Raw genomic sequence first — 57,671 nt, 5'->3', positions numbered from 1 at the left:
ATAGATTCTAATTGCTTCCAGGTCGGCCAAAGTCTGAACAGTACAGCGTTTGTGACTCCTGCCCCCATCCCAAGTAGAGTAAGAACTATAAATGCTGCAGCACACTGCTCAACTTGAACTGGTAACGGTGCACCATCGCCCCAGATTATCATTGAAAAAAACACAATAATAATCATTAAATACGTCAGTACAACTAAGATGTATTTCGAAACGAAGATATCAGTTTCGCTTACTAACGGATAGCTCAATAGGCCGCGACTTGAATTTATCGCTGTCATAAGAGAACCTGAGAGCTTTGAGTATGCTTGGAATGGTAAAATGCCGGTTGCAAAAAATAGTGCAAAGCTGGTTCCAAACGCTGGTGATCTTCCAATACTTGAGAAAATGAGTACTAACACAAGCGTACTCAGAGCAGGATTAACAATAGCCCACAGATATCCCAATTGGGTATCTCCGAATGCCGTCCGTGTTTCACGAAGGACTAATGCAGCGACAACCCTTGCTTGTGTAGTGATAACGCCGTCCATACTCTCTAAACTACTTCAGGTGATCGCGGATTGAATATGCTATAACAATAACAAGTGCCCAGATGGAAAGTAACCCAAGAAACAGAATGACTGAATTGATAAGGCGTCTTGGATAGATTGCTTCTTGTGGCTTTGATGGCGGTCTGAAAACAGCGAGATATCTTTGTTGGCGATCTGCTTCTGCTCGTGAACGCTCTAAACCAGCCAGCGAAGCAGTATAAGCCTTTTGGGCAAACTCCTGCTCAACTACCAATTCTTCGTAGTTTGCCAACAGTGCGGACAATGAAGACAGTCGATCCGTCCCATCGGTTGCTTGTTGCTGTGGCGTAAGAGTTCTTCCGCTGATTTCATCGCGTTTGCTCAAGATTTGCTTGATTAAAACTTCCTCTTGCTTTCTTAACTGCCTAATTGTCGGCGAGCTTTCGTCTATTGTCCCAACGAGGGTCGCTAATCGCGATCTTGTGTCTAAAAGTTTCTTTTCAAGGCCGGCAATGAGTTCAATTTGCACTTCAGCATTTTTCGTCGGATCGATAGAACTCTCTGCGCTACGAAAGTCTTTCATGCGCATGCGGATCATTTTCAATCTCAGTTCAGCACGGCGAACTTCTTCTTCTGCAAATTTTACAGCATCGCGACGTGCATTTTGAGAAAGTGTATTTACGAGTTCTGCGCCATATGAAAGAACGCGTGAAGCAATACGTTCAGTCATCTCTGGTGAGAATGCCTGAACTTCTACTTCGATAATACTCGATGTATTATCGAAGCTTGTGGTAATCATAGATTGCCAATATGAGACGAGTTCTTCAATTGGTAAGCTTTGATCAAGGCGGTAGATGAAATCAACATTATCTTCGCTGAAATGGCGTAGTATGCTTTCGTCTTTGGACAGGCGCTCGACGACTTCACGACCTTCCAGATAATCCATTAGGATAAATGAATCTGTGGTTGTCGTACCTACGCTAGCTAATCCGGTTAAAGCGCCTAAGAAGTCTCCCCCAGCTGATGATCCGTCCATTCCGCGTACTGAAAAACCGACTGTCGAAGAATAACGGTCGGATGCTATTATTAAGAAATAGGTTGCCCCAAGAATGCTTGGAAGAACAACCATAAGCAGAAACGAAAGAGCAAGAATTTTTCGTCTCAATTGCTGAGGCCTTAAACCTCGCAAATTAAAAAAACTTCTCGCCCCTATGTCGGCTTCCTGCCATTTCCTTTCAATCGGAAGTGCGACAACAGATGCAACCTTTTTGAGAGGAGACTTTGGCTTTCCTGCTGCTGCTGTTTTAGTCGCTTTTAAGTCTTGTGAAGGTGACTCGTTGTTGGAAATTTTCGGCAGTGCAGGGCGAATTTCTGCAACATTTGCCGTTGTCGCTTTTTCCATGCCGGTTCATCACCTTTTCAATCGTTAATTTAGTTGTCGCGTTAGGCGTTAGCCAAACTTTTAAAAATGAAAACAGCGAATTTGAACAGAATCATACCACGACTAGTCGAATTGGGAAGTGTGTTCTACTTCAACAAAAATTACTAGATCGGTTATGTGTTCAAATTTCATCAAATTTAAAAGGTACTTGCTGCTTTGCTGATGGCTAATGTACCGCTCAAGATTCTAATGAATTTATTTAGCTCAGTACCGTACGCGCTTGAAACATAGACAACATCTTTATCTCGTAGTGAAAAAAGTTGTCCTTTGAAGTAGGATCGGGCATCTCTCATATTCAAACGATAAATCACAGGAACTTTACCTGAGTTTGTACCATAATACTCTGATTTAAGTTGTGAGATAACTTGCGGATCTTCATAGCGGAAAACAAAGAGACCCTGAGAATTTGCTGCATTCTGATCTAAACCACCGATACGGCCTAATGCTTCAACGAGTGAAACATTTGATGCTTGAATTGGGTATTCACCGACCTTAGGAACGGCACCAAAGGCCGTGAAGGTCTGTGGGTCATGTGTAACGAAAATTCGATCTCCTGGACGAACATAGACATTTTCGTCCGTCGTCTGGAAAACAGTGCTGAGCAACTGTTTCGCTTGGCGCCCATTTCGCGAAATGGATACATAACTCTCAGTTGCTGGTGATGCGTTGCCACCTGCGTTTGCGACAACGTCGAGCAAACGCTTGCCACTTAAGTCTAGAGGATATTGACCTGGTTTCTTAACCGAACCATTCACTGTGACCAAGCTGCTGGCGTTTTGTTCTAATGTAACAATGACTTGCGGGTTAGTAGCTTTGCGATCAAGGGCAACCTGGAGCGCTTCTTGAAGCCGTTCGACAGACTTTCCGCGCGCATTCACCTTACCCACATACGGAATGGTGATTGCACCGCTTTGGTTGACCATGAACGGGCCAAGTTCGACGCCTCCAGCTTGACCATCCGGTGTAAATAATCGGTCATTGCCCTGTTCCCAGACGACGACAGAAACAGTATCGCCAACGCCAACGATGTGTTTTGGCGCCCATTTTCCACCTGTGAAGACTTTTGATAGTCCATTCGGCTGATAGGCTGAAAGCACTGAAACAACCGAGTCATCAAGATCAATGAGATGATAATCAAAGGGTTCCGTTCGTCGATCTGAAGAGGCGGCCTGGATCTCTGAAGATACTGGGCCAGCTGAAGGTAGTGCAGCACAGCCGGACAACATGCCTAAGACGGGAGCAATGATGGCAATGGATTTAAAGAAACCTGAATATACTTGAGCCGACCTCACATCAGTCGAATTGAAAAATAAATTCATAAAACTTCTATCCACTTTACCGCCAGATCAAAAATACGCATGTCAAAAATATCCAGCTTTAATAAAGAGACTAATACCTCAATCTGAGATAGAATTCAAATTTAGTAAGGGAAGCTAGCTCAACTACCTGTTGTTTTCTTTGGAGAAAGTTGGGCTTCTGATGCAGTCTGGAGAATCTAGGTTGCACGTTAACTATCTGTTTGCCAAAACAAATGAAATACGCGTTGTTTGGAGCCCCTTTATTATGTTTTCTCCGAGATCGATTCTCATCACAGGTGCCAGCTCCGGGTTGGGGAGAGCTTTGGCTGTTTCCTATGCGGGTGAAGGCGTAACTCTTTGCTTGACTGGGAGAAATGAGGAGCGGCTGCTTGATACTGTGCGTGAGGTTGAGCGAGTAGGGGGCATTGTGTTCTGGAAAGCGCTTGATGTTTGCGATGCGGTGGCTCTTCAAAACTGGGTTGAAGAGTTAGAGCGGCACACGCCTCTCGATTTGGTCATTTCTAATGCAGGTATCACAGGGTCGCATGAGGTTGATGGCGCTGTCGAGACGGCTGAGACAGCACATGCTCAGATTGCGACTAACCTCGGGGGAGTTGTCAATGTGTTGACTGCGGTCGCACCATTTATGCAGCAGCGTAAATGTGGGCGAATTGCGTTGATCAGCTCGTTGGCAGGAATGCAACCGATATCTGATGGACCTGCGTATGGGGCCTCAAAAGCTGGTGTGATCGCGTATGGTGAAGCGATGCGGGACCACCTTTATAAGTGGGGGGTGTCGGTATCTGTGATTTGTCCGGGATATATTCTGACGCCGATGGCCGATCAATTTAAAAGCTGGCGGCCTTATGAATACACGGCAGAGGAAGCTGCTTCTTCAATAATGAAAGCGATTGCACGGAAAAAGGCGTTTTACGCGTTCCCATGGCAACTGGCGCTGAGTATTCGTATCGGAAAGCTGCTGCCCTGGAAACTGCGCAGATTGGCAAATCAGCGCTTTAATTATCAGCGCTGATTTAATTTCATATCACTAATTAAGCAGACATAACCTGTTGAATTGAAATAGGATTACTATCGTAATTCGCTATTTCTTCGTTCACCAGTTCGATCGCCAGATCTAATTGCTCTTCAGTATGTTCTGACGTGATGAAGAAGCGCAGACGAGCTGATTTTTCTGGAACTGCCGGATAGATAATTGGCAATACATTGAGCCCGCGATCGAGCAAACGCGCAGCCAAAACAGTCGCCTTTAATGAATCGCCCATCATGATCGGAACAACTGCACAGCCTTGGCTGACACCAGTATCAAGACCTGCAGTCTGAGCCTTCTCAAGGAAATATTGCCCGTTTGATTGAGCTGCCTGTACCCGGTGAGGCTCTGCTTCGAGGAGGCGAATGGCTTCACAAACCGCTGCTGCGATTGGCGGGGCAATGCCGACACTGAACACGAAACCTGAGGCTGTGAGTTTGAGATAGTCAACCAAATCACTGCAGCCAGCGATGTAACCGCCGCACCCAGCTAATGTTTTGGAGAACGTGCCCATCCAGATATCAACATCTCTCGGGTCAACCTTAAAGTGCTCGGCGAGGCCGCGGCCTGTCTCTCCGAGAATGCCGATGGAGTGTGCCTCATCGACCATGAGCCAGGCACCGTATTTCTTTTTAATCTCAATCAGACGTGGAAGATCCGGGTAGTCCCCGTCCATTGAATAAACGCCTTCAACCACGATCAGTGTACGCGGGTGTTTATGGGCGCGCAGCTCCAGAATGTTTTCCAGTGCCTCGAAATTGTTATGGGGGAAGGATTGCCGAACAGCACCAGAAAGCTTTGCGCCTGTGACGATGCTGTTGTGAATGTAGCTGTCATGAATGATCAGATCATCCGGCTGCATCAACTGGCCAATGCTGGTGACGTTTGTTGCATGGCCACTGACAAAAGCAACAGAACTTTGAACGCCGTGCATCCGAGCAATGAGCTTTTCAAGCTCGGTATGGATTACACGCTCGCCAGCAACAACCCGGCTGGCACTGGCTGAAATGCCATAGTGGTCGACGGCTGTTTTGGCAGCTTCCTGGACCTTTTCATGCCCATTCAATCCGAGATAATCGTAGGAGGAGAAATTAAGGTAAGTTTCTCCGTCAATCAGTGTCGTTGCCCCTGCGCGTGCGTCATGCGCACGGAAAAAGGGATTGTTGATCTGCAACAGATCCGCCGCTGCTTTCTGAAGACGAATTTCCTTAAACCCCGGAAGGTCAGCAAATTTCGGAGCTATTGCTTTATCAGCTTGAGGTTTGGCAGCCTTCTGCTTTGGAAGCGCAGACTTCGAGCGCCTGACAGCGCTCAAAGCATTCAACCGGTCGTCTTTGCTTAGTTTTTTCTTGTCTGATTTGGCCATTAGTTCAAAAGTCTTGCTGTTTTGTCCTGATGAGTATCTAGGATTTCGCGCACAGTTGATTTTTGAGCGTCATCCAGATCATCGGAAAGGTGTTGGCTGGCCAGAACGTTGTGAGAGCCATCCTCAGCAGAAGCCTCTCCACCTTCGCGTTTGCGAAGCTTCTGTAGGATCTGCGCAGCAAAGTCATCCAAACACGTTCCGCCCGAAATAGATACCAGCGGAATCTCCAGATTGAAGCGTTTCTGAATTCCCATTCTCAGTTCAAGCCCCATCAAGGAGTCCATTCCAAACTCCGCAAGTGGGCGTTGATGAGAAATGTCCTCTGCTGGTAGGCGCAGGATGCGGCCAATTTCACCGGCAAGAATATGAGCGACAATTTCTTTGGCCTCTGTATCCGACTTGCCTTCAATGAGAGACAGGATATCTGTCGCACCGTCGCTGTCTCCATCCGTATCGCTGCGGCCAACGATTTCGCGGAAGAGCGGCTTGCTCAACAGTGATAGAGATTGATGAGCTGCTGCCCATGCAAAACGGCCAATATGAACCACGGCACCTGGCGCAGACCCATCATCCTGCTCCATGGCAAGCTTCAGGATATCCAGACCTTCGCGAGCCTTAATGGTTGCTTCACCCAGATGCCTGGAAAGTTTGTCGGAAACCTCAGCATTTCTGGCAAGGAAGCCCACATCGCCGATCGCACCCCAGCCGACTGCAATTGCAGGTTTGCCAGCTTTGCGGCGGGCTCTTGCAAGTCCTTCGAGATATCCGTTGGCAGCGACGTAATGAGACTGGCCAGGGTTCCCGATCAGGGTGGTTGCAGAGGAGAACAGGATAAACTGGTCCAACTCGTCTTGACGGGTCAGCTCATCCAGCAGACTTGCACCTTGAATTTTTGGCTCCAACACCTTGCGGAACCGCTTCTCGTCCAGCTGTTGGATAATGCCATCATCCAACACCATCGCAGCATGGGTGATGCTCTTAAGTGGTGCGGACTGGCGCAGTTCGCTCAGCAAGCCGTGAACAGCTGTTCTATCCGTGACATCGCAGCTCACCGCGGAGACAGTTACGCCTTTTTCTGCCAAGGCCTCAAACAGCTTTTCGTGTTGCTCGCTCACCTTTGCAGACCGGCTTGTGAGTGTAATACGCCGTGCACCATTATCAGCCAACCAGCGGCAGATTTCCAAGCCAAAGCCACCAAGACCACCGATCACCACATGATGACCATCCTGAGCGAATTTGAGAGAGGTATGCTCTTGCGGAACTTTAACTTCTTCAGGTTTTGGTGGCGTGATCAGGATCTTGCCGATGTGCCCGGACCGTTGCATGAGCCGGAAGGCATCCTGAACATTGCGACCCTCAAACACGCGGTGAGGCAATGGTGTGAAAGTGCCGTCTTTGATCAGCTCAAAGACATCTTCAATGAGCTTGCGTGCTAGATCACTATCATGCAGCAGGATCTGATCCAGATCGATCCCAAAGTAAGAGACATTGCGACGGAACGGGCGCAAACCGATCTTGGTGTTTGCGTAATAGTCTCGTTTGCCAAGCTCAAGGAACCGGCCAAACGGGCGTACAATATTGATGCTTGCTTCCATCGCTTCGCCTGCAAGCGAGTTCAAGACTGAATGTACGCCTTTTCCATCAGTAAGTTTCATGACCTTGTCTGGGAACTGCAAACTGCGAGAATCAAGAATATGATCGGCACCGAGCAGACGAAGGATCTCTCGTTTTTCTTCAGACCCAGCGGTGGCAATGACCTTCGCACCTACATGCTTTGCAATTTGCAGTGCTGCAAGACCAACGCCGCCGGCGCCACCGTGAATGAGAACCCATTGATCTTCTTTGAGTTCACCAAGATGGATGAGCGAGTAATAAGCGGTCAGGAATGCAACTGGATAAGTCGCAGCAGAGACAAGATCTTGACTTTGGTCCAGTTTCGCCACCGCAAATTTAGGGCAGGTGACATAGGAAGAGTATCCACCAGACGTAAAGGCAACTACTTTGTCACCAACGGACAGGTCGCCAGCATTCTCACCAGTACGTGTAACAGTACCTGAAATTTCCAGGCCAAGATTAGGCCCGCCATAACCGTCTTCAAGTGCTTCTTCTGGAAGCATGCCCAAAGTCCACATAACATCACGGAAGTTCAAGCCAGTCGCGGCGACTTTAATCTCAACATGATCCTCAGATGGCTCAGTACGTTGCTGTCCACGCCAGTTCAGATGGTTGAGAGAACCTGCTTCTGAGAAGTTCAGCTCAACATTCTCTGCAGGTTTCCAGGTGGATTGACCAAACCCGGATTTAACACGTGAAACTACTCGGCTTTTTTGCGGCTGATGGAGTTCATTCTCTATATTCTGATAGAGAACGGCCTCCAGTATGTCGGAGGCAATACCTTCGACACCTTTTTCAATGCAAACATCGAGGGTAAGAGGTGTCAGTTCTGGAGCCTCATTGCCAAGAACACGTGCAAACGTCCAGGCGGCACTTTGTGCAGGAGCTTCGAGTTCAGCGTTATGACCGCTGCCACCTGGAGCAACAAGTGCGAGCTGACCGGCTAAACCTGGATAAGCCTTTACGAGGCCAACACAAGTTGCACAGCGCTTCATGACTTGGTCTACAGGGGCATCACCGGCCTCTGCCAGACCATACAGATGGATGATGGTTTTGAGTTCAGCATCAAGGAAAGCAGAACCAGCAAGCGCGGACTTCCAACCGCTGGCTTCATTCAGGTCGAACTGCCCACTATCTGCATCCAGAAGCTTGATATTACAGGCTGCTAATCTCTCATCACTCTGTATAGCCTTCGCAATTTCCTGCTCCAGCTTTGAGTTGCCTGCCAGAATGACCATGGCCTTGCTCTCAGGCAAATCGGCTGTTGGATCAAGCTGCTGACTTACGTCTACAGGTTTTGTAGTCGCATTCAGCAAAACAATTGATGCACCTTCTTTGAGTGCCTCAATTGCGATCGGAGCATTAAATGATGTTGAGGTAAACTGATCCAGCCAGTCATTGCTTGTTTTCAGCGGACCGACTGGATACTCGTCGGAGATTGAGCCGGCAAACCAGTCTTCAGACAAACCAAAAGCAACATCATGGAAAACATCTGAAAGTGGTTCAATCGCGAGGAACTGTCCGCCTCCTGACAGTGATTGCCCGAGCTTTTCGAAAAGGTTTGCCTCGCTCTGACATGCTTCGTGAAGAAGACCTGATGATACAATTACATCGAATGGTCCCTGTTCTAACGCAGCATCCCAAGTGTGGTTACTGTCCAGATTGCTCGTATCAAATACAGCGATGTTTGGCTCATCCAGAACACTGGCAGACAAACGCGCGGCGCTTTTGTGATTGCTGTCAGCGATCGAAACCTTTGTTACTTGGCTAGGGAGTATCTGCTGAATATCTTTTGCCAGATTCAGCCCTGAGCCGCTTAGATCCAGTACATGAAGCGGTGTGTCTGTGTCCCAGTTTCCAAGCGCGGTTCTGAGCCATTCAGAGATGCTTTGGCTGCGTATTTGTGCTTCCGGAGAGGAGTACCAGTATTGCTCGAGCATCGCACTGGAATGTTCGAAACCGTTGTCCTCAAAACTATCAAGGTCAAGGCTATCGAGAACGAATTTGCGTGTGGTTGCAAGAATGGTTGCAGCAGCGATATCTTGCGGGCTTTCTTCCAGTACACTCTCAACCAGCAGATCGAAATCAGGAAGCTCAAAATCGCTGTTCAATTCAAAGCGGTTTATCCCACATTCTGTCGCGGCTCCGGCTTCCTGAAGGATCGTCAAAAGAGTGACGAAATACCGACGATGATTATTTGGTAAGTCCTCAACAGAAACAGTCTGTTCGCCATCCGCAAACTTTGAGATAATATCAAATGCTGTTCGTTGAGCTGCCGCATTGAGTAGCAAATACGCTTCACGCTCAGCTTCATCTTCAACAGTACGGAACTTTTCAGCAACGTAGTCTTCAATTGCCGGGAAGCTATGGTTGAGTTTTGCAACTGTGGTCGCTGGGTTTCGCTGCAGCTCTGCTTCGACGCGATAGATCAGGTCAGACGGGTTATCTTTACGACCCAGTTCGGTTGCACGGAAGCGGCCTCCGGAAATCGCAATAATGACGTTGTCATCTTCATCGAAAATCTGGAAGTCTGCCAAAATAGAGAGTTCAGAGGCACGTTTGACCTGAATGCGAACATAGGCTGGGGACGCGCCTGTTTGATACTGGCGAATCTTATCAAAGAAAATTGGAACATATGCTTTTGGGCGACTGTTTTGAGATGTTGTCTCTTTGAACAGGGAGAGCAGGCCGTGGAAACATCCATCAAGTTCAGCAGGATGAATGCCAAAGGAAGAAACCAGCTCGTCATGTTCAAGTGCAGACAGGTGGACGATGAATGTACCCTCATCTACCTGAGAGACATTTTGGGTGCGTTGGAAACGTGGCCCAAACTCAAGTCCGTATGTGAGCGCCGCTTTGTAAATTTCCTCACCGGTGTTGATGAGCTGGGCCGCTTCAAAGTTGAGTTGAATGTTTGGTGCTGGAGTCTCCAGTTTTGCAACCCTGCCGACGGCATGCAGCGTCCAGTCATCTCCGCTCAGGCGCATCCGGCTGGAAATTTTAACAGTCCCAGTTTCCTCGGAGATTTCGGTTTGAACTTCGGTCAGATATTCGTCGCTCAATACGAGCGCCTGCAATATATCCATAGACCGCAGTTCTACAGCGACACTTCCATAAAGAGCGGAACCGGCAGCAAGAGCCATTTCAACATAGCCAGCCCCAGGGAAAATCATCTGTCCGTTGATGACGTGATCTTCTAGAAATGGAACTGTGAAGCGGTCCAGATGAGTGGTCCAGACGTTATAAATAGCGTTTGGGCGCCAACCTAAAAGCGGATGATCTCCACCCCTGAAAATGCCCATATTGGCCTCACCACTGTTTTCAAAGCGGTAGCTTTTATTTTGCCAGGGGAGTGGGAGCAGATTAACGGGTTCATCCGGGTTCTTGCCGAAGAGTTTATCCGTATCAACATTGATGCCTGCGACAAAAGCACGGGCGACGAGATTGATAATTGGGTCTGTTCCACCAAATTGCTCGTTCGAAAGGCTGGAAAGTACAGATCCTTTTCCGCCTTTTTCAGCAGCAACCTGGCGTAGATAACTTTGCAGGATCGGTTTTGGACCAATCTCGATAATGGTTTCTGCGCCGAGATCAAGAGCGGTAGCAACGGCCTTGGAGAACAATACTGGCTTGCGAAGGTTCCGCCACCAATAGTCTGCATTGAGATCCTTGCCATCTGAGATTGCGCCGTAAACGGTTGAGATAAATGGAACCTGCGCAGATGTCGCGGTTACAGTCCCGACTGCGTTGCGGAATGGATGCTCAACGGGGTCAATAAGCTGGCTGTGAAATGGGTAATTCAGCGCAACTTTTCTGAAGGCGACATGATTGGCCCGTGCAAACTTTGCAAACCCGTCAATGTCTTCTTTTGTACCAGACAAGCTAACAGATTTCGGACTGTTCTCGGCCGCGACTTCAAGGGAGTCAAATCCACTTTTAGAGATAAGCTGTCGGGCTTCATCAGCGGGGAGGACGAGTGCTGCCATGGTCCCATGGCCTGCAACGACTTCCTGTTCTGCTGACCGATGATAGACCAGCGCTACAGCAGCGTCCAACGTGAGAGCACCCGCGACATGTGCTGCTGCAACTTCGCCAATACTGTGACCCAGAACCATGTCTGGTTTTAATGCGTAGTCCTCAAGCGCCTGACAAAGAGCAACCTGAACCGCAAACAGCAATGGCTGCGCAATGTTCGTTCTTTTCAGAGCATCGTCAAGTGTCTCACTGAACAGTTCGGTTTTTAGGGACCAGCCAGAAAGGTTTGTGAAAAGCTCATCAACTTTCTCAAAAGCAATCTTGAAGGTCTGGTTGGCAACATAGGCATCGCGGCCCATGCCAGCCCACTGTGCTCCGTTGCCAGAAAACGCGAAAGCGCACTTGCCTGGGTTTGTAGCTTTATTGGAGTAAATGACGTTTGCATTCTTCTGACCAGATGCAAAGTCAGACAAGGTAGCCTTAAGAATCTCAACATCAGTCCCAGAAAACACTGCTTTTTCCGGGAAAATCCGTTTGCGATGAAAGGCGGCCGCACAAATCTTATGGTTGCTTTGCTCTGTCAGAGCCCCATCACGCGCATAACCACTTGCAAGCTCAACCAGTGCTTCCTTTGTCGGTGCTGATAAGAACAATGAGCTTACGGTTTTTGGCTGAGTGAGTTGCTCGACATTATCTGTCTTGAACTCCGGATCTTTGAGAATGACGTGTGCGTTCGTTCCGCCAAAGCCAAACGAGTTCACTCCGGCATATCTCGGGCTCTCACTCCGTGGTAGCTCTACACCTTCGCTCGCGACATGAATGTTGAGAGCATCAAAGTCAATGTCTGGGTTTGGCTCGTTAAAGTGAAGACTTGCCGGGAAATGATCGTTCTGAAGTGCCAGTACAGACTTCGCTAGACCTACAAGTCCTGAAGCCGGTTCCAGATGGCCTACATTGGTTTTAACTGAGCCGATAGGAAGCGGTGCGCGTCGCTTCTGCGCAATCGTACGACCGATTGATCCGGCTTCTGCCGGATCACCAACACGGGTTCCTGTGCCATGAGCTTCGACAAATGCAAGCTGATTAGGGTCAATTCCATGTGCCTTGTAGACACGGTCGAGAAGATTTGCCTGCTCGACATCCGATGGAAGTGACATGCCCACGGTACGACCATCTGAATTTACATCGACGGCAACAATATCTGCGTGGGAGCGCTGACCTTTCCAGCGCGGTGCGTCTTTTCTTTTGATGACAAGTGCAACGCCACCTTCAGAGCGTACATAACCATTGCCACCCGCATCGAAAGCTTTGCATTGCCCATCAGGAGACAGCATAGTTGCCTGTGCGAAGCCTACAAAAGGAAAAGGGCTGGCAAGCACGTTGACACCAGCGACAATAGCGCAGTCAATTCTGCCAGAATTTAACGCACGATAGGCTTCGTGGAGAGCGACCAGAGAAGACGAGCAAGCAGTATCGACAGTAAAACTTGGGCCTTTAAGGTCGAATATATAAGAGAGGCGGTTTGAAATAATAGAAAGCGTATTGCCAGTCATAAAGTGACCGGTCGCAACATTAGGATCGAACAGACTTTCGTTGGCATAATCAAGCGCAGATGCCCCAACATAGACGCCCACATGATCACCAGCTATGGTATCTGGCGATATGCCTGCGTCCTCAATAGCTTCCCAGGTGAGCTGCAGCAAAATACGCTGCTGAGGATCCATTTGCTCTGCTTCTCGGGGAGAAATGCCAAAAGCTGTAGGATCAAAGTCCCACAAATTATCTAGGACACCTGCTTTAAAAGTATACGCTTTGCCGGGCTCTGAAATGCGCGGATGCAGATACCTGAAGTGCGACCAGCGATCAGCAGGGATTTCGGAGATGCTATTCCGCTTTGAACACAGCAGATTCCACAACTCTTCCTTGCTTGAAGCTCCAGGAACACGAACAGATAGGCCAACAATTTCCAACACGCAGCAAAACTCACTCAAATTAGGGAACAACATCCAAAACAGTGATGTTTGTATCTAAACTTAAAGTTCCATATATAACTTAGAGAGGAATGTACTTTCAAAAAAAAATGCTTCAACAGATATTTTTGGAGGAGTTAATGTAAGAGTGAGAATTGTTACCTCTACGTTGTCTGTTTGTAAGTTGTCGTTGCTTAGATTTTTAATGTTTTGGTTTCTTAGTCGTAGTCTATTTATACTTCATATTTATTATTCATTGCGCATTTAAATGAAACGCCGTAGGTGTGAAGTTGTGCGTTTATGTATCATCTAGTTTAAGTTTTATAAATTTTTGATTTTATTTTGATTTATTGGTGGTATGTTCGCATTATTATGTGAAACGCTTTTCATAAATATCTTCAATTCTCTTCGTTTCTTCATCTGTAAGCGCTGCGAATTCTTTGGCCTTGGCTCGGTGTGAGAGTTTTCCATTATTTTGATTCAGGAATCGGAAGAGTAAATCTGCAAGGCGGGTAGGCATGTCTACGACTTGGTTTAGTTCGCGTTGAAAGTGGTCATGGTTTTGCAAGAAGCGCGCTTCTTCCGGTAAGTCGTGTTCAACCGTACGTTTTACACAGGCGTAGAGGAATTCTGCGTGGGCGGTGGCGTCAAAGAATCGGTAGAAGTCGGCTGTGTCGTTCGTCACGGTCAGGTTGCCATGAGTTGTGGGTTGCCAGTCAATCTTGCCAAGAAGGCGGGAGGAGTAGTTCTCCAGCACCTGTCGGTAAGTATCGATTCGCTCTAGAATAACCGAAGATACCGGGAAGACGACGCCGGATGGATTGAAGCCGCGTTGTGCCAGTGCGTGGTGGATCAGGTAGCGGTGCAACCTTCCGTTGCCGTCTTCAAATGGGTGCACATAAACGAAACCGAAGGCGAGAACAGCGGCGGCGAGAACCGGGTCCAGATGCTTGGCGTAGTCCTGTGCAAAGTCGATCATGCCTTTCATCAGACTTCTCAAGTCTTCCGGTTTGGCACTGATATGGTCTGGCACTGGCATGCGGGTCTCGCGGTCATGCATACCAACGAAGCCACCTTCCTCTCGTAAGCCCATATGTACGAAGCGGTCATCACCGATCACAACGTGCTGTAGGCGGAGAAACTCTTCGATACTCAGGGGTGTTTTTCCGGCGTCAGCAATGGCGCGGCCCCAACGCTGGATACGGTCATGGGCAGGGCGCTCGCCTTCAATGGCAAAGCTGGATTTGCTGTCCTTCAGAAGCAGGAAGGCTGCAGTGCGGGCGAGCAGATCTTTAGGGACGGATGCCGCCGCATCCATGGCTTTTTCTTGCAGCTTGGCCTGCTGAAAGCCCTCCAAATCTTTATTGCGAAAGATGAGAGGGCAGAATTGAGGTGTGCCGGGCAGGTTGTTGCGTACGCGGTGACGTGGAGAAGGTACTGTGCTGCCGCCAAATTGCTTTGTTGTATCAAGCGCATCCACATATGCGCCAGTTTCGACATCTGGCAAGTCCAGCAGCTCACCCAAAAGCCATTCATAGAGAAACCAGATGCGTCTTGTATAACGGCCCGTCGGGCGAGATCTTACCAGCTCCTCAACAGGCTCAGGCCCGCATGCAAGGAACAGGCGCTTCAATACCGCGAGGTCCAACCCTTCGTTTTTCAAGGCAAAAGTGAGGTGACCCAGTAATTTTGGTTCTGGTGCATGACGAGGTGTGAAGATCCGCCAGCCGTCCTGCTCTATGATCTTGTGGCGATCGCCAATGGCGCATAGAGTGTGCGGGATCGGCACTCTCAAATCGTATGCATCAATAAGTGCTGAATAGCCCGCCGGAGTTGCGGGCACAGGAAGCCAGCTTTCGTGAAAAACTGTTACAGCCTGTGAAAAAGGCTTATTCATGCACTATCTCCGTGAAAAACTATCACGAAATATAGCGCAATCAGTAAGCTCTGTGAATACCTGTCATTTTTTAGTCTGAGCCCTGAAAAACCGACAGAGCTCATGAAAAAGCGTTATTTTAGGCCAGCTGTGCCATCAAACTTGCGCTCTAAACCTGACCAGCAGTCCACATAATCGTCCTGTAGCGGAGCTTCGTTGCCTGCAAACTCAGTGAGTTGCTGCGGAAAGCGAGTTTCGAACATAAAGCTCATGGTGTCTTTTAACTTCACAGGGTCCCAGCTGTTGTGAGAAGCTTGCTCAAAAGCTTCGTGATCCGGGCCATGGGGCAGCATGCAATTGTGGAGGCTGATGCCTCCGGGCACAAAGCCGTGTGGTTTAGCGTCGTACTGCCCGTAAATATTGCCCATCAGCTCTGACATGATGTTCTTGTGGTACCAGGGCGGGCGAAAAGTGTCTTCCTGCGGCAGCCAGCGAGGTGGGAAAATCACGAAGTCGATGTTGGCCGTGCCTTCTTCCGCTGTGGGAGCTGTGAGGACGGTGAAGATTGATGGATCCGGGTGGTCAAAACTGATGGCGCCTACGGGGGCGAAGTGGCGTAAGTCATATTTATAGGGGGCGTAGTTGCCATGCCATGCGACCACATCCAGCGGTGAATGATCAATAGTCGTTTGGTGGAACTCGCCGCACCACTTTATAGTTACATGACATGGGTGTTCAATGTCTTCAAACTGCGCGACTGGTGTCTTGAAATCTCTTGGGTTTGCAAGGCAATTGGCGCCGATTGGCCCACGGTTGGGAAGGGTAAATTTGGCACCATAATTCTCGCAGATGAAGCCTCTGGCTTGGCCGTCAGGCAAGCTCACTTTAAACACCATACCACGTGGCAAAATACAGATTTCCAGCGGTTCAAGATCAATCACACCAAACTCGGTTGCGATCTTTAATCGCCCGATCTGAGGCACAACCAGCAGTTCTCCATCGGCGCTGTAGAAGTACTCGTCCTCCATGTCTGTATTGGCGAGATAGACATGCGCGGCCATGCCCATTTGCAGGCCCACGTCTCCCGCTGTTGTCATGGTGCGGATACCGTCAATGAAGGTGAGGTTTTGGTCCTCAGGGAAGGGCGTTGGATCCCAACGGTATTGACCGAGTGAGACCACATCTGGAATTTTGTTAGGCGCGGTCATCCAGTAAGGATGGTTGACTTTCCGCAACCGGCCCAAGTGCTTAACAGATGGGCGAATGCGGTAAAGCCAGGATCGTTCGAGCGTTGCATGAGGGGCGGTAAAGGGTGAGCCGGAGAGCTGCTCAGCATATAATCCGTATTCAACGCGCTGTGGGGAATTGCGTCCCTGAGGCAGGGCGCCTTTTAAAGCCTCGGTCTCAAAATCATTTCCGAACCCAACCATATATCCTGGCTGGGTTCCGTAGTGACTGTCATGGGTGGCTGCTGTGTTTTGATCTGTCGGACTTTCCATGTTTCACTCCAAAACGTCACCAACGAGTTTCAAAGAGGGCTGCGCCGCAGTATCTCTGGACCTGGGTTGGGTGGAGGCATCAGACCATAGAACCGGATCGGCGCAATCAACGCGATCTGAGGGAGGTAATTCATCTCCTGAAAACTACGTGACGATAATGGCAGGGCCATGAGCCTTTACTGATTTACCTGCTAACAATCCTGACCCTTCAAACTGCGGCACCCATGATCCGTGGATTGGCTAAATCCTCAGTGGCAGTAGGGTGATAGCCAGCAACCGGGCAGCTTGTCTGATGAAGCTGACAGCAGGATGTCATTCACCTCGTAAGGAGCAGGTGTGCCTTTTATCGCCTGCTTTTATGCAAAGGGTGTGGATCCTGCAGCTGGATCGGCTTCGGCTTTTTGGAGATCAGGGTTTCCCGGTTGTTTCAGATAAAGGAGGCGATGCTTCCGTTTAGGTCCGTTTTCAGGTTGAGTTGGGCGCGTAAAAACGTTGGTGAGTGGGGGCTTGCCATCGTGGTTGTCAGCCTGAAGACGGGCCTTCCACCTCTCAAAGCTTTCAGGCAGTGGCAGTACACTTTGCCAAGGTAAATTGCCGTGGCTCATGTGAAAATAGCGATGTTTCAGGCCTGTCTATATTCAATCTTCTTTTCATCATTACTGAGCTGATCGTCAGCCCAAAAGGCTGTAATTGGAGCATCTTATTTTAGGTGCGGATGGTGTTTTTTCAGCAAAATAAAAGTTGAAACCTTTCTAATTAGAACTGATTTAAGTTGCTAATATCATCAAGAATACGAGTCAGATTCTGCGGCTGATTAGCCGAAAAGTACATTTATCCAAAATTTATGTATGAGAAATTTTGATCATCACAAATGGCAATAACATCTTATAAAAATTGCTAATTCGACGTAGCAAGCATTAACCTCTCATCAAAAATACGTAAATTTTTCTAGACATCTCTCATGAAATCTAACTAAGTTGACAACGTTTCATATTTGGGAGCTTGTTATGAAAATATTGAATTCGGCATCCGCCCTTGCGATTGCCGCAATGACATTTGCGGGGGGGACCGCATTTGCAGCTGAAAAAGAGCTGGTGATCTTCAACTGGTTGGGTGGTTCAGAGCGTGATCTGATCATCGCACTCGAAGAGGGCTTTACGGCCAAATATCCGGATTATGAGATCAAGGACATCAACCCGGCAGCAGGTGGGGATGATCCGCGGTCTGGCATTCGTTCAGCGATGTTGTCTGGAGAAGAGTTTGATCTGCTGCTCAACACATGGCCTTCCTTTGAGAAGGAACTGGTTGCCGCCGACCTGATCAGCCCAATTGATGCTGCATGGGAGCAGTATGGCTGGTCTCAAGCGCTGAATGACAGCTGGCGTAATCTGGCGAAGCATGACGGTAAAACCTATGGTGCTTACTTTATCGCGGGCAACCGTTCTGGTGTCTGGTATCGTCCAGATACGCTGGCAAAGGTAGGCATTGCTGGTGAGCCTACTCAGTGGAAAGACTTCCTGAGTTCCTTCAGTGCCCTGAAAGAAATCGGCATGTTGCCTGTTTCCATCGGTGCGAGAAGCTGGGCGCAGACCGAATGGTTTGAAAACGCGCTTTTGCGCACGGCTGGCCCTGCATTTGCGAAAAAGCTGTCTGAACACAAGGTGGCCTGGACCGACGACCGGGTGAAGGAAACCTTCCGCAATCTGCGTGACATGCTGGAAGCTGACTGCTGTGCTGAGCCTGGCGCGATGCTTAGCTCTCACTGGACAGATGCTGCGGATGCCGTGCTGAAAAACAAAAAGGCAGGCTTCATGCTGATTGGCTCCTGGGCAAACCAGCGCGCCAAGAATGAGTATGGGCTGACGCCAATCAAAGACTACTCATACATGCAGTTCCCGGTGATCAAGCCGGAATACGGCAATGCAATGAGTGTCGATGGCAAGAACTTCCTTGTGATGAAGCAAGCGAAGAACCCGGAAGGGGCAGAACTGTTTATCGACTTCGTTCTGAGCAAGGAAGGCTCTGCAATTATCGCGGCGCAGAACCTTGCAACCCCGAGCGCAAATGTGGATCCCTCGTCCTATGATCCGATTGTGCGCAAATACGCTCAGATTTTGCCGCTCGTCGATGTTTTCTTTGTTCTTGATGACCTTTTGCCAGCTGAGTTGAGCGGTGAATTCCGTATTAGCTTGCAAAAGTTCCTTCGCGACCCAAGCGATGCGAGCATTGATAGTGTCACAGCAGCACTCGAAGCAAAAGCGAGTGAGCTTTATCAATGAGTGTACAACATGGGTCTATCTTAACCTCCCAGACCCAGGCGGGGCCCTTTGCGGGCCTCGCCACCCGGCTCTTCGGAGGTAACCTGCGCCGCGCTGACTGGATTGCATTTGCTCTGTTGGCGCCGACATTGATCTTCTTCAGCATCGGCGTGCTCTATCCGTTATTCGAGACGATCCGTGTGAGTTTTCTGGACTGGACCGGATTGAGCCAGCCGAAACCTGCGGGTTTTTCTAACTACACCAAGCTGTTCAGTGATGCGAACTTTTGGAATGCCTTGCGTGTGACACTCACCTGGACGTTGGCGTGTACCGGCATCTCCGTTGCTATTGGCTGGAGTGTTGCGTTGATTTCCGGTCTGGCTCCCAAGCAGACCGCGCCGTTCCGTGTGGCAATCTTCGCAGCCTATGGCATTTCAGAGACGGCTAGTGGCTTGATGTGGCTGGGTATTTTGCAGCCGGACTTTGGCCTCCTCAACGGCATTCTGCGCCTTGTTGGGCTGGAAGGCTGGGCCTCGCCTTGGCTGGGTGAACCATCTACCGCAATCTGGGGCGTTGTTGCTGCCTATGTCTGGACGCAAGCTGGTCTGCCATTGCTCACCTGCTATGCGGCTATTCAGGCGATCCCGAAAAGCCAGCTTGAAGCGGCTCATATGGATGGTGCCTCTCACTTCCAGATCCTGCGGTACATCATGGCGCCTCTTAGCCTTCCCGGTGTACGTATTGCGATTTTCATCAACCTGCTCAATAGCCTCAAAGCGTTTGATATGATCCATATTCTAACAGCAGGAGGTCCGATTAGAGTAACGGAAACAGTGGGTTACTTTATGTATCAGGAGTCTGTCATCTACTTTAAGCAGGGCTATGGCGCTGCAAGTACGGTGGTGCTTCTGCTCGCGGTTATCGTCTGTTCCATCCCACTCATTCTGGACAAGGCATCGGAGAGCAAATGATCAATCAAACTCCCAAATGGCCTGTGTATGTGCTGGGGTCCGTGGCTCTTGTCTGGATCATTCCGCTGGTTGGCATCATTGCTATGTCCATTCGCCCGGAAGGGGAAATCACCAGTGGGTGGTGGACGATCGAGCCGTTTACGTTCACGCTGGATGCTTGGCGTGAGGTTTGGGTTAACTATCCGATTGGCCGGGCGTTTCTCAATTCGCTGGCTGTTGCCAGCTTTGCAACCGTCCTTCCAGTCCTGTTTGCGCCAGCAGCGGCCTATGCGTTTCACTATCTCAAGTTTCCGTTTCGCCGGATCTTGCTGCTCATTCTTGTGAATGCATTTGTTGTTCCAAATCAGGTGGTTATCATCCCGCTTTTTAAGCTATGGCGAGAGACTGGGCTCATTGATACCTATTGGTCTGTGGTCATTCCGTTTGTTGGACTGTCGTTTGCCTGGGCTGTTTTGCTGGTCAAAAACTTCCTCTCCAACTTCCCTCGGTCGCTGATTGATGCGGCGCAGGTGGATGGATGCGGGCACTTAAGGACCTACTTTTTTATCGTGCTACCAAACACGATTACGGCGATGGCGGCAGTTGGCATCCTGCAGTTTATGTGGACGTGGAATTCCCTTCTGCTGCCAATGTTGTTCCTGCGGGAAAATGCGACGCTTCCGGTAATGCTCTCTACGATCTCCGGCGCCTATGAGCCCAACTGGGATCAGCGTGCTGTTGCAACCATCATCACCTCCATCCTTCCACTCGTTATCTTCTTGTTCTTCCAGAAGTATTTCTCCGCTGACGGCAAAAATAACAGCGGTTCCAAGGGCTAAATCATGTGCCATAAAAAAGAAGTAAAAGACTTCCGATACCGCCAGATTCATCTGGATTTTCATAGTTCCGAGCATATTCCGGGGATCGGGTCCAAGTTTGATCCGAAGCAGTTTGTTGAAACGCTGAAGCATGGTGAAGTGGACTCCGTCACGCTGTTCGCCCGTTGTCATCACGGCTGGAGTTATTACCCAACCAACGTGGGCAAGCCGCACCCGGAATTGCAAAATCCGGACCTGCTGGGTGACATGATCACAGCCTGTCATGAGGCCGACATTGCGACCCCGGTTTACCTGACAGTTCAATGGGATGAGTTGACAGCTCGTGAACATCCGGAATGGCGTGTGATGCAGTCGCAAAACACAGCTGCCAATTATCCGGGCACAGAGCCGTCCGCGATGAACCAACTTACGCCCACCTGGCACACCATCTGCCTGAACCACGAAGGTGCAATCCAGCGACAGATCGACATCGCTCTGGAAGTTTGCGCTCGTTATAATCCGCCTGCGTTGTTTATGGACATCCTCGCTTCCTGGGAATGCACCTGCAACGCCTGCCTTTCCTCAATGAAATCAGAGGGTTTGGACCCGTTGAAGCCGGATGATCGTAAGAGCAACGATAAACGCGTTCTTTTGCGTTTTTTTGAAAGGTTTTCGCAAGCGGTCAACGGCGAGTTCCCGGATACACGAATTTTCTTCAACTCTGGCCACATCTACAAAGGGCAGGATGAGCGCTACCAATATTACGGTCATCTGGAGCTGGAGAGCCTGCCGACCGGTGGCTGGGGTTATGACCATTTTCCCGTCTCAGCACGGTACGCTGATACATTGAACCTGCCGTTCCTTGGTATGACGGGACGGTTTCATACGCACTGGGGTGAGTTTGGCGGCTTCAAGCGCGCTGATGCATTGTCCTATGAGTGCTGTCTGATGGTGTCTCTGGGTGCGCGCTGTTCCATCGGTGACCAGTTGCACCCGAATGGGCATATGGATTTTGCTACGTATGACCTGATCCGCCCGGCATATTCGCGTGTCAAAGCGCTGGAGCCTTATGCCAGAAACGCGACCTATCAGCGCGAAGTAGCGATCCTTTCTGTCGAGGCGCAAGTCTCCCAGCTTGGCAGTCACCTTGGGCACCGCAGCGAGCCGAGCGATTCCGCCTCTGCCCGTATGCTGTTGGAAATGCAGATCCCGTTTGATCTCATCTCCTCATCCAGCAGCTTTGATGACTACAAACTGATTATTTTGCCGGACAGCATTCGCCTGAGTGATGATCTTGCGGTTCGCCTGAAAGCGTTTACAGACGCTGGCGGCGCCATTCTGGCGACTGGCGAGTCCGGTCTTGATGTTGAGGGCAAGCGATACCTCCTCGACATCGGAGCAGAACTGTCTGACACACCAATGGAGTATGACCCGAGCTATCTGTCCTGTCGGGGAAAGCTGGACGATGATCTGGTCGATTCTTCTGTTGTTATGTACGAGAAGGGGGCATCTCTGCGGGCAACTGATGGTGATGTGCTGGCTGATGTTCGTCCATCCTATTTCAACCGCACATGGGACAAGTTCTGCTCACACCTTCACACGCCGGAAGATCCGGATGCCGAGCCAATTGGCGCGGCGATCGTGCAAAAAGGCAATGTGGCTTATGTGGCGTATCCGCTGTTCCGCCTTTATGGCGCAACGGGCCAGACGCTTTACAAGTATCTGGTGCGCGGGCTCATCAACCGCCTTATGCCAAGCCAGCTGATTGGCACAGAGTTGCCATCAGCCACACGCATGTCGCTGATGAAGCAGGCGGATGAGCAGCGTCAGGTGCTGCACGTGCTTTATGCGCCAACTCAGCTGCGTGGCAGCGGTGTGCCGTATAATGACGGTCAGACCCGTGCGGTTGAGATCATCGAAGATGCACCGGAGTTGAAAGAAGCCAAAGCGTGGGTGCGAATGGACGAAGAGCCTGCCAACGTGACCTGCGCTTATTCGGGTAAAACACTGCCATGGCAGTATGACAGCCTCGACAAAAAGCTGCACATCGTCTTTCCTAGCCTCCATATCCATGGGGCCGCCGTCATCTCACAGGCAGATGACGCAGTGGCTGCGGAATAAAGGGCAGTGCAGTGAAAAAACCAACCATCCTCGATGTAGCAGATTCCGCAGGCGTCGCTGTCGGCACAGTCTCGCGTTATCTGAACGATCAACGCATCAGGAAGGACAACCGGACCCGGATCGAACAAGCGATTGCCGATCTGGGATACCGGGCCAACACACTTGCCCGCGCCATGAAAACAGAGCGCACCAACACAGTCGGGTATCTGGTTCCCAAGTTTGACGAGTTCAACTCGGGGATTTTGACCCAACTGGTGCGTTCTCTGCGTGCCCGTGGGTATTCCATTGTAACCTTTCACCATTCTGATGAAGCGGATGCCATCAACGAGGCGCTGGAATCAGCGTCCTCGCGGCGCATCGATGCCATCATCTTGTCCGGTACTCATGAGGTGACGGAGAAGGTGCAGGAGTTGTTGAGCGGAGAACAACCGGTCATCATCTTCAACAACGATGTGCCGGGCGTGGAAACGGATAAGGTGCTGGTGAATGATGAGGCGGCTGCGCAAGACGCAGTGAGCCGCATGATTGACTTTGGCCACACCCGTATTGGTGTGGTGACAGGGGACCTGAATGGAAGCACAGGGCAAAACCGGTTGCAGGGCTACAGAAAAGCCCATGAGCAAGCTGGCCTGAGTGTTGATGAGGAGTTGGTTTACGTTGGCAATTGGGGCCAGCTGGATGGATACACCGCCATGGACAGGTTCCTTGGCATGGAAAATCCGCCAAGTGCTGTGTTTTTCTCCAATTACCTGATGACCATTGGTGGTCTGGATTGCTTATCCAGCAACGGCAAACAGGTGGGCAAAGACATTGATCTTGTCACCTTTGATGACCCGGACATGTTCCGGTTGATCCCGCCGGGCATCACCGCCATTGAACAGCCGATTGAGCAGATTGCCCGTCATTTGACGGAGATCGTGCTGAGCCGGCTGGATGGAACGGCGCCTGACCACCCCCGCAATATTCGCGTCAACTGCGCGCTCAAGCTGCGCGGCTCCTTAGGAGTTGCTCACAAAGCCTCCGGAAAAACCCATGAAGATAGTTAGCTACAACATTCAATTTGGTACCGGCATCGACGGTAAAGTCGATCTGGAAAGAATTGCAGGAGAACTTGAAGGGGCCGACATCATCGGCCTGCAGGAAGTTGACCGCTTCTGGAAACGAAACGGAAATGTGGATCAGGCCGCTGAACTGGCGGATCTGCTTGGCGGATATCGCTGGGTCTATGGCCCAGGCCTTGATATGGACGCGTCATTTCATGATGAAAACGGCAAGCTGGTCAACCGCCGACGTCAGCATGGGGAAATGGTCCTTTCCAAATACCCGATCATTTCCACCCGTACCTATCCTTTGCCCAAGATGGGCTCCATCACCCGCCATGCCATTCAGGCTGCTCTTCTGGAAGCTGTTATCGACGCGCCGGGAGGTCCGCTGCGGGTCTACAACACCCACCTGTTCTACTGGTCGCCAGACTTTGCGCTGGTGCAGGCACAGTTTGTGAGAGACCGCATCAAGACAGCTCCGTCTGAGGGGGGAGCATGGTGTGGTGGCCCGGGCATCGACGCCCATTGGCTCAATGACGAACCACAGCCAACCATGCCAACCGACTGCATTTTGCTGGGGGACATGAACAACGGGCCGGGCACGCCTGTCTATGAGGTGTTCACTGGCCCGCCATCAGAAGAAGGTGGCCGTGTGCAGACACTCGATGGTTTTGTCGACCCGTGGGTATGGCTGGGCAATGAGGAAGAAAGTGGCAAGACCGCTCACTTTGATACCCGCCGCATCGACCACCTGTTTGTGAGTGCCTCTTTGCGGCACCGCATTGCAGGCATGCGGGTTGATGAAGAGGCGAAGGGCTCTGACCATCTGCCGGTCTGGCTGGAACTGAAAGACGCCTGAGGGGGAAAGCATGGCACAAGTTACTCTGAAAAATCTCGAGAAGTCTTATGGTCCAACCAAGGTCATTCATGGCATTGATCTGGAGATCAAAGACAAGGAATTTGTTGTTTTCGTTGGCCCGTCCGGCTGCGGAAAATCCACCACGCTGCGGATGATCGCTGGCCTTGAAACGATTTCTGGCGGGGAGTTGGTGATTGGTGATCGTGTGGTCAACGACATGCCACCGCGCCAGCGCAACATCTCCATGGTGTTTCAGGATTATGCGCTCTACCCGCATATGACTGTTGCCAAAAACCTTGGGTTTTCGCTCAAGATTGCAGGCGTATCTCCAAGTGAGATCGAAACGCGTGTGGCAGATGCGGCGGCTATTCTGGGGCTGGAACCCTACCTGAAGCGCAAGCCGGGTCAACTTTCTGGCGGTCAGCGCCAGCGTGTTGCCATGGGCCGTGCGATTGTGCGCCACCCGGATGTGTATCTGTTTGATGAGCCGCTCTCCAACCTGGATGCCAAGCTGCGCACCCAGATGCGCATTGAGATCAAGAAACTGCACCAGCGCGTGGGCAACACCATCATCTACGTCACCCACGATCAGGTGGAAGCCATGACATTGGCGGACCGCATCGTGATCATGCGTGATGGCATCATTGAACAAGTGGGCAGCCCGCGCGAGGTCTTTGAAAAGCCGAACAACACCTTTGTGGCGACCTTCATTGGTTCTCCGCCGATGAACCTGATCGACGCGCATGTCGCCAGCAGCAATGGTAACCCTGTGCTGAAACTGGGCGATGGCAGCGAGCTGAGTGCTCCGGCACGCCTGCGTAACACATTGGAAGCAGGCAAAGCGGTGAAGCTGGGTGTGCGGCCAGAGGATATCTCGCCAGAAGGCAATGCGTTGCCAACAGCGGGCGAAATTGCGCAGTTGCAGCTGCCTGTGTCGCTTTCAGAAGATCTGGGCTCAGAGGCAACTTTGTTTACGGAGCTGGCAGGTTCTCCGGTTCAGTCCATCATGTATAATCCGCGCACAGTGCATGCTGGGGAAACGCTGAGCTTCAACATGGCGCTTGATAAATGCCATGTGTTTGATGGTGAAAGCCTGCGCAATCTGGCCGCTTAAGAACTTTTGGGGCGTTTCCCGAGGACTTGATACCTCCTTGGGAGACGCGCTTGATCGATCAGATTGACGTAAACAAAGAAAAGCCCTGAGCGGATGTGCTCAGGGCTTTTGCTGTTATCGCGTATTCCCGAAAAATGGCTCCGGCTTTCAGGAGTACGTTTGCTTTTTTAGTCTTTTGGAGGCTGGCTTAAGCCATTTCTTCCATTTCAAAACCCGGAACCAGCTCAAGCGGTATGTCCTGATAACAAACCGGACGCAGGAAGCGGCGGATCGCCATGGTGCCGACTGAAGTTGCGCCAAAGTTTGTGGAGGCCGGGTAAGGTCCGCCGTGAACCATGGCATCACACACTTCCACGCCAGTTGGGAACCCATTGGCCAGCACACGGCCTGCCTTGCGCTCCAGCAATGGCATCAGCTTGCGGGCTTCTGCATGATCTGCTGCATCAATGTGGATGGTGCAGGTCAGTTGGCCTTCAATGGCGCGCGCCACATCCTGCATCTGCTCGATGTTTTTCAGCTTAACGATGATACCGAGCGGACCGAACACTTCTTCCTGCAACTCTTTGTTTGCAAGCCAGTTTTCAGCGTCTGTCACAAACATATACGGCTTGGCACCACGGGTTGCGCAGGCGGTGCCCACCAGCTCGTCAACACCCGCTTCGCCAGCGATTTTCTCAGCGCCGGAACGGTAAGCCGCTGCAATGCCATCTGTCAGCATTGGCTGCTCCCCAGCAGCGCCCAAAGCCTCCTGAGCTTTGGCGATAAAGGCATCCGTCTCAGCGCCTTCCACCAACAGAACCACGCCCGGATTGGTGCAGAACTGGCCTGCGCCCATGCACAGGGAGCCAGCCCAGCCCGCCGCAATCGCGTCGCCGCGGTTGGCCAGCGCATTCGGGAAGATGAAGTTTGGATTGATGGAGCCCAGCTCACCGAAGAACGGGATCGGCTCAGGGCGGGAGGCACACAGATCAAACAATGCACGACCACCGCCAAGGGAACCAGTGAAGCCAACGGCTTTGATGAGTGGATGCTGCACCAGCGCCGTACCAACTTCACGACTGCCACCTTGTACCAGTGAGAACACACCTGGATGCATACCGCAGGATTTGATTGCTGCATCAATGGCTTGTGCTACGATCTCAGCAGTACCCGGATGAGCTTCATGCCCCTTCACAACCACCGGACACCCAGCAGCCAGCGCAGAGGCGGTGTCGCCGCCTGCGGTGGAGAACGCCAGCGGGAAGTTGGAGGCGCCGAACACGGCAATCGGACCAACCGGACGCTGGCTCAAACGCAGGTCAGAACGCGGTAGAGGAGCACGGTCTGGCAGTGCCTCGTCGTGGGTGAGATCCAGATACTCGCCTTTCTCAATATGATCGGCGAACAGACGCAACTGGCCAACAGTCCGGCCACGCTCACCGTTGAGGCGCATTTCCGGGAGGCCGGTTTCTGCGCAGCCAACTTCCGTGATTTCTGCACCGCGTGCGTCGATCTCGTCGGCGACCGAGCGCAGGAATTTGGCGCGTTCTGCGCGCGTGGTCCAGCCGAAGGTCATGAAGGCGTCTTCGGCGGCCTTTACGGCGCGATCAACCAGTTCGCTAGTGCCGCATGCATAGCTTTTAGCAGGGCCCGAGAACGGGGATGACTGGAATTTCTGGGCGTTATCGACCCATTCTCCGGCAATGAGATGGCAACCTGTTAGCATCGTTTCCTCGGCACATGAAGTTATCTGGCAGGCGCTGCAGTCTTGTTGTGCAGCCCTCAGCTTAAATTTGACAGTGATATATCACTATCTTCTGTCAGGTTCAAGCCGATAACTTCATATTGTGCAAAGGTCTTTTCTATCGCAACTCCGTAAGGGCCTCATCTTCCACGCGAATTCGCAGGGCAAGAAGAGCGCCGTTAAAGCCTGAGAACAGGAAGGCGATTGGAAACAGGCCGAGGACCATAGGGGCGGTGAAGATCTCCAGAGCCACCAGTAAGTAGTTGGGATGACGCACAAACGCAAACGGTCCCTTCGTCACCAGTGGAGTTTTGGCCACAATAATGCGGGTGGTCCAGCGGCGACCCATGCTCAGCAATATCCAGAGGCGGAACACCTGCAGCACCACAAAGACCAGCAACCACGGCATGGAGACTGGTTTGTCGTAGCCCAGCACAATGAGTGCGATGATCCATGCCACATGCACGCTGACGATCAGTGGATAATGCGAGGCACCAACCTCATAGGCTCCAGCAGCCAGCAAGCGTCTTGTATTGCTGCGGGCAATAACGAGCTCAGACAGGCGCTGAATGACAATGAACGCCAGAAAGATTACGGCAAGCAAGGACGCCTCAGGCATTGATCACCCCCTCTGGTCTTTGGAAGCCGGTGGTCTCCCAGCGCCCACTTGCCTCATTGGCAACAACGGACACTGGCTGGAAAGAAGCTGTAAAGCCAGGGCCAAGCGCGCACAGGACCATGTTGCCTTCTGGGGAGCGCTCCAGAACCCGCTCTAGCACAAACAGGGCGGTGGGGGCGGACATGTTGCCGAATTCCTGCAGGATTTCACGCTCTACATCCAGTGTATTGGCAGGTAGATCCAGCGCACCTTCCAGCGCCTGAACCACTTTCGCGCCGCCCGGATGGCAAACGAAACGATCAACACCATCCATGCCCATGGCAAGTGCATTCAAACTGCGCTCGGTGACATCACGAAAATGCTCGGTTGCGAAATCGGGAATAGACCGGTCAAACACCACGCCAAGGCCATGCTCTTCCACATTCCAACCCATAATGTTGAGTGTGTCTGGCCACATCTCCTGATGACCTGTGCCCAGTACAAACAACTGTTTTGAACTCTCGGGCTTGCTGGTGGAAAGGCAGGCCGCTGCTGCACCGTCGCCAAAAAGAACCGTGGCGATGATATCCGCTTTCGTGAGCCGGTCACTGCGGAAGGAAAGCGTGCATCCCTCCAACGCGACCACGAGCACGTTGCTGCCCGGTTTCGCCTGCGCCAGTTGCTGGGCGATGGAAAGGCCGGAGACGCCGCCCGCACAACCAAGGCCAAACACGGGCACACGCAGGATGTCAGTGCGAAAGCCCATCTGTTTCCAGGCCTGAGCTTCCAGTGTTGGTGTTGCAATGCCGGTTGAGGACACCGTCACCACGCAGTCGATTTCATCTGCGCGCAGACCTGCTTTAATCAGCGCTTTGCGGGCAGCAACAATAAACAGATCCGTTGCACCGCGCAGATAGGTTTCATTTCGGGTTTTCCAGTCTTGCGGCTCTAAAAACCACTCCAACGGGGCGAAGGAATAACGTCTCTTCACGCCAGCGGACAGGAAGGTGCCAGCCATGCGCTCAAACTGCGCGAACTTTGGCCCGAGGATCCGGCGGGCGTAGTCCAACACCAGCGTCTGGGGCAATTCATAGGGCGGCACCGCTGTCGCAAGGCCGGTCAGGTAAACGGGCATCGGCTCTCCAACCCTGCTTTCATTGTTGCCAGATAATGCATCATCAACTTTATAGGCCTTGACCAAGCCGCTGAAAATCCGGCGTTTTTTGGGGTTGTTTTGGTGGGGTGAGATTGAGTGCTATGGAATGTCAGAGTGAAGCGGTTTGGGCCTCCCGTTCATTTGCGGTTTTCATACGATAAATCGTGAAAGCAAGCAGGGTGGCGTTGGTGATATCGTTCAGAGATCCGCCCCAGGAGCCCACGATCAGGGCGTTGACCATCCATGTAAGAGCGCAAATGAGCATGGCGAAGCGCATCTGGATTCCACTCAGGCAAAACAGCGCAAAGCCGCTCATGAGAGAGGCGGACCATGGTAATAGGTCGATGAGCCCTTCATACACCATCACACTCATTATGGTTTGGATGACGGCAAAGAGGCTAAACCATGTGTAGCCCTTAAAACGCAGAGAAACGAAGGATCGCACACCATTGATGCCAAGGTTTGCCCCTGCAACATAAGCGCCCATCAGCACATAATGGATACAGAACAGGGAGCAGCTGACAAAAAGCAGGCTGCGAAACAGCTGATCATGTCTGGTGGAAAAGCCAACTATGTTGACAGCATAGGCCGCCAGCCCAAAACCCTGTATGACGAGTGGATCCATCTTCCGTTTTCTTTCTTATTGGAAGAGGAGTGTAGGCGTGATTGGCGCTCAGATCGTCTGTAATTGCGCGGGTCAGAGATACTACGGGCTGGATAAGTCCAATCTCAGAGCGTCAGAGCAAAGCGGTGCAACGTCAATGGGTTGCCGTTAAGTTGCACGGTTTTGGTGCCTGTTTTGTCCCAGCGGAAGCCACAGGCCAATAGTACGTTGGAGGAGGCTGGGTTGTTGTCTGCTGCAAAGGCCTCCAGATGCTTCATCGCGCCATCAGCTCGCATTTGCTCCACAACGGCAAGAACAGCGGCTTTGGCATAGCCTTTGCCCAGATGATTTTCGCCAACTCTGTAGCCCAGCTCAACAGTGTCCAGAGGCTCTTTGTCCAACTTGCGCAGGTTGATGCGGCCCACCAGCTCGCCATTGCCAGAGCGGACCAGATAAAACCGGTCAGGATCAGCCATCAGGTCTTTGATAACCTGTCGGAGCGATATCTCCTCAAAGTGCTCGGGCCCGCGGGCGGGTACCCACTTTTCAAAGAAAGTGCTGTTGCTGCTTTCAAACTCCAGGACTTCGAGCGCATCGGCCTCACTGATTTCGTGAAGGGAAACGGACGGTATGGCAAGTTGTGTGGGTGTATTCATAAAACATGCACTTTTGAAAATGACCCCTGAACATTAACGGGTAATCTCAAAAGAGAAAACCCCTCACGCGGGCAGGCGCAAGGGGTTCTCATTTGTAAGCTTCAGCAGAGTCTACAGATCTTCGCGAGAAAGTGCGTGGTCCGGAATGCTGGCGCAATCCATTTTCACCATGCCCTGACCATCCAGATACACCCAGTTGCGGTTGACGCTGGTTGCCAGATACTTCTCATCATCTGCATGCACCAGTTCATCCTGCTTGAACTTTGGCAGGATCCAGAGTTTCATCAGCACCCAGTAGAGCGCAAAAGCGGAGAAGAAGCCAACGAAGTAGGAGAGGTCGATCACGTAGATCGCCAGCGCACCGCCCACAGCCCATGCAATCAGACCTGCCGGGTTGCAGCCTGCAATGTACTTGAACTGACCGTCTTCTTCATAAAGCTCAGGTACATTGAGGCGGCGTTTGCGGATCACAAAGTAATCGCAGATCATGATGCCACCCAGCGCTGCCAGCATGGCGCCGTAAAGGCCAAGGTATGTGAAGAGGTGATCAAGGATCAGCCAAGGCATCGCCAGCGTACCCACAATGGCCGCCAGAACCAGACCCATGGCGTAAGTGATCCATGGAGCGCCTGCATTCACGAAGGTCAGTGCTGCCGGGATGAGGTTGGCGCTTGTGTTGGTGGACCATTGGGCCAGCACCACCATGACCAGCAGAACCACCAGCGTGATGCCAGTGCCCTGACCTTGAATAACGGTGATCGGGTTCCAGTCACCAGCTGCGATGAAGGACACTGCACCGATCAGTGCGATCCAGCTTTGTACGACTGGCAGGGCAACGAACTGCGCCAGAAACACATTCTTGTTGCGCTTGAAGAAACTCTTGGTGCCCGCTTCAACATGCAGGAAGCGGGTGATGTTTGGAATGTCCACCGCCAGTGAGGACCAAAAGGCCATGTTGGCAACGAAGAGGGCAACGATGGAGATTTCTGCATCGCCAGCAAAGGACCAGATGTCTTTTCCGCTTGCTGTGGCAAGGTTATCGAGCGTGAAGTACATCCAAACAGAGATTGCCATGATGGCTGGAGCGGCGATTTTCGCAAGACGCTCAACAGCGCGAATGCCCATGGCGGTGTTGGCCACCTGCAGCACGGCAAACCCGATGTACCAGACCACCCAGTTATCGAACCCGGTGAGGTAAGAGAAGATACCGTTTAGCGCCAGCGCTCCGAGGTAGGTTTGAATACCGAACCAGATGGCCGCGACTACACCACGTGTGATGGAGGGAATGTGCGTGCCCACAGTGCCAAACGGGGCGCGGAGGTAAACTGCAAAGGAAATGCCGTGCTCGGTGCCGATGTCGGCGGTCATCGCCATGACGATGCCAAGCAGCAGGTTGGCAAAGAAGATTGTTGCAATAACGATTGGGAGAGGGAGACCTGCTACACCGCCAGCACCCAGCTGGAAGGTTGCGATGATCACCGCCATCGAGATCCAAAGTCCAATGTAACCACGGTTGGAGATGGCACGTTGATTAAGCCAGACGGGAAGGATGGCTGGCTCCATGAGGCGGGATTGGCCGCGTGAAGTCTCATCCATAACTTGGGTTTGTGCCATGTTCTAGATCCTGATGTATATTAACTTTTTTGAGACAGTAAATCTTAGCAGGGCGCAAGTATGCGCGTGCAAAAGCAGCGCTCACAGCAAGAAGTAGAAATAACACTACCGTTTGCCGGTAGTTGCACTACATGCACTGCGAGGCTGAATACAGCCTGATGAGATTGTTCTGCTAAAGTCGGCTAACTAACCTGAAAATATGTATTGCGCAAGTAGGTCAGAGCAAATTTTACTAGATTTTCGCAAAAGTATTAGCGTGAAAATATTTATCAGGTGCGAATAAAACTTCAAAACTAAGTTTTTTGATCAACTGGTAAAAGTATTGATTGATGTAATTCTTGTGGGACGTGCCCCTAAACCTCAACAGGAATAGAGACACGCTGTCAGATGGATAACTTACTTTGGTTTTACGCAACTGGCCTGATACGGACCATCCAGTTTAGTTTGAAAAGAGTAGGCATGGCAGGTTTTAACATACTCATTATTTTTGTAGACTTGGACCGTGACGTGCTCAAACGTACTGTCGAATGGCAAGTTGCCGCCTTTGTGCCAGCCCTTGGTGATCTCCAGGTCTGTGTTGCCGATGGAGTTGTAGCCGTTCGTGATAGACTCTTGAACGGAATTGGAAAGCGTTTCTGCGATCGTGGTTTTATCGCTGTCGGAGGATTTAGAAGCCAGTTGCTCCGCCGTCGCTAGTTTGTCTCCAATGTAGACCGCCGCTTGCGCGCCAGAAACTACCATTGTTGAGGCGAGAAACGCGCTCAGAATCATTCGTGAAAGCTTCATTTGGTTCTCCTGTTCTTATTGGCCCAACCTTGGGCATTCAGGAGACGCAGACAGAAAGGTTTTGTGAAGCGGACGAGATGGCAGGCTAAATCTTAACTCTCCGCTGAAGGGCAGGCTCCACAAGAACCGTCAATCATGGACTTTTGCTTCAGCACGTCGAAAATCTTTTCAAAATCTTCCTGCTCAAGACCGGATTGCTCTTCAATGACCTTTGAAATGTGTTTGATGGTCTGAGTGCGGAGCGCCTGACCTTTGCTCGTCAGTGCGACCTCGATTGCGCGGCGATCTTCTGCGGAACGTTGACGCTGCAGCAAACCGAGTTTCTCGAACTTATCAACCAGCACAGTCACGTTGGAGGGCAGGCAGAACAACAGGTCTGCGAGCTTGCCCATGCGCACCGGTTCGCCCAGATGCAGCAGCATATTGGTTTCTGTCGGTGTGAGCTTATCAGCGTATTCCGAGTAGGATTTATGGATGCGTCCCAAAATTTCCTGAAACTGGAAAAGCACAAGCATGCTTGCCGGTAAGTCTTTCATTTCATTCACGTCCTCAAATCTGCAGGTGGCGTCATATCAGGTTTGCTTTAAAAAAGTAATATTTATAATATTGAACTATTAAATCATTGTAGTATATAAAGCGCAACAGAACGGAGTAAAGACATGTCCAAGTCAGTTGTGATTTATGGCGGTGGAATCGCCGGAGCGACCCTTGCAACCCAGCTTTCAAAGCATGCCAATGTGAAGCTCGTCAGCTCGCTTGATTATTTTGAGGTGCCAATGGCCATGCCCCGTGTGGCGGTGCAGCCAGACTATGCGCATCAGGCGGTTATGCCATTTCATTCGTTTTTGAAGGGCGTGGACTTCATTCACGGCAAGCTGGAGCGGTTTACTGGTGAAGTCGGGCACGTCATCGGTGTTGATGGTGCTGAGCATACGTTGGAGGCTGATATCTCCATTCTGGCAACTGGTAGCCGGTTTCCCTCAGAGCTGATCCGCCCGACCTCTGGCTCAACGAAGGAGCGACACGCTGCGTTCAAGTCGACCCATAGTGCGATTGAAGCTGCGCAGAAAATCTTGCTTGTTGGCGGTGGCCCTGTTGGCGTTGAGATGGCGGGTGAGATTATCGAGCGGTTCCCGCAAAAATCGGTTGTTCTGGTGGAATCCAGCGGTGAAGTCCTCAAAGGCACCTCCCGCAAGACGGCAAACCATGCCGTGAAAGTGCTGCAGCAGCGCGGGGTGACGTTCATGCTGGGCGAACGCGTGCTTTCACCTGCGCCATCTAGCTCACAGAAGGCTGAGGCCGGGCAAGCCAAGCTCTCTAGCGGCGAGGTGGTAGATTACGACCTGATCATCTGGTGTGTAGGCGGCAAGCCGAATACGGATTACATGCAGCAAGATCTTGCTCATCTGCTTGACACGCGTGGCTATATTGCGGTTGAAGACACGTTCCAGATGAAGGGCCAGAGCAGCGTCTTTGTGCTGGGTGACATCGCTGGGATTGATGAAGTGAAGAAGGCACTGTATGTGCGCGGTCATGTGAAAACTGTGACCCATAACGTGTTGCAAATTCTGAAGAACCCGCAGGCCAAGCTGAAGAGCTACAAGCCGAAAACCAACGATAACATGATGGTCGTCACCCTTGGCAGTCAAACCGGTGTTTCTGATGTGCCGCCAATTGGTACAGTGAAAGCCAGCTGGTTCACACGCATGGCAAAGGCAAAAACCATGCTGGTGCCCATGTACCGCAAAGCGCTCGGTGCTGCTGCCAAGGCGTAGACGCTCAGCTTGTGGTGTGCTGCTTGAGCAGAGCTGCTTCCTGATCAGCTGTCAAACCGCATTTGAGAGCTGTATCGCGCCGGGTACGGTCCCAGGCCAGCAACGGGCCGAGTGTTTCGTTCAGTGGGCGACAGGTTAAACCGGCTGCCTCTGCACGGGTGGTGTCCACGTTCATGAAGTGCGCGAAGTCTGGAAGGGAGGGCATCATGACGGGCAGATCGGTCCACGGCTGAATGCCTGCATCAATAACATGCTCTTCCTCCACCCAGTGCAGGCGAGCAGAGGAGTTCGCTTCTGATATGATGGCCTGCAGGACATAACTAAGTTGAAGCGGAGGGCTGGTGACATTCCAAATGCCTCCGCGTTTGGTCTGCGCACAGGCCAGCGCGAAATCAGCCACATCCCGCACATCAATCATCTGCACCTGTCTTGAAGCCGGAGCCGGAGCTGGGATCGCAGGGGCTTGCCGTGTGGCCTGGTCAATGCGGCGGACCCACCAGGTCAGCCGATCTGTATAGTCGCCAGCGCCAACCAGCAGACCCACGCGCAAGGAGGTTGCCCGCTCACCAAGTACTTCTTCTGCAGCAAGCTCACATGCCCGTTTGAGGGCACCATAAGACGCCCCGTAAGAAGCCGCTGAACTACGCTTTGCAGGTGAAAGGCCTTGAGCAACAGCCAGATCACCCTCAGTCGCAGCGGGCACAGGGTCTTGTTCATTCAAACGCGGTTTTGCAAATGTGCCGTAGGCTGAAATTGAGGAGATGAACACATAGCGCTGCAGTTGGTCTCCAAGCGGACCAAGCAAGCTGCGCACGGCATCAGGTGAGAAGGCGCAGGTGTCAAAGACCCAGTCAAACGTATGTTGTTTCAAAGCGCTAAGCTCACCGTACCGATCAGCTGTGATTGCTTCAACGCCCTTCGGTAAAGATCGTTTGGTACTACCGCGCACCAGCACAGCAACCTGATGGCCTGCACTGACAAGCGCATCCGTTATCGCGCCACCCAAAAAACCGGTGCCTCCAACGACCAAAACCCGCATGACTGCCTCCCTCTGTTTGCAAAGTACCCTAGACGTCCTGATGTGGTTGTCCAGCCACGGTGCTCGGATTGACGAGGATAGTCACATTGACGTAGCGGCTTCCCTCTGCTATTTCCCCAGCCCTCAGCTGCAGCAATTGGTGCGCAGCACAGTTTGGAGCGAACCATGTCTTTCCGCGTTTCGCCCTTCAAAGGGCACTGATCCTACTCAGAGCCAGCGTTAGCGGCCTTTAGGATCTTCTTTCGAGCCATTGCTCGGAAATACTTTCAAGAACTATAGGCCATTCTTATGGGCAATTTACGCTTGGATTGCGCGACCCGCGCTGCCTGTGCGCCTGCGCCAATCCATAAATTCTATGGGACTTCCGCCTGGATCCTTGGGGATGCAGAAGTCCAACTTAACAAACTCGCTGAGCTTGAAGCCGTCAAACAGATCGCCGCGTTTCCTGACCTTCACCCCGGTCCGGTCGGTGTCGCTATCCTGTCTGACCGCGTGCATCCGCACATGATCGGCAACGACATCGGCTGCGGCATGACCGTGTTTCGCACTTCTCTCAGTGCTCACAAACTAAAACCGCAGAAACTGGCGGACCGTTTGCGTATGCTTCAGGATTATTCTGATCTGAAAGAAGGACAGGCGCATTTACGTTCTGCTGGTTTACCAGAGGATCTGGCTCCCAATGCCATCGGCACAATCGGCGGGGGCAATCATTTCTGCGAGGTGCAGGTTCTGGCTGAGACGCCGGATCCGGACCTTGCCTCGAGAGCTGGTATTTCAAAAGGCGACGTTCTGCTCTTCGTGCATTCCGGCTCCCGCTCCTTGGGAGCCAGCATCTTTGAAGAATATGCAGCACTCGGCCCGGAAGGGATGCCAGCTGGGGACGAGCGCACTCACGCTTATCTCATGTGGCATGACCTTGCTGTGCGATGGGCAAGCCTGAACCGCAAAGTGATCGCAGAGCGGGCAGCAGCTGCTCTGCGCTGCGATGTGGAGCTGGTGGTGGACAGCAGCCATAACCTCATTGAGCGCTATGGCGATGCGTTCCTTCACCGCAAAGGCGCGGCCAAAGCGGATGTAGATCTGGTGCCGCTAGCAGGCTCTCGCGATGCAAAGAGCTTTTTGCTGAAACCAACCGGCAACAATCCAGAGGCACTGTCCTCACTGGCACATGGAGCAGGGCGCAAATATGACCGCGCGTCCATGCATGGGCGTATCGCAAAGCAGAAATCTGTTCGCAATGCTTTGGTGCGCACGTCTTATGGCGGGCGCGTTGTCTGTGAGGATAAACAGCTCCTCGTGGAAGAAGCTCCGCAGGCCTACAAAAACTCTGAGGATGTGCTCAATCAGTTGGTTGAGGCAGAGCTTGCTACGTGTGTTGGTGTCATGACACCTGTCGTCACGTTTAAGACGGCGCGTGGTGCGGATGAGCGGAGGGGCAAACGATGACAAAGAATGCATCTTTGCGCTTGCTGGTAACATCCGGTGACGGACCTGCAGAATGCAGGCTCGCCATTCGGCACACACTTGGTGCCATGGAAAAAGCGGCGAAAAAGCTTGGGCTTTCCATGGTGTGTGATCCTGAGATCTCCGGTATGTCTTCAGACGCGGCATCTGTTGAAGTTACGCTCTCAGGCAGTGGCATCGAGGCCTTCGCCAAGTCATGGCATGGCACAATCAAGTGGACATGCCAGAGCCCGTTTCGCCCCAACCACAAACGGCAGAACTGGTTCATCGGTGTGTTTGAGTTGCCGCCCCTCTCAGAGGAACGCGGTGAGCTGAAACCAGATGAGCTTCGGTTTGAGACGTTGCGCGTTGGTGGGCCGGGTGGCCAACATCAAAACAAGACCGAAAGCGCGGTGCGTGCGACCCACGTGCCGACTGGTCTCACTGTCGTGGCTCGGGATGAACGCTCACAACACCGCAACAAGCAACTCGCTGTGCAGCGCTTGCAGGAAAAACTTGCGGGTCTTTCTGTGACAGAGGAGGACCGCCTGCGGAGATCACAGCGACAACTCCATCACGAACTGGAACGCGGAAATCCTGTGCGTTGCTTTAAAGGGGCACGCTTTAAGGAAATCTGATTTGAACAACCACGGAGTGCCTCTTTAAACTGGCACTTCGTGGCTCAGATTCGCCTTGGGGGAAATCCGATAATGACTGATATTGTGAATGGGCTGCTGCTGCAGAGCAAATGTGTTCTCATGGGTTTCCGGTCGCCAGCACGGCGGAATTCTCCGAATGTCTGGAGTTTCCCCGGCGGTCATGTTGAAGCCGGGGAGAAACTGGAGGCGGCTCTTTTACGTGAACTGAAAGAGGAAACTGGCATTCAGGCAGAAGCCTTTGCAAAAATCACCGAATTCAGAACACAAGCTGACGATCCGCAGGACGCAATTGTCTTTCACCTGTTCACTGTAGCCCAATGGCAGGGTGAAGCTGAGAACCTTGGTGATGAGCATACCGAACTGCGGTGGGTGGGTTTTGAGGAAGCTGTCAGCCTGCCTGACCTTGCATTTCCTGAGTATCGGGAAGTCTTTGACGTGCTGAGAGAAAGAGGAGAGCTGTGAGGACAGCCCAGTGAAGTCAGTTCTGGGTATCCTGCTGTGCGTTTGTCTCGGTGATTTTGCGGCCCCACTGGATGTTGGACCAAACCATCTCATGCAGGAAGTAGAAGATGAAGCCGAGGATGGAGCTGACGATAGCAATGCCGCCGCCGAGCGTGACAGAGCCCGTAAAAACAAATCCGATCAACGTCATAGAGAAAAGCCCCATGACTTGCCAGGTAACTGATTTTGTAAAAATGCGTGATGCAGTGTCCATATAAGATGTCCAGGTAAGAATGTAATTCCTACTCTTGTTGCTACCGGAGAAAATGCAGATTGGACATTTGGTAAATTAGCTGCAATAAATTCATTTTGTTGATTATAATCTGCAATGGTGATTTTGATGGACAAGCGTGACAGAGCGACTTTGTTTCGAAACAGGTTGTTTGAAGCGATGGCAGAGGCCGATGTGACGCGCAGCCAATTGGCTCGCAATGCAGGTGTTGATCGCTCTACCGTTGGTCAGTTGCTGAACAATGAAAACCCGCGGTTGCCCAACAGCCAGTTGCTGGCCGATCTGGCAGCCTCGCTCAGGGTGAGTGCGGATTGGTTGCTAGGGCTCACCAACAGGCCAGAGCGCCCGGGTGATATCATTGCAGCTGCAATGGCCTTGAGCCCGGCGGAGCGATCCTCTGTTGATGAGCAAATCCTCAACTGGCACAAGGAAGCAACCGGACTGAAAGTGCGCCATGTGCCAGCCACACTGCCTGACATTTTAAAAACAGACCGTATGCTGGCATGGGAGTATGCCTCGTTTCGCGGGTTGGACCCTGAAGAGGTGGTTGGGTCTATCAGCGGACAGCTGGACTGGCTGCGCTCGCGCCAGTCTGATTATGAAATTGCCATCCCGCTTCATGAGATACAAGCCTGCGCGCAAGGCATTGGCTATTATGCGCATCTGAATAAAGAAACGCGGGTTGAGCAGTTGAAATTTGTGGCAGATACCTGCCGCCAAATGTTCCCCCGCTTGCGCCTGTTTCTCTTTGATGCGCACAAAGTCTTCAGCGCGCCGATCACCATCTTCGGGCCGAATCTGGCGGTGGTTTATGTGGGGCAGTGCTATCTGGCATTTCGTGAAGCGGAAAGGGTCAGCTCGCTCACGGATCATTTCGACTGGCTTGTCCGCGAGGCCTCCGTGGATGCCAGAGACGTCGCAGATTATGTGGAGACTCTGATCGCGTAGATCTGCGACTCAAGTCACTTCGGTTCTCTCAATTTCGGTCTCCCATGCAGGCTCGGGCAGGTTGTGCTCTTTCAGGCAAGAAAAGATCTTGACTGTGAACAGCAGGCCGAGCCCCAGCTCGAATGTGCTCAGAGAGATCCAGATGAGTTGAAGCGCACCCTCCTCAATGCTCCAGTTGTAAGCAATCAGATAGGAGGCCGGGACGCTGCCAAACCACATGGTGAGGATGCGGGTTTTGAAAACATATGTGTTTTGGTGAAAGCTCTGCAACATGCCGCTGGCGATGAAAGAAACAGCAAAAGCCACCGCATAATACCAGATGTGTGAGGTGACGGAGACTGACAGCTCGAAAATGTCCTGCCCATAATTGCCAAGCGAGAACAGAGAGGTGATCTCCCGATCAAAGCTCTGCAACAGCACTGTCACGACTGCCACGTAGGAAAATGCCACGAACAGGGAGGCACTGGCAATTTTGGGAATTCGCTCAAACTGATTGCGGCCAATGGCTTGTGAGGACAGGATCGTCGCGCCATTGGCAATGCCGATCACCGGAATGATGCCGACATAATTGAGAATGACGTTGAAGTTGTTGGCCGCCAGTGCGGTGGCCCCCACCATGGACACAGCCCAGATAATGGCGGTGTTGCCAATCTCATCTGTACTGTCATGTGCGCCCAAAGGGACACCGCGTTTGAAGAGCGCAATCACCTCAAAAGCCCGGCGTGATTTACTGATCAACGCCTTCGCCTCATTCAACGCTGCAACCCGCAAAGCGCGAGGTGTTTGAGTGAGATAGACAACCAACACAGCGAGGGACCCAAGCACCGTGCCGATGGCGGAACCCGCCATGCCAAGCTCGGGAAATCCATAGAGCCCGAACACCAGAACATAGGTCATGGGCATGGACACCAACTGGCCTGCAATACTGGCCTTAAAAATGAGGCGTGTGTTTCCAACAGCGCCAAAATAGCAACTCGCTGCGCCGTCAAGGATCATGATGGACCCAAACAGCATGGCCCAACTGAGATAAATATTCTCCAGTGCAATGATTTCACCCGGTCGGGAGCTGAACTGCGACAGGTTCATCAATAAAGGCAGTGTGAGGATGAGGCCCAATACGCACAGGATTGCGACGGCGAACAGTCTGCCACCCATCTTGTGTGCCGCTTCTATTCCGCTGCGGGCATAAGCTTCTGCAATGACTGATCGGCCAATCTGGGTGACGCCGGAGAAGAAGGAGATTGCAGACATGCCCATGAAGACCGCCGGGCCAGAGGCCGTGAGGGTCTGTTCGGAATAGGCGGCGAGACACAGTCGGTCTACGATCATCATCAGAGTTCTGCCGGACATGGCCAGCATCAAAGGACCTGAAATGCGCAGAACCCGCGTCAGTTCATGATGGAACAGCGGAAATCTAAGCAACTAAGAAATGTACCTTACGGAAATAAAACTAAAAATCGTAGCCAGTATATATAGCTCTTTCTAGTTGTAGATACACTTTTACGCAATGCACATGGCTATACACATGAATGAGAGTATGTGTTGCTGCTCCGCCACAAACGGTGTAGGCCGCTACGTTTTCAGGCCTCACCGGCAAATGAGGCGAGGCCTGTTTTTTATGGCTTTATAAGCACTTGCTCAGCATGAGAGTGCGTTTGAGGCCTTAAGCCTTTGCCGTCTGTTCTTTTTCATTTACTGGTTGGCCAAAGTAAGCGCGATACATGAACATGACGATTGAAAAGATACCCCAGCTAAAGACAATGTCTCCGGGCACGCGTGCCCAGACCAATGCAGTCATAACCGGGCCATGGATCGTTTCTGGTGCACGGGCGAGCCAGTAACTCTCAGTAAAGCTGATGTAGGCCTGGTAAATCCCTTGCGGGATCAGCGAGAGCCCGAGCATCATAGCAAGGCCGATATTGAGCCCCCAGAACGCTTGCTGCAGCCACTTGTCACTCCAGCGATTGTCTGGAATGAGGGAGCGCAGACAGAACAACATGAGGCCAATACCCAGCAGGCCATACACGCCAAACATGGCGGCGTGACCGTGGGCTGGTGTGGAATTGAGACCTTGCATGTAATAGAGTGCCAGCGGTGGATTGATGAAGAAGCCGAGCAAGCCAGCGCCAACCAGATTCCAGAACAGAACCGAGGCGAAGAAGTTAAGCGGCCACTTGTAGTGGTTGATCCATTGAGTGTTCTGTTCCAGCTTGTGGGTCTGATAGGCCTCAAAGCCGATAACCAATAGCGGAACAACCTCCAGCGCCGAGAACACTGCCCCAAGAGCGAGCACGCCTATTGGAGTACCGCTCCAGTACAGGTGGTGGAATGTGCCCAGCACACCGCCGGCCATAAAGATGATGGTGGCGAAAATGACGGCGACAGCTGCGGTTGAGGCGCGTAGCAGTTTCAGATTCACAAAAATGAGTGCGATGATGGCTGTCGCGAACACCTCAAAGACGCCCTCAACCCACAAATGAACCACCCACCAGCGCCAGTATTCCATGACGCTGATATGAGTGTTCTGGCCCCAAAGCAGGCCTGCGCCGTAAAGCAAACCGATGGCAACAGCGGACAGCAGTGTGAGAGCAATGAGACTGCGGTTATGACCGCCCTTCAACGCGGGATAGAGAGCACGCAGGACCAGACCAGTCCACAGCAGCAGGCCGATGAAGAGGAAGATCTGCCAGAAGCGCCCCAGATCAACATATTCGTAGCCTTGATGACCGAACCAGAAGTTCATTGTGCGGGAGAAGAACTGATTGACCCCGAGCCATTCGCCAGCAAATGAACCTACGACGATAATGATGAGACAGAGCCAAAGGAAGTTGACGCCAAGTGTCTGATAGGCTGGGTCTTTGCCGGAAAGTAATGGTGCCATGAAAAGGCCTGTGCCCAGCCAGGCCGTTGCGATCCAGAACACTGCCAGCTGTGTATGCCAGGTGCGTGAGATGGAATAAGGAATAAACTCCGCCAGTGGGATGCCATAGAGATCCTGTCCTTCAACGGCGTAGTGAGCGGTGAGAATTCCCAGGGCCACCTGAGCAACCATCAGGGCTACAACCACCCAGAAGTATTTGGCTGTCGCGCGCATGGATGGTGTCAGTTTGGCATTCGCCAGTGGGTTCTTTGTTGCTGCACCACCTTCCGGCACAATGCGCTCGCGCCATAAATCATACTGGCGCACGTAATAGAAGCACAGGGCTCCTGCACAGCCGAGCAGCAGAAGGATGCTGACAATGGTCCAGATGAAAGCGGCCCCGGTGGGCTGATTGCCGACCAGTGGTTCATGAGGCCAGTTGCTGGTGTAGGAGATTGTATCATCTGGCCGGTTGGTGACGGAGCTCCAGGAGGTCCAGAAGAAAAAGGCGGAGAGTTTTTGAGCTTGGTCGGGTGTGATCAGGATGTTGGGAGGGAAGGCGTAATCATCCCGAAGGTTTTGCCCGTCGATGTTGTCATAGGACGAAAACAACCTTGTGAAGTGATCTTCCACCTGTCTGACGGCAATTGCCCTGTCGTCTGAAATTGTGATGGTTTCGTTGGCAGGGTTGTAGCGGTTGCGCCGCATTTCGTCTTCTATGAGAACCTGAAGGAAGGCCCGTTGCTCATCGCTTGGTGGGGTGTAACCGGAACCAACCCGATCGCGGTGGTAAACATCCAGAAGAGCCAGTGCTTCACGGTGCAGCCAGTCGGTGGACCAGTCCGGCGCTACATAGCTGCCATGCCCCCAGACGCTGCCCTGTTGCATGCCACCTAAAGACTGCCAGACATTCTGGCCTTCTTCGATGTCATCCTTTGTATAGATGATATCGCCATTGTCCGAGACCACCATGTCTGGGATCGGCGGTTTCAAGCGGTAAATTTCGGCGCCAAAAAAGAGCAGAACACCAAATGAGAGGACCATGCCAACGGCGAGGAATATCCAAAGCCGTTTGAGTGAAAAGGTTACATCATAGTCCTTGTCAAACATGCTTGTAGCTCCTGACCTCGGGGGAAACACTGGCTTGCGTTTCAAATCAGAGTATCAATCTGACTTCGGCCGTGCCTCCCTCAAAGTTAGGAGAGGCGCTTATGTGCCCACTGGTACGGCGCTAACCGGGTTTTTCTGTGGCTCGTTGGTGAGCCTGCTACGCAGTAGTTCGCCTTCCCCCTCAACAATTGGGTAGGCAACAGTGGTCAAAAGCGCATTCAGGTACTTCAGATCACTGATGGTTTCCAGGTGAATGGAGCTTGTTGTCCGGCTGGATTGACGGTTCTGGCTCAGACGGCGCAGGTGCGCGTCGCGGCTCTTGTACTCCAGTTCACGCACAAGAACCTTGCGAGCAACCAGATCCCTCGCAAGCTCAGCATCGCGAGTGATGAGCACTCGTAGAGAGAGTTGCAGGTTTTGCAGCACTGCGGCGTGGAGGTCTTTGATTTCCTTCCAACCTTCCTGTGAGAACTCCTTGTTGAGGCCGGATTTTTTCTCTGCAAGTACCAACAGGTTGCGCTGGACGACATCCCCCATCTGTTCCAGACAAACGCAATAATTCATCAGCTCTGTATACTTCTGATAGTCCTCGTCGCTCATGGATTTGGTCGTCACATCAGTCAGATACTCTTTGATGGAGCGGTGCAGATCGTCGATCTCGTCATCCATCTTCATCAACCGTCTGGCTGTGTTTGCATCATCGCCGCGGAACACCACCATCACACCACGCAGCATGGCTTCCACCTTTTCGCTCATATGCAGCATTTCACGGGTAGCAGCGTTAAAGGCGAGGTCGGGGGTTTCCAGCAACTTGCGGTCAAGCAGGCTGAGACGCTCCATAACAGCATCTTCGTCAGACTGGCCTGCGCTATCAGAGATAATGAGTTTGGTCAGGCGAGCGACAATGCCAATGGTTGGAATGCCCAGCAGAACAACAGCAAGGTTGAACCCACTGTGGAAGTTAGCGATTGCACGTGCCGGATCATCGCCCAGCATGTCGATGGTGAACACATCAAAGCGCATCAGCAGCAATGTGATCAACACACCGGCCACGCGGAAGATCATATTGCCAAGCGGTACACGGCGTACATCTGCACTATCGCTCATGGTAAGGACCAGAGGGATAATACTGGAACCGATGTTTGCGCCTAAAATGAAGAGCAGAGCACCTTCCATCGGCAGCACGCCGGTGCTTGCCAGTGTCATGATCATGAGCACCACTGCAACGGATGAATGCAGCAGCCAGGTCAAAGCAGCTGCTGTGATGATCGCAACGAATGGGTCACCGATCAGCAGGTTCAGGATGACTGGCAGAGCCCCACTTTCACGCAGAGGCTCGGAGGCCATGCCGATGAAAGACAATGCGATCAGCATCTGCCCCACGCCAATGATGATGCGGCCCGTCTGGCGCATGGTGCGTGTGCTGCCGCGCGAGAACAGGGCGCCACCAACAACAAGACAAACCGGTAGCAACCAGCTGAGGTCCAATGAGAGCACCTGAACGACCATGGTGGAGCCAAGGTCTGCGCCAAGCATGATGGCAAGACCAGCTGCCAGTGTAATGGAGCCTTTGCTTATGAACCCGCGCGCAAGAATGGCTGTGGCCGTTGCACTCTGCAAGATGATGGAGACTAAAAAGCCGGTTGTGAAGCTGGTGTAGCGGTTTTTAGAAGCCTGCTGCATCCAACCTTGGAATTTTTGACCAACTGCTCGCTCAACGCCTGTCCGGATCATTCTGGTGGCCCAAAATAATAGGGAAATGCCGGCAGCAAGGTGTAGAAGTATTTCAAAACTGCCCATCACAGCCTCCGGATTCAGCTCTCGCGGTTATTAATAGGAGGCTCACTTAAACGCAGTTGTCGTGATGCACGGCAAAGGTCTTTAAGCAGGAGTTGTCGGACTATCAGAATATGCGAGATCTCTCGCTTCCCCGTTTGGACGAGAAGGGAAGCAAGGGATCGCTCGCGTGCCTTGGGAGCTTTAGCGGATTCTTGAAATCGATCCGGCAACCAAATTAGCCACCTCAATGATTTAATAAATAACTTAAGACACTTATGCCAATAACTCAATATGCTTAGCTCAATTATGACGAGAAATTTGCGCAATAATTGCGTTTTTTGAGATGTTGCGTGATCACAGCAAACTTATGAGGTGGAATTTTATGAACTCTCGCAAGGCTCTGAAATAATTGAATATTTATTAATTGGCAAACCATTGGGAATCAGTGTGCGTAAAATGCGCACGACGTGCGTTTTCCCCAACCCCTCACAAAAGTGTAATATGGTGCTTTTTGATCAGCACTTCTTGTAATTGACTCGGTTTCGCCCAGTTTTGAGGACCGACTGCAAAGGCGCATCAAGTTGAATGACCCGCTTCGATCTTGTGTGGCGTTTCAAACCAAACGCGTTTGTCATGTAACTATGATAGGAAATCTGCGAGATATTGTGGAGAATGACTAGGCTATTCTCAGAGAGTTGGTTTAGTAATTTCTCATAGTAGATCACCTATCACTTTTTATAGAGAAAATTACTTTGAGGTTTCTATGAGTTTTATGCGCACGTCTCTGTTCTCGCTCTCGTTGGTTCTTTCACTCTGTTCTCTCGCTCAGGCTGCTGATGAGCCAACGGAGGAACAGGCCGCGACTATCGCAAAGTGTGTAGAAGAGAAGGGCGGTGGCTATCCGGCTATGGCTTGCTTTGGAGAGGTGATGGAGCAGTGTATCGGCAGTCAGTACCAAAACAGCCACATGATTTTCTGCGCAGTGCAGGAGTATATGGTGTGGGACCAGCGCCTCAACACTGCGTATGCTGAGATTATGAAGGTGGCCAGCACCAATGTGAAAGCCAGCCTGAAGAATGCGCAACGCAACTGGATCAAGTTTCGTGATGACACGTGTTCCGCGAATGCACTGATTTATGAGGGAGGCAGCAATGCATCGCTCACCATGTCCGTTTGCATGGGAGACCAGACTGCGGTGCGTAGCCTGCAGCTCCAGCAATTTCTTGTCGAAGCCGGCCCGCACTAATTAGGATTGAGAGGGCTCACTGATGAACATGGCCTCTCCCTTTAAAGGGGCCAATATTCGGGAATGGCAGTACAGGCCAATGTGGTTAGGCTGAACGGATGCTCGTTTCAAAATCTGTCGCGTAATCCATTTTGAAATCCGACCCCGCGTTTCAGGGATACGCCTTAAGGTCTGTGCTGATGAAGAAGGTTCTGATCCATATCGGTGCGCATAAAACCGGTACAACTGCCCTGCAAAAGCAGCTCTACTCCAAACACTCTGATTTGTTTGATGATCGTACAAGCTTCAAAGCAAGCTCATTTATGAGACTCTATGAAAACCGTATGATCAAGCCCAAAGCAGAGGAACTGGCAGACCTTTTTCAGGAAGCAATTACTAAGCCAGAGACAGACACCTATCGAATTTCTCACGAAAGGCTCATGGGTAAGGCGTTCGTCCATAAACAGTTCTATCCCAACGTCAAACGCTATTCTCAGCTCGTGAAAGAACTGCAGCGACGAGGTGTGCAAGTTAAAACGCTGGTCACCGTGCGAAACCGTACCGATTTCCTGGTCTCGTTCTTTCTCCATTGCCTGTCGTGGCATGGCACTCCCAAAACCTTTCATGAATTTGCAAATAAGGCAGTCACCTCTTCGTTTGCATGGCAAAGCGTTGCACAGCAACTTGAGCAGATCTCTGTCACGTATCTGCCTCAGGAGGCGATGGAGAAGTACCCGGTTGAGTATGTTGATCTCATAAACAAGTTTTACGAGAAGAAACTGCTGGAGCCGGATGATCTCAGTCACCGGGCCAACTCAGGTCTGAATGAGCTTGGACTATCTATCATTCCGCAGCTTTCCGTTATTGAGGACACTGGGCTGCGCAATGTACTGCTCAAAAGCGCGCTTGATTATTGCAAGAAAGGCAAACGAGCAGCGGTCCTTTCCAAAGATGTTGAGGGGATTTATCGCAAGCATTTTCTGGAAGGAGACATTGCTTTTGCCAAAGCAAACTTTCCTGCGCCGTTCCGCAAAATCTATTCACAGACGAAACCGGTGGCAGAACAGTTCTGGTTTGCCTTCGCAAAGGCTGATGCCTGAGCAAGTTCTCTGTGTTGCCTGCAAGCCGTCAGCCTTTCAAATTCCGTTGTTTCTATAAGAGGTTGAATAGGAGCTACGGCGGAGATCAGTGTGCTTGCTGACGGCATGTCTGTGCGAAACGAGCAGCTTTGGATGACGGTAAGTTGCTGATATTCTGTATGGCAGGCCTCATAACGTTAAACTCACGCCGGTTTTACTGTACCGTCAGTAACGCACTGGCATAGTGTGCAAATCACTCAACTGACAGGAGAAACCTGACCTCCTCCGATTTATGGGGTAGGCTTGTGCTATTGCGCAGGTTTCGCTGCAGCTTGAAAGCAACAATAATAACAGATGGACGCAAACGTCCCGATCAAGATGAGTGAAGAGGCGCCGTGTGACGCAGGTTCAGCTGAAAAACCTCTCAAAAGTGTTCTCAGGAACGCCTGCGGTTGATGCCATTGATCTTGATGTGGCGTGCGGCGAGTTTCTGGTGCTGTTGGGCCCATCTGGCTGCGGTAAAACCACGAGCCTGCGTATGGTCTGTGGTTTGGAGCAACCGACCTCCGGTTCCATCTGGTTCAATGGGCGGGATGTGACCACTCTGCCTGTCCAGAAGCGAAAAGTTGGCCTTGTTTCTCAACGTTTTGGACTGTTCCCACATATGACGGTTAAACAGAACGTAGCCTTTGGTCTGTCTGTGCGCGGCCTTTCAGCAGATGAGCAGATGCGGCAGGTGGACGAGATGCTGGAGATCGTCCGTCTCTCGGCGTTTGCCAAGCGTTTTCCTGCTCAGCTGTCCGGTGGGCAAATGCAGCGCGTTGCGATTGCGCGTACGTTGGTGACTAAGCCTGAAGTGCTGTTGCTGGATGAACCAATGGCGAGCCTTGATACGCTGCTGCGTACTGAGATGCGCCAGTTTATCCGCGATCTGCATGATGAGTACGGCATGACGACGCTGCTGGTGACCCATGACCAGATTGAGGCGATGGATCTGGCGGACCGGATTGCGGTGATGTTTGACGGTAAAATTGCCCACCTTGCAGCACCCGATGAGATCTACCAGCGTCCAGCTAATGAACAGACTGCCCGTTTTATGGGGCATTCCAATATCTTTGCATGCACACCAACATGTGATGGGCATATCGAGAGCCCTTATGGCCAGCTTATGCTGGGAGCTGGATCAGGCCTTGGCACTAAACAGCCATCAAAGGCTATGCTGAGGTTTGAAAGCATACAGATTGAAGAGTGCTGCGAAGCACCGCAGAAAAATGCGTTCTCCGGCACAATCACACGAGCAGAATTTCTTGGCGCGATGATGCGCTACACGCTTCAGGTGGGAGAGGGATCTCTGACCGTTGAGGAAGCATCTACAATCAAAAGAAAAACAGGCGATGCGGTCACCGTGACCTTACCGCCAGAGCAAATTTGGCTGTTGCAGTAAAAGCGGCTGAAGAACCGGTTGGGGGCAATTTATGAAGAACACAAAGTCACGCACCAAACAGATGCTACTTGCAAGCACGCTCGCTGTTGTCAGCTGGAGCAGCGCTCTGCAGGCAGAAGACGCTCCGGGCATGTTCCGCAGTGAATTTCTGAAGGGCAATCTGGGGTGGGAAGATGTCACCGCCAAAGCGCGGGATGAAGGCACCGTCAACTTTTATTACTGGGGCGGGTCCGACATCATCAATCTGTGGGTTGATCAGGTGGCAACACCGGCATTGGCTGCCGAAGGAGTGAAGCTGAACCCTGTGCGCATCACAGCAACCAAAGACACGGTTGATGTGGTGATTGCTGAACTTGCAGCAGGTCGCGGTGAAGAGCAGGGCAGTGTGGATCTGGTTTGGGTCAACGGCGAAAACTTTTACTCTCTCAAGCAGCAAAATGCGTTGTGGGGTGCTTTTGCCAACCGCCTGCCTAACTCTGTGAATTTTGAGTGGGATGAGAGCGATCCGCGCTCACTTCTCAACCTGCGCGATTTTGGCGTTGAAACCGGTTTTCAGGAAATGCCCTGGTCTGGTGAGCAGTATGTGTGCTCCGTCAACCGCGCCCACGTCTCTGCAGAAAACACACCGGCGACCTTTGCGCAGCTGAAGACCTATCTGGAAGCCAATCCAGGCAAGTTCACTTATGTGAAGCCTCCGCATTATCTGGGCAACACCTTTGTGCAGTCTGTCCTTTATGCGCACAATCCGGACGGCACCGGGGCTGCGCCTTACCAGCAGAGTTTTGAAGAGATGGGCGGCGAAGAGCTGGCACGCCTGATGAAGCCGGGTATTGAGTACCTGAAAAGCATCGAACCACTGTTACTAGGCGGAGCTTCCGGCAAGCCACGTTATGCTGAGAATTCTGGTGAACTCGATAATCTCTTCCTCAATTCCGAAGTGCACTTCAATTGCAAGTTTGGTGTGTTTGGCAATCACAACGGTCTGATCACGGGTGCCTATCCGGAACAAGCGGAAGAGATGATCTTCCCGGCTGGCAACATGATCAAGAACAAGAACTACCTTGCCGTTCCACTCAACAGCCCACATCCGGCAGCAGCTCTTGTGGCCATCAACTACTTCTCTTCAGCTGAAGCGCAGGCCTCCAAGCTGAAAACCGCAGGCATGCCTGTTGGTCTGGATCTGTGGCGCCTGAGTGAAGAAGAAACGGCAGAAGTTGCAGCCTCCGCGCCTCCACATTACGGCGTGACCCAACAGCAGTTGGACGACAACATCGCGCCAGACACCAACGCCAGTCTTGTTGATGTGATTGAAGCCACCTGGTTGGCGGTTATCGAGCGCAAAGACGATAAGCCCCTTGCAGATATCGTTGCGCAGGTCTCCGGCGAACTGAACAACTAACATTTTTGCGGATGGCGGCTTTCTGCCATCCGCTTTTTATGAAACGAAAGCTGATGCCCAAGGCACTTCCAGTAAACTCAAAAACGACTGCATCTCCAGCGCTCATGCAGAACCTGCGTGATGTTGCTGAGGTGATGCCTTTGCTTGTGATTTTGCTGGGGTTGTTTGGCGGAGCAGTCGTGCTGGGCATTCTGCAAAGCTTTGGCTATGCGCCGTGGTTTGGTATCAATGAGTTTCCAACAACCCGATATTTTGAACGCCTCTGGCTCTCCGTTGATTTTTGGGCGTCATTGGGCCTGACGCTCTATTACGGGTTTGCAGCAACACTGATTGGCCTCGTCATTTCGATCCCTCTCAGCATTGCCCTGTCCAAGAAGTTCAGAGCCTCGCGGGTTTTCGGGGCACTCATCCGTTTGCCACTTATGGTGCCGTACACCGTTGGCATTGCACTGGCGCTGGTGATGCTGGGCAATGGCGGGCTGCTCTCGCGCATCTCTGCGGGTCTTGGGTTGATTGATGATCCGGCTCAGTTTGTACAGATCCTTAAAACCCATGGAGGCTGCGGGATTATCGCTGTTTATGTCTGGAAGCAGGTGCCGTTTATGACGCTCACCCTTTCTGCCGTTCTGGCTCGAAAAGGCGAAGATACGGTGGAAGCAGCCATGGTGCTGGGTGCAAACTCCAGACAGATTTTCTGGCGTGTCACGCTGCCACAAATCATGCCGGGCATTGTCTCTGCCTCGCTGATTTGCTTTGCGTTCAACATCGGTGCATTTGAAGCACCGCTTATTCTGGGTGGTGGTTATCCGGATACCTTGCCTGTGTTGGCTTGGCGGTATTTTCAGGATGCCAACTATGCGTTCCAGTTGCAGGGCATGGCCGTGGTTGTTTCACTGGCATTGGTTTCCGGCATCTTCCTCGCAGTTTACCTGTTGGGCTACCGCAGATATGAGCGGGCAAGGGGGCGCGTCTGATGATAGGTTCAAGCTCCAGCCTCCGGGACATTAAGTCCATCAGTCCATGGCAACGCCTGCTCGTGTTGGCCATGGCAACCTTTACCATCGCACCGTTTGCACCGCTGATCATCCAGTCTTTGGCCTTCCGTTGGGCGTGGCCGAACATTTTGCCAACTGTCTGGTGGCATGAGCAGCGCGAACGCTCTCCGTTTCCACTGGCATGGGACTATGTGTTCTCGCCAAGTTCTCGCGTTGCAGAAGCGACCATCAACACGCTTGGTATCGGCATTGCAGTGACGCTGTTGTGCCTGCTCATCTGTCTGCCCGCTGCTCGCGTGCTGGCACAGCGGAACTTTCGCGGTAAAAACCAGCTTGAGTTTCTGATCGCTTTGCCGCTTCTTATTCCTGAAGCTGCTATTGGTATTGCTTTGCTGATGATCTTTATTGCGCTCGGCTTTGCTGGCACCTATGCAGGCGTCATTGTGGTGCATCTGATCCCAACCATTCCATACATGGTGCGCATGCTGACAGCGGTTTATCAGGGGCATGGAACGGACGCAGAAGACCACGCACGTGTTCTTGGTGCCAATCGCCGACAGATTTTCTTCCGCGTGACTTTGCCTATGATCCTTCCCGGAGTGATTGCAGGTTGCCTGTTCACCTTCTTGGTCTCAACCAACCTGTTTTTGCTTACGTTTTTCATCGGGCAGGGGCAGATCATCACTCTGCCGACGCTGCTGTTTGCAAAAATATCCGGCGGTGCACTGGATGCAACAGGAGCTGGCATTGCCCTCATCGCATCTGTGCCCGGTATCATCCTGCTGATTTTCACAGATCGCTTTATTCGCAGCTATCCGTTAGCTGAGTAATCCCTAAATTAATTAGAGATCTGTCTTGTTCAACACACCTGAAGTGTGAGCCTTTGGGTACGTTGAAGCCATGGGAAGAACTTTAGGCATTAGATTATGACGGGTATTTCAGTTGGCGGAGCGTCCTCGTACCATGCCCCGCTGGAAGTGAATGCACCGGCAGCTCTTCAAGCGGCAGAGCTGGGTGGTCACACTGTTTCTAAATCCAACGAAACGCGTATTAGCGAAAGCTCGAACAGCACCACGAGCAAGATTTCAGAATTTTTTGAGGGCATGGCAACCAAGCAGATTGTGTGGAGCCAAACCGACGCAGATGCAGCGGCAGACCGCCGGCAAGAATCTGCAAGTTCAGCTGTTTCCGCCGTTTTCTCCAATTTAAAAGACGGCAGGTTAGCTGAGGCTTATCAAAGCTTTACGAAGTTGCACCACGCTGCAGAAAAATTGGAACCCAATAACCCACGTGGGTTTGTTTCAAAACAGCTGCAAAATGCGGCCTCTCAATTTTCGATGCAAGAGCGTGATTCAATTCGCCTGCATGATTTCAAAGGTGATGGTGATCGGCTGGTGCGCGGCCATTCTGCCCATGCCGAGCGTGCGCTTCATGTCTTTGAAGGACTTGTGAAAGGCGGCCTCATGTCCGTTGGGGACCTGAGTTCAGAAATCCACTTTATTGATGACATCATGAGTGAAATTCCATCTGCGTTGAGGGGCGTCAAGGCAGAACTCACTCTGTAAGCTGATCAAACGTGAGAGGAAAGGCAATGCAGATTGCCAGGGCATCCTCTCACATTTTAAAGCACTTGGTGTTTGCGGCGTCTTTTCGTGAAGGCTCTGGAAATACCGGGTTTCGCGCGGTCTGTGGGTAGGAAAAGCAGATCACTTACAAATTAAGGGGCGACAAATGGAAATGGTTGAAAACACACTCAGGCAATTCGGCGAGACGATAGGGTTGCCGGACCTGAAACTGGACGCAGAGAATATTTGCTCATTGACGGTTGATGGTGAGATCGAGGTGTTTTTTCAGGTCTTGGATTTCAACGCAAACGTGGTCCGGCTCAACAGCCGTTTGGCAAACCTGAACAACGTCCCCAAGTCCCTCTACCTGCACCTTCTGGAAGCCAACTATAACGGTATGGGCACGGGACACGCTGCGCTTTCAATCAACCAGCGCAGCTCTGAGGTGCTTTTGACCCAGGCCATTCAGGTCGACAATCTGTCAGTCGAAGAGTTTGCAGAAACCGTCAAACTGTTCGTGAAGTACACCAGTTTCTGGGTGCATGAACTGGTGGAGCTGGCAAAGTTCCCCTCTGATGAACCTGTTCCTGTGCAGGATATGCCAGTCGATAGCCTAAACTCTCAAATGCAGTATCTGATGCCTTAAGTGATGAAGGCGAGTTCTCAAAGATCTGGGACCTCGCAAATCGGGTGGGTTTTGTCCGCGCAGACGCCAATAGTGCCTCTAGTCAACCACTGGAGGAAAACATGGAGTTACACGGACAAACGATCATCATCACGGGTGCAAGCAGCGGAATTGGCGCGGCAGCAGCCGAGTTGTTCGTTGATGAAGGCGCTAACGTGGTGCTTGGGGCCAGACGTGAAGCAGAGCTCGCAGCACTGGCAGACAAAATCACGAAACAAGGCGGTTCAGCCACCTATCTTGCAGGAGATGTGACTGATGAGGCCTATGCCTCCGCATTGGTAGAACATGCGCTCAACACCTATGGTGTGCTGCATGGGGCCTTCAACAATGCTGGCACTGTGGGGAACATGGAGCCGATCCCAGAGATGGACAGCGCGAACTGGGAAAATGTACTGCAAACCAACCTCACCAGCGCATTTTATGCGGCAAAAACACAGATTCCGGCTTTGAAGAAACGCACAAAAGGGGCGATTGTGTTCACATCCTCCTTTGTGGGGCACTGCAACAGCGGCATGCCAGGTATGGGGGCTTATGCTGCAAGCAAGGCGGGTTTGGTTGGGCTGGTGAAATCGCTGGCCGCGGACCATGGACCAGATGGCATCCGCATCAACGCGCTGCTCCCCGGCGGTACCAAAACAGCAATGGCAGGGGATGACCCGGAGGGACATGCCTTCATTTCTGGCTTGCATCCACTCAAACGCATGGCAAGCCCGAAAGAGATTGCCCAAGCAGCGCTGTTTCTGCTCTCGGATCGGTCCAGTTTCGTGACGGGAAGCGCAATGACTGCCGATGGTGGTGTTTCAATCCGGCTGGTTTAAAGCCATGTAAAACAGAGGGAGGCACAGCCTCCCTTCTTACCTGCTTGTCAGCAGCTGATGACCGTCCAACTTCAACCCGGCATCAGCAATGCGTTTGTTCCACGCCTTGCGCGTTCCAATGCCTGCGGGCTTTGCAAACAGACCTGCTTCCTCGGCAGCCTTCGTTAAAGCGGCATACATTGGGATGTTGGGGGCGTCATCCGGCAGGAGCAGTTCTTTGCGATGCAGGATTGGTGGGTTCTCACGCTTGGAATAGTCGATGGCCTTGCTTGTTTGGGTTGCAAGATCAAACGTGATGGAGTGGAGCAAAGCCGGGAAGCCGGAGGTCTCAAAGTCCTCGTAATGCAGCAGCGAGATTTTGTCCTTGCTGATCTTGCACAGGTTCCAAGCGGTGTCCGAATGCTGTGCCGCGACCTGAGCCAGCCGTTCAGCGTCCTCTGCTGGGAGTAATTCTACGCCAGAGCGATGCAGATAGAGCCAACCACCAACACGGCGGCCAATTTTCGTCTTTTGAGCCATAGCTCTTCTCTAACCGAAACTGGTTGCACATGCAGTTCAAATTGAGGTGTTAGCGAAACGGAGATAAAGAACGCACCACCTTAAGGAATAAGGCGGTGCGCTAGGTGGTCAAGCCTGAAGCAGCTTAACAGCTTCGTCTGTTGTCCAGACCGCGTTTGCGATAAAGCGGAAGTTGGTCAGAGCGGCAAGATAACCATCGCCATCCGGAATAATGGCAGCAGCGGTGCCATCACTCACCACAGCAACCTCAAAGCCTTGCTCGATCAACTCGCGCATATGACTCTCAGTGCACAGGTTGGCAGACATACCCGCCAGAATAACCTGATCAACGCCCTGCTTGCGTAGCTGCAGGGACAGGTCATTGGTGTCGTTGCCGTAGACCTTGTGCGGAGACGTGACGATGGTTTTGCCGTCGTTGATGTATGGCTTATAAACGTCCAGCCAGTCTGCGCCGGAGCCTTCAAAACCGTCAACGTTGAGTGCACCTTTGCGGTCGAACATGCCGATGTTATGCATCAGCTTTTCGAGCGCACCTTCAAACTTCCAGCCGTGATCGGTTGGATAGTAGTAGTGAGGAGAAACAGCCACGGTGATGTCTGCTGCTTTCGCGGCTTTGAACAGGCGCTCAATGTTGCTGACAGTGTTGTTGCGGGTCACGCTTTCGCCCACCACGCCCCAGGTTACACCATCAGGAGACAAGAAGTCATTCTGCGGATCTGTTACCACAAGAGCGGCGCGGCTCAGGTCCAGCTTCATGTTGCTTGGAGGCAGAACGGACTTTGCTGGTGGGGCATATGGATCTTTCACTTTGTCCTGCGCTTTGGCGTGCGCTGAACCTGCAATCGCCGCACCGCCAACAGCTGCTGCAGCTGTCAGACCACCGCGCAGAGCATCGCGGCGGCTGAGTGTTTTCTTGTGATCATGATCATTACACATCGTCTGTTCCTTCTCTTGTTCGGTGAAGAGAAGATGGAATAGGTTATGTGCTTTATGGTCCAGAATTGGTACCTTTTCGTCCTGATATGTATCATTCCATCGATTGGCGGCGTATAGAGATCAGCATGGATATTCATTTTATTCTCGATGAAATGGAGATACAGGCGCATCCGTTTGCTTTGTGTGAGCTGAATGGCGCCTGTGATCTTGATCTGGACAAAGACCCTTTGGCAACGCTGCACTATGTACTTGCCGGAGAAGGCGAGCTTGTGCTGCCGGGACGCCCTGCCATTCCGGTCAGCAAAGGATCGTTGATTCTTGTACCTGCCCTCAAAAAGCACGTTCTGCGTAGCTTCGGGCAGGTTCACGATCCAATCCCCAGCTGCAATCCTGACAAGCTGAAAATGGCACACCTGATCCATAACAGTGACACACAGGACAAAGGCCAGCTCATCGCGATCTGCTCTCGTATCTCGCTCAGCTTGCGGCAGATGGAGAATCTGATTGATCTGGTGCAGGAACCAATTGTCGAAAATCAGGCTGGCGAAGATGCCTGTGAAGCGCCAATCCGACGATTGCTGTTGGAGCTTGCCAACCCTGCGCCCGGAAGCCTCGCCATGGTGCGTGCACTCTTGATGCAATGCATGATCGAGCTGATGCGCCGCCGCTTCAACGATCAGCGCGGTGGGTTGGAATGGATGGCCGCGCTGCGCGATCCACGTATGTGGCCAGTGCTTCGGCATATCCTTGACACTCCGGGCGAACCGCACTCCGTCGAGAGCCTTGCCTCCCTCGCGGGCATGAGCCGCAGTGGCTTCGCCAAACGCTTTCAGGAAGCATACGGCAGTGGCCCGATGGAACTTTTACGAGATGTGCGCATGCGCCGTGCTGCCACTATGCTGCTGGAAACAGACCACCCAATTGAGCGCGTCTCCCACCTCATCGGCTTCCGCAGCCGCAGCGCCTTCTCCCGCGCCTTCGAAGCCGCCATCGGCGTTTCACCGCAGAAGTTTCGAATGGAGCGGAAGGGCTAAATATAAACCGCTGGCACCACCACATTCGTTAGCCCTGCTGATCGCAGCTCCGCTGCAATACGTTCCATGTCTGGTTCTTTCATGGTGGGCCAGGTGAGGGCTTCGCCTTTGACGCCGTGGTGTTGGAAGGCGTTGAGGCGCAGGGGCGTATCCGTATCCAGTGCACGAACAAAGTTAGCGAGGTCTTCGATTTCCTCATCGCTGTCTGTGCGGCCCGGGATGAGCAGATAGCGCAGTTCGTGCAGCTTGCCGGAGTCAAAGAGCAGCTTAGCGGTGGCCAGAACGCGTTCATTACTGCGGGTGGTGAGTAGGCGATGTAGGGTGTTGTTGAAGGCTTTGATGTCAAGCATCACGCCATCGGTTACGGGTAGAACGGTCCTCCACGCAGCTTCGGGCAGGTAGCCGTTGCTATCGATGAAGCAGGTTAGATCCTTCAGCTTTTCATCCGTTTTGATCGCTGTGAACAAAGCGATGATGAACTTCAGCTGCGTCGTAGCTTCCCCACCTGAAGTTGTAATGCCATTTAGGAACGGTTTGTTCTGGTGCAAAAGCGCCAGAACATCATCAACACTGTATTGCGTGACCTTGGGGTTGGCGTTGATGGGGCAGACATCCAGACACTTATCGCATTGGTCGCAAATGCTCGCGTCGTGCACCACTTTGCCCTGCACGATGGTCAGAGCGCCGGTCGGGCACTCTGGCACGCAGTCGCCGCAATCGTTGCACAGCTTCA

At 52.0% G+C, this 57,671-nt stretch carries 46 protein-coding genes (1 of these 46 only partly in view); 23 read left to right on the top strand and 23 right to left on the bottom strand.

What is annotated here, in order from left to right; genetic code table 11:
* The 3 genes from PsW74_RS01960 to PsW74_RS01950 form a co-directional block, all read right to left on the bottom strand.
* Positions 1 to 527 carry the 5' portion of an ABC transporter permease gene (locus PsW74_RS01960; protein WP_063287684.1) on the bottom strand. 241 nt of this gene lie to the left of the window's left edge, so only the first 527 of its 768 coding nucleotides appear in the window; it begins with the start codon at positions 525 to 527; the stop codon falls past the left edge of the window.
* 10 nt (positions 528 to 537) lie between these two features.
* Positions 538 to 1,908, bottom strand: coding sequence for a hypothetical protein (locus PsW74_RS01955; RefSeq protein ID WP_063287685.1), 1,371 nt, complete (start codon positions 1,906 to 1,908; stop codon positions 538 to 540).
* 176 nt (positions 1,909 to 2,084) lie between these two features.
* Positions 2,085 to 3,266 (bottom strand): polysaccharide biosynthesis/export family protein, encoded by a 1,182-nt coding sequence (locus PsW74_RS01950; protein ID WP_063287686.1) that lies wholly within the window; start codon positions 3,264 to 3,266, stop codon positions 2,085 to 2,087.
* A gap of 244 nt (positions 3,267 to 3,510) precedes the next feature.
* Between PsW74_RS01950 and PsW74_RS01945 the strand changes: the two genes are divergently transcribed.
* Positions 3,511 to 4,278 carry an SDR family NAD(P)-dependent oxidoreductase gene (locus PsW74_RS01945; RefSeq protein ID WP_063287738.1) on the top strand — a complete coding sequence of 256 codons (768 nt, stop codon included), beginning with the start codon at positions 3,511 to 3,513 and terminating at the stop codon, positions 4,276 to 4,278.
* Positions 4,279 to 4,297: 19 nt separating this feature from the next.
* On the opposite strand, the gene PsW74_RS01940 is transcribed toward PsW74_RS01945, so the two are convergent.
* From PsW74_RS01940 to hmgA, 4 genes are all read right to left on the bottom strand, one after another.
* Positions 4,298 to 5,659, bottom strand: coding sequence for an aminotransferase class I/II-fold pyridoxal phosphate-dependent enzyme (locus PsW74_RS01940; protein ID WP_063287687.1), 1,362 nt, complete (start codon positions 5,657 to 5,659; stop codon positions 4,298 to 4,300).
* Positions 5,659 to 13,221, bottom strand: coding sequence for a type I polyketide synthase (locus PsW74_RS01935; RefSeq protein ID WP_082830446.1), 7,563 nt, complete (start codon positions 13,219 to 13,221; stop codon positions 5,659 to 5,661). Before PsW74_RS01935 ends, PsW74_RS01940 begins: the two co-directional genes overlap by 1 nt.
* A gap of 367 nt (positions 13,222 to 13,588) precedes the next feature.
* Positions 13,589 to 15,115, bottom strand: a complete 1,527-nt coding sequence (locus tag PsW74_RS01930) for a Fic family protein (RefSeq protein WP_063287688.1) — start codon at positions 15,113 to 15,115, stop codon at positions 13,589 to 13,591.
* Positions 15,116 to 15,228: 113 nt separating this feature from the next.
* Positions 15,229 to 16,593: a homogentisate 1,2-dioxygenase gene (gene hmgA / locus PsW74_RS01925; protein ID WP_063287689.1), complete on the bottom strand. Its 1,365-nt coding sequence runs from the start codon at positions 16,591 to 16,593 to the stop codon at positions 15,229 to 15,231.
* Positions 16,594 to 17,600: 1,007 nt separating this feature from the next.
* On the opposite strand from hmgA, the gene PsW74_RS01915 reads away from it, so the two are divergent.
* The 7 genes from PsW74_RS01915 to ugpC are packed head-to-tail and all read left to right on the top strand — an operon-like array spanning position 17,601 to position 25,756.
* Positions 17,601 to 18,872: an ABC transporter substrate-binding protein gene (locus PsW74_RS01915; protein WP_063287690.1), complete on the top strand. Its 1,272-nt coding sequence runs from the start codon at positions 17,601 to 17,603 to the stop codon at positions 18,870 to 18,872.
* On the top strand, positions 18,869 to 19,822 hold the full coding sequence (locus PsW74_RS01910) for a sugar ABC transporter permease (RefSeq protein WP_063287691.1): 954 nt from the start codon (positions 18,869 to 18,871) through the stop codon (positions 19,820 to 19,822). Before PsW74_RS01915 ends, PsW74_RS01910 begins: the two co-directional genes overlap by 4 nt.
* Positions 19,819 to 20,640, top strand: a complete 822-nt coding sequence (locus tag PsW74_RS01905; RefSeq protein ID WP_063287692.1) for a carbohydrate ABC transporter permease — start codon at positions 19,819 to 19,821, stop codon at positions 20,638 to 20,640. Before PsW74_RS01910 ends, PsW74_RS01905 begins: the two co-directional genes overlap by 4 nt.
* A gap of 3 nt (positions 20,641 to 20,643) precedes the next feature.
* Entirely contained in the window at positions 20,644 to 22,740 is a 2,097-nt protein-coding gene (locus tag PsW74_RS01900; protein WP_063287693.1) for an alpha-amylase family protein, read from the top strand.
* Positions 22,741 to 22,751: 11 nt separating this feature from the next.
* Positions 22,752 to 23,786, top strand: a complete 1,035-nt coding sequence (locus PsW74_RS01895; protein WP_063287694.1) for a LacI family DNA-binding transcriptional regulator — start codon at positions 22,752 to 22,754, stop codon at positions 23,784 to 23,786.
* Positions 23,773 to 24,642 (top strand): endonuclease/exonuclease/phosphatase family protein, encoded by an 870-nt coding sequence (locus PsW74_RS01890; protein ID WP_063287695.1) that lies wholly within the window; start codon positions 23,773 to 23,775, stop codon positions 24,640 to 24,642. Before PsW74_RS01895 ends, PsW74_RS01890 begins: the two co-directional genes overlap by 14 nt.
* Before the next feature lie 10 nt (positions 24,643 to 24,652).
* Positions 24,653 to 25,756, top strand: a complete 1,104-nt coding sequence (gene ugpC, locus PsW74_RS01885; protein ID WP_063287696.1) for a sn-glycerol-3-phosphate ABC transporter ATP-binding protein UgpC — start codon at positions 24,653 to 24,655, stop codon at positions 25,754 to 25,756.
* 187 nt (positions 25,757 to 25,943) lie between these two features.
* Here the strand turns inward: ugpC and PsW74_RS01880 are convergent, their stop codons facing one another.
* The 8 genes from PsW74_RS01880 to PsW74_RS01845 form a co-directional block, all read right to left on the bottom strand.
* Positions 25,944 to 27,461, bottom strand: coding sequence for an aldehyde dehydrogenase (NADP(+)) (locus PsW74_RS01880; protein WP_063287697.1), 1,518 nt, complete (start codon positions 27,459 to 27,461; stop codon positions 25,944 to 25,946).
* Positions 27,462 to 27,597: 136 nt separating this feature from the next.
* Positions 27,598 to 28,098, bottom strand: coding sequence for an isoprenylcysteine carboxylmethyltransferase family protein (locus PsW74_RS01875; RefSeq protein ID WP_063287698.1), 501 nt, complete (start codon positions 28,096 to 28,098; stop codon positions 27,598 to 27,600).
* Positions 28,091 to 29,212, bottom strand: coding sequence for a type III polyketide synthase (locus PsW74_RS01870; protein WP_082830451.1), 1,122 nt, complete (start codon positions 29,210 to 29,212; stop codon positions 28,091 to 28,093). The genes PsW74_RS01875 and PsW74_RS01870 overlap by 8 nt, the downstream gene beginning before the upstream one ends.
* 130 nt (positions 29,213 to 29,342) lie before the next feature.
* Entirely contained in the window at positions 29,343 to 29,858 is a 516-nt protein-coding gene (locus PsW74_RS01865; RefSeq protein WP_063287700.1) for a YgjV family protein, read from the bottom strand.
* 104 nt (positions 29,859 to 29,962) lie between these two features.
* Positions 29,963 to 30,493, bottom strand: a complete 531-nt coding sequence (locus tag PsW74_RS01860) for a GNAT family protein (protein ID WP_063287701.1) — start codon at positions 30,491 to 30,493, stop codon at positions 29,963 to 29,965.
* 111 nt (positions 30,494 to 30,604) lie between these two features.
* Positions 30,605 to 32,107 carry an NCS1 family transporter gene (locus PsW74_RS01855; RefSeq protein WP_082596461.1) on the bottom strand — a complete coding sequence of 501 codons (1,503 nt, stop codon included), beginning with the start codon at positions 32,105 to 32,107 and terminating at the stop codon, positions 30,605 to 30,607.
* 396 nt (positions 32,108 to 32,503) lie between these two features.
* Positions 32,504 to 32,893, bottom strand: coding sequence for a hypothetical protein (locus tag PsW74_RS01850; RefSeq protein WP_153039884.1), 390 nt, complete (start codon positions 32,891 to 32,893; stop codon positions 32,504 to 32,506).
* A gap of 92 nt (positions 32,894 to 32,985) precedes the next feature.
* The gene (locus PsW74_RS01845) at positions 32,986 to 33,429 is read right to left on the bottom strand and encodes a MarR family winged helix-turn-helix transcriptional regulator (RefSeq protein ID WP_063287703.1); all 444 of its coding nucleotides are present in this window, start codon (positions 33,427 to 33,429) and stop codon (positions 32,986 to 32,988) included.
* A gap of 123 nt (positions 33,430 to 33,552) precedes the next feature.
* Here PsW74_RS01845 and PsW74_RS01840 point away from each other — a divergent pair, with 123 nt between their 5' ends.
* Entirely contained in the window at positions 33,553 to 34,668 is a 1,116-nt protein-coding gene (locus PsW74_RS01840; RefSeq protein WP_063287704.1) for an FAD-dependent oxidoreductase, read from the top strand.
* Positions 34,669 to 34,672: 4 nt separating this feature from the next.
* Here PsW74_RS01840 and PsW74_RS01835 read toward each other — a convergent pair whose 3' ends face one another.
* Positions 34,673 to 35,707 (bottom strand): NAD-dependent epimerase/dehydratase family protein, encoded by a 1,035-nt coding sequence (locus tag PsW74_RS01835; protein ID WP_063287705.1) that lies wholly within the window; start codon positions 35,705 to 35,707, stop codon positions 34,673 to 34,675.
* Between the two features lie 288 nt (positions 35,708 to 35,995).
* Here PsW74_RS01835 and PsW74_RS01830 point away from each other — a divergent pair, with 288 nt between their 5' ends.
* From PsW74_RS01830 to PsW74_RS01820, 3 genes are all read left to right on the top strand, one after another.
* Complete coding sequence (locus PsW74_RS01830; RefSeq protein WP_193775928.1) at positions 35,996 to 37,153, top strand: RNA ligase RtcB family protein; 1,158 nt, start codon at positions 35,996 to 35,998, stop codon at positions 37,151 to 37,153.
* A complete protein-coding gene (gene prfH / locus PsW74_RS01825; protein ID WP_063287706.1) occupies positions 37,150 to 37,788 on the top strand; it encodes a peptide chain release factor H in 639 nt (212 codons plus the stop codon). The genes PsW74_RS01830 and prfH overlap by 4 nt, the downstream gene beginning before the upstream one ends.
* Before the next feature lie 72 nt (positions 37,789 to 37,860).
* Entirely contained in the window at positions 37,861 to 38,271 is a 411-nt protein-coding gene (locus PsW74_RS01820; protein ID WP_063287707.1) for an NUDIX domain-containing protein, read from the top strand.
* A 16-nt stretch (positions 38,272 to 38,287) separates the two neighbouring features.
* Here the strand turns inward: PsW74_RS01820 and PsW74_RS01815 are convergent, their stop codons facing one another.
* On the bottom strand, positions 38,288 to 38,524 hold the full coding sequence (locus tag PsW74_RS01815; RefSeq protein WP_063287708.1) for a DUF2061 domain-containing protein: 237 nt from the start codon (positions 38,522 to 38,524) through the stop codon (positions 38,288 to 38,290).
* A gap of 126 nt (positions 38,525 to 38,650) precedes the next feature.
* On the opposite strand from PsW74_RS01815, the gene PsW74_RS01810 reads away from it, so the two are divergent.
* Positions 38,651 to 39,490 carry a helix-turn-helix transcriptional regulator gene (locus tag PsW74_RS01810; protein ID WP_063287741.1) on the top strand — a complete coding sequence of 280 codons (840 nt, stop codon included), beginning with the start codon at positions 38,651 to 38,653 and terminating at the stop codon, positions 39,488 to 39,490.
* 9 nt (positions 39,491 to 39,499) lie between these two features.
* Here PsW74_RS01810 and PsW74_RS01805 read toward each other — a convergent pair whose 3' ends face one another.
* From PsW74_RS01805 to PsW74_RS01795, 3 genes are all read right to left on the bottom strand, one after another.
* Complete coding sequence (locus tag PsW74_RS01805; RefSeq protein ID WP_063287709.1) at positions 39,500 to 40,912, bottom strand: MATE family efflux transporter; 1,413 nt, start codon at positions 40,910 to 40,912, stop codon at positions 39,500 to 39,502.
* 241 nt (positions 40,913 to 41,153) lie between these two features.
* Positions 41,154 to 43,460: a nitric-oxide reductase large subunit gene (locus PsW74_RS01800; RefSeq protein WP_063305809.1), complete on the bottom strand. Its 2,307-nt coding sequence runs from the start codon at positions 43,458 to 43,460 to the stop codon at positions 41,154 to 41,156.
* Positions 43,461 to 43,559: 99 nt separating this feature from the next.
* Positions 43,560 to 45,260, bottom strand: a complete 1,701-nt coding sequence (locus tag PsW74_RS01795) for a Na/Pi cotransporter family protein (protein WP_063287462.1) — start codon at positions 45,258 to 45,260, stop codon at positions 43,560 to 43,562.
* A gap of 742 nt (positions 45,261 to 46,002) precedes the next feature.
* Between PsW74_RS01795 and PsW74_RS01790 the strand changes: the two genes are divergently transcribed.
* From PsW74_RS01790 to PsW74_RS01750, 9 genes are all read left to right on the top strand, one after another.
* Positions 46,003 to 46,485: a lysozyme inhibitor LprI family protein gene (locus PsW74_RS01790; RefSeq protein WP_063287463.1), complete on the top strand. Its 483-nt coding sequence runs from the start codon at positions 46,003 to 46,005 to the stop codon at positions 46,483 to 46,485.
* A gap of 179 nt (positions 46,486 to 46,664) precedes the next feature.
* On the top strand, positions 46,665 to 47,564 hold the full coding sequence (locus tag PsW74_RS01785) for a hypothetical protein (protein ID WP_063287464.1): 900 nt from the start codon (positions 46,665 to 46,667) through the stop codon (positions 47,562 to 47,564).
* Positions 47,565 to 47,940: 376 nt separating this feature from the next.
* Positions 47,941 to 48,987 carry an ABC transporter ATP-binding protein gene (locus PsW74_RS01780; protein WP_063287465.1) on the top strand — a complete coding sequence of 349 codons (1,047 nt, stop codon included), beginning with the start codon at positions 47,941 to 47,943 and terminating at the stop codon, positions 48,985 to 48,987.
* A gap of 31 nt (positions 48,988 to 49,018) precedes the next feature.
* A complete protein-coding gene (locus tag PsW74_RS01775) occupies positions 49,019 to 50,386 on the top strand; it encodes an ABC transporter substrate-binding protein (protein WP_063287466.1) in 1,368 nt (455 codons plus the stop codon).
* A gap of 53 nt (positions 50,387 to 50,439) precedes the next feature.
* Entirely contained in the window at positions 50,440 to 51,360 is a 921-nt protein-coding gene (locus tag PsW74_RS01770; protein ID WP_063287710.1) for an ABC transporter permease subunit, read from the top strand.
* Positions 51,360 to 52,211 carry an ABC transporter permease subunit gene (locus PsW74_RS01765; RefSeq protein WP_208987785.1) on the top strand — a complete coding sequence of 284 codons (852 nt, stop codon included), beginning with the start codon at positions 51,360 to 51,362 and terminating at the stop codon, positions 52,209 to 52,211. Before PsW74_RS01770 ends, PsW74_RS01765 begins: the two co-directional genes overlap by 1 nt.
* Positions 52,212 to 52,307: 96 nt before the next feature.
* On the top strand, positions 52,308 to 52,946 hold the full coding sequence (locus tag PsW74_RS01760; protein ID WP_063287467.1) for a hypothetical protein: 639 nt from the start codon (positions 52,308 to 52,310) through the stop codon (positions 52,944 to 52,946).
* A gap of 166 nt (positions 52,947 to 53,112) precedes the next feature.
* Positions 53,113 to 53,592 carry a type III secretion system chaperone gene (locus tag PsW74_RS01755; RefSeq protein ID WP_063287468.1) on the top strand — a complete coding sequence of 160 codons (480 nt, stop codon included), beginning with the start codon at positions 53,113 to 53,115 and terminating at the stop codon, positions 53,590 to 53,592.
* 101 nt (positions 53,593 to 53,693) lie between these two features.
* Positions 53,694 to 54,449 (top strand): SDR family oxidoreductase, encoded by a 756-nt coding sequence (locus tag PsW74_RS01750; RefSeq protein WP_063287469.1) that lies wholly within the window; start codon positions 53,694 to 53,696, stop codon positions 54,447 to 54,449.
* A gap of 36 nt (positions 54,450 to 54,485) precedes the next feature.
* Here PsW74_RS01750 and PsW74_RS01745 read toward each other — a convergent pair whose 3' ends face one another.
* Positions 54,486 to 54,968: a hypothetical protein gene (locus PsW74_RS01745; RefSeq protein WP_063287470.1), complete on the bottom strand. Its 483-nt coding sequence runs from the start codon at positions 54,966 to 54,968 to the stop codon at positions 54,486 to 54,488.
* A gap of 108 nt (positions 54,969 to 55,076) precedes the next feature.
* Positions 55,077 to 55,904 (bottom strand): cysteine hydrolase, encoded by an 828-nt coding sequence (locus PsW74_RS01740; RefSeq protein WP_057460872.1) that lies wholly within the window; start codon positions 55,902 to 55,904, stop codon positions 55,077 to 55,079.
* 125 nt (positions 55,905 to 56,029) lie between these two features.
* Between PsW74_RS01740 and PsW74_RS01735 the strand changes: the two genes are divergently transcribed.
* Positions 56,030 to 56,938: an AraC family transcriptional regulator gene (locus tag PsW74_RS01735; protein ID WP_108819721.1), complete on the top strand. Its 909-nt coding sequence runs from the start codon at positions 56,030 to 56,032 to the stop codon at positions 56,936 to 56,938.
* Here the strand turns inward: PsW74_RS01735 and PsW74_RS01730 are convergent.
* The coding region (locus PsW74_RS01730) for a YjjW family glycine radical enzyme activase (protein WP_208987784.1) at positions 56,935 to 57,671 on the bottom strand (737 nt) is incomplete at its 5' end. The two genes, PsW74_RS01735 and PsW74_RS01730, sit on opposite strands and share 4 nt — an antisense overlap.

Origin of the sequence: Pseudovibrio sp. W74, from assembly GCF_001623085.1 — a bacterium.
GTDB lineage: Bacteria > Pseudomonadota > Alphaproteobacteria > Rhizobiales > Stappiaceae > Pseudovibrio.
This window is presented reverse-complemented; position numbering and strand designations above follow the sequence as displayed.

Coding starts and splice junctions, on each gene's coding strand:
- PsW74_RS01775 (WP_063287466.1), top strand. CDS start 49,019: ATGAAGAACACAAAGTCACGCACCAAACAGATGCTACTTGCAAGCACG.
- ugpC (WP_063287696.1), top strand. CDS start 24,653: ATGGCACAAGTTACTCTGAAAAATCTCGAGAAGTCTTATGGTCCAACC.
- PsW74_RS01940 (WP_063287687.1), bottom strand. CDS start 5,659: ATGGCCAAATCAGACAAGAAAAAACTAAGCAAAGACGACCGGTTGAAT.
- hmgA (WP_063287689.1), bottom strand. CDS start 16,593: ATGGAAAGTCCGACAGATCAAAACACAGCAGCCACCCATGACAGTCAC.
- PsW74_RS01820 (WP_063287707.1), top strand. CDS start 37,861: ATGACTGATATTGTGAATGGGCTGCTGCTGCAGAGCAAATGTGTTCTC.
- PsW74_RS01735 (WP_108819721.1), top strand. CDS start 56,030: ATGGATATTCATTTTATTCTCGATGAAATGGAGATACAGGCGCATCCG.
- PsW74_RS01755 (WP_063287468.1), top strand. CDS start 53,113: ATGGAAATGGTTGAAAACACACTCAGGCAATTCGGCGAGACGATAGGG.
- PsW74_RS01790 (WP_063287463.1), top strand. CDS start 46,003: ATGAGTTTTATGCGCACGTCTCTGTTCTCGCTCTCGTTGGTTCTTTCA.
- PsW74_RS01860 (WP_063287701.1), bottom strand. CDS start 30,493: ATGAATACACCCACACAACTTGCCATACCGTCCGTTTCCCTTCACGAA.
- PsW74_RS01880 (WP_063287697.1), bottom strand. CDS start 27,461: ATGCTAACAGGTTGCCATCTCATTGCCGGAGAATGGGTCGATAACGCC.
- PsW74_RS01875 (WP_063287698.1), bottom strand. CDS start 28,098: ATGCCTGAGGCGTCCTTGCTTGCCGTAATCTTTCTGGCGTTCATTGTC.
- PsW74_RS01845 (WP_063287703.1), bottom strand. CDS start 33,429: ATGAAAGACTTACCGGCAAGCATGCTTGTGCTTTTCCAGTTTCAGGAA.
- PsW74_RS01770 (WP_063287710.1), top strand. CDS start 50,440: ATGCCCAAGGCACTTCCAGTAAACTCAAAAACGACTGCATCTCCAGCG.
- PsW74_RS01865 (WP_063287700.1), bottom strand. CDS start 29,858: ATGGATCCACTCGTCATACAGGGTTTTGGGCTGGCGGCCTATGCTGTC.
- PsW74_RS01905 (WP_063287692.1), top strand. CDS start 19,819: ATGATCAATCAAACTCCCAAATGGCCTGTGTATGTGCTGGGGTCCGTG.
- PsW74_RS01840 (WP_063287704.1), top strand. CDS start 33,553: ATGTCCAAGTCAGTTGTGATTTATGGCGGTGGAATCGCCGGAGCGACC.
- PsW74_RS01750 (WP_063287469.1), top strand. CDS start 53,694: ATGGAGTTACACGGACAAACGATCATCATCACGGGTGCAAGCAGCGGA.
- PsW74_RS01945 (WP_063287738.1), top strand. CDS start 3,511: ATGTTTTCTCCGAGATCGATTCTCATCACAGGTGCCAGCTCCGGGTTG.
- PsW74_RS01760 (WP_063287467.1), top strand. CDS start 52,308: ATGACGGGTATTTCAGTTGGCGGAGCGTCCTCGTACCATGCCCCGCTG.
- PsW74_RS01740 (WP_057460872.1), bottom strand. CDS start 55,904: ATGTGTAATGATCATGATCACAAGAAAACACTCAGCCGCCGCGATGCT.
- PsW74_RS01930 (WP_063287688.1), bottom strand. CDS start 15,115: ATGAATAAGCCTTTTTCACAGGCTGTAACAGTTTTTCACGAAAGCTGG.
- PsW74_RS01745 (WP_063287470.1), bottom strand. CDS start 54,968: ATGGCTCAAAAGACGAAAATTGGCCGCCGTGTTGGTGGTTGGCTCTAT.
- PsW74_RS01785 (WP_063287464.1), top strand. CDS start 46,665: ATGAAGAAGGTTCTGATCCATATCGGTGCGCATAAAACCGGTACAACT.
- PsW74_RS01910 (WP_063287691.1), top strand. CDS start 18,869: ATGAGTGTACAACATGGGTCTATCTTAACCTCCCAGACCCAGGCGGGG.
- PsW74_RS01890 (WP_063287695.1), top strand. CDS start 23,773: ATGAAGATAGTTAGCTACAACATTCAATTTGGTACCGGCATCGACGGT.
- PsW74_RS01815 (WP_063287708.1), bottom strand. CDS start 38,524: ATGGACACTGCATCACGCATTTTTACAAAATCAGTTACCTGGCAAGTC.
- PsW74_RS01900 (WP_063287693.1), top strand. CDS start 20,644: ATGTGCCATAAAAAAGAAGTAAAAGACTTCCGATACCGCCAGATTCAT.
- PsW74_RS01810 (WP_063287741.1), top strand. CDS start 38,651: ATGGACAAGCGTGACAGAGCGACTTTGTTTCGAAACAGGTTGTTTGAA.
- PsW74_RS01855 (WP_082596461.1), bottom strand. CDS start 32,107: ATGGCACAAACCCAAGTTATGGATGAGACTTCACGCGGCCAATCCCGC.
- PsW74_RS01850 (WP_153039884.1), bottom strand. CDS start 32,893: ATGAAGCTTTCACGAATGATTCTGAGCGCGTTTCTCGCCTCAACAATG.
- prfH (WP_063287706.1), top strand. CDS start 37,150: ATGACAAAGAATGCATCTTTGCGCTTGCTGGTAACATCCGGTGACGGA.
- PsW74_RS01830 (WP_193775928.1), top strand. CDS start 35,996: ATGGGCAATTTACGCTTGGATTGCGCGACCCGCGCTGCCTGTGCGCCT.
- PsW74_RS01950 (WP_063287686.1), bottom strand. CDS start 3,266: ATGAATTTATTTTTCAATTCGACTGATGTGAGGTCGGCTCAAGTATAT.
- PsW74_RS01955 (WP_063287685.1), bottom strand. CDS start 1,908: ATGGAAAAAGCGACAACGGCAAATGTTGCAGAAATTCGCCCTGCACTG.
- PsW74_RS01915 (WP_063287690.1), top strand. CDS start 17,601: ATGAAAATATTGAATTCGGCATCCGCCCTTGCGATTGCCGCAATGACA.
- PsW74_RS01835 (WP_063287705.1), bottom strand. CDS start 35,707: ATGCGGGTTTTGGTCGTTGGAGGCACCGGTTTTTTGGGTGGCGCGATA.
- PsW74_RS01765 (WP_208987785.1), top strand. CDS start 51,360: ATGATAGGTTCAAGCTCCAGCCTCCGGGACATTAAGTCCATCAGTCCA.
- PsW74_RS01795 (WP_063287462.1), bottom strand. CDS start 45,260: ATGGGCAGTTTTGAAATACTTCTACACCTTGCTGCCGGCATTTCCCTA.
- PsW74_RS01800 (WP_063305809.1), bottom strand. CDS start 43,460: ATGTTTGACAAGGACTATGATGTAACCTTTTCACTCAAACGGCTTTGG.
- PsW74_RS01870 (WP_082830451.1), bottom strand. CDS start 29,212: ATGCCCGTTTACCTGACCGGCCTTGCGACAGCGGTGCCGCCCTATGAA.